This is a genomic window from Pedobacter miscanthi (assembly GCF_003315595.1).
Lineage (GTDB): Bacteria > Bacteroidota > Bacteroidia > Sphingobacteriales > Sphingobacteriaceae > Pedobacter > Pedobacter miscanthi.
Genome location: NZ_QNQU01000001.1, coordinates 1 through 57,671, shown reverse-complemented (window position 1 = coordinate 57,671; position 57,671 = coordinate 1). Strand labels below are relative to the sequence as shown.

The 57,671-nt window shown below is 42.1% G+C and carries 42 protein-coding genes; 24 read left to right on the top strand and 18 right to left on the bottom strand.

Going from position 1 to position 57,671, the window contains the following annotated elements:
- The first annotated feature begins 100 nt into the window (after positions 1-100).
- The 3 genes from DRW42_RS00245 (at position 101) to DRW42_RS00235 (ending at position 3,381) form a co-directional block, all read left to right on the top strand.
- A complete protein-coding gene (locus DRW42_RS00245) occupies positions 101-1,519 on the top strand; it encodes an aldehyde dehydrogenase family protein (RefSeq protein ID WP_113946826.1) in 1,419 nt (472 codons plus the stop codon).
- 232 nt (positions 1,520-1,751) lie between these two features.
- Positions 1,752-2,564 (top strand): helix-turn-helix domain-containing protein, encoded by an 813-nt coding sequence (locus tag DRW42_RS00240; RefSeq protein WP_113946825.1) that lies wholly within the window; start codon positions 1,752-1,754, stop codon positions 2,562-2,564.
- Between the two features lie 19 nt (positions 2,565-2,583).
- Complete coding sequence (locus DRW42_RS00235; RefSeq protein ID WP_113946824.1) at positions 2,584-3,381, top strand: SDR family NAD(P)-dependent oxidoreductase; 798 nt, start codon at positions 2,584-2,586, stop codon at positions 3,379-3,381.
- A gap of 169 nt (positions 3,382-3,550) precedes the next feature.
- On the opposite strand, the gene DRW42_RS00230 is transcribed toward DRW42_RS00235, so the two are convergent.
- On the bottom strand, positions 3,551-4,312 hold the full coding sequence (locus DRW42_RS00230) for a LytR/AlgR family response regulator transcription factor (protein ID WP_113946823.1): 762 nt from the start codon (positions 4,310-4,312) through the stop codon (positions 3,551-3,553).
- Complete coding sequence (locus DRW42_RS00225; protein ID WP_113946822.1) at positions 4,293-5,312, bottom strand: sensor histidine kinase; 1,020 nt, start codon at positions 5,310-5,312, stop codon at positions 4,293-4,295. Before DRW42_RS00225 ends, DRW42_RS00230 begins: the two co-directional genes overlap by 20 nt.
- A 491-nt stretch (positions 5,313-5,803) precedes the next feature.
- Between DRW42_RS00225 and DRW42_RS00220 the strand changes: the two genes are divergently transcribed.
- Positions 5,804-6,262, top strand: a complete 459-nt coding sequence (locus DRW42_RS00220) for an organic hydroperoxide resistance protein (protein ID WP_113947164.1) — start codon at positions 5,804-5,806, stop codon at positions 6,260-6,262.
- A 351-nt stretch (positions 6,263-6,613) separates the two neighbouring features.
- Positions 6,614-7,393 carry a tryptophan-rich sensory protein gene (locus tag DRW42_RS00215; RefSeq protein WP_113946821.1) on the top strand — a complete coding sequence of 260 codons (780 nt, stop codon included), beginning with the start codon at positions 6,614-6,616 and terminating at the stop codon, positions 7,391-7,393.
- Between the two features lie 434 nt (positions 7,394-7,827).
- Here the strand turns inward: DRW42_RS00215 and DRW42_RS28540 are convergent, their stop codons facing one another.
- A complete protein-coding gene (locus DRW42_RS28540) occupies positions 7,828-8,193 on the bottom strand; it encodes a hypothetical protein (RefSeq protein ID WP_147243635.1) in 366 nt (121 codons plus the stop codon).
- Between the two features lie 320 nt (positions 8,194-8,513).
- Here DRW42_RS28540 and DRW42_RS00205 point away from each other — a divergent pair, with 320 nt between their 5' ends.
- Positions 8,514-8,705: a cold-shock protein gene (locus DRW42_RS00205; RefSeq protein ID WP_113946820.1), complete on the top strand. Its 192-nt coding sequence runs from the start codon at positions 8,514-8,516 to the stop codon at positions 8,703-8,705.
- Between the two features lie 328 nt (positions 8,706-9,033).
- Here the strand turns inward: DRW42_RS00205 and DRW42_RS00200 are convergent, their stop codons facing one another.
- Together DRW42_RS00200 and DRW42_RS00195 are read right to left on the bottom strand one after the other, a co-directional pair.
- Positions 9,034-10,170, bottom strand: a complete 1,137-nt coding sequence (locus tag DRW42_RS00200; RefSeq protein ID WP_113946819.1) for a sensor histidine kinase — start codon at positions 10,168-10,170, stop codon at positions 9,034-9,036.
- A gap of 176 nt (positions 10,171-10,346) precedes the next feature.
- Positions 10,347-11,087: a LytR/AlgR family response regulator transcription factor gene (locus DRW42_RS00195; protein ID WP_113946818.1), complete on the bottom strand. Its 741-nt coding sequence runs from the start codon at positions 11,085-11,087 to the stop codon at positions 10,347-10,349.
- Positions 11,088-11,901: 814 nt separating this feature from the next.
- On the opposite strand from DRW42_RS00195, the gene DRW42_RS00185 reads away from it, so the two are divergent.
- Genes DRW42_RS00185 through DRW42_RS00175 form a run of 3 tightly spaced genes read left to right on the top strand, consistent with a single transcriptional unit; the run spans position 11,902 to position 14,769 of the window.
- Positions 11,902-12,756 carry a COG1470 family protein gene (locus DRW42_RS00185; RefSeq protein WP_113946816.1) on the top strand — a complete coding sequence of 285 codons (855 nt, stop codon included), beginning with the start codon at positions 11,902-11,904 and terminating at the stop codon, positions 12,754-12,756.
- A 41-nt stretch (positions 12,757-12,797) separates the two neighbouring features.
- On the top strand, positions 12,798-13,802 hold the full coding sequence (locus tag DRW42_RS00180; protein WP_113946815.1) for an ABC transporter ATP-binding protein: 1,005 nt from the start codon (positions 12,798-12,800) through the stop codon (positions 13,800-13,802).
- On the top strand, positions 13,756-14,769 hold the full coding sequence (locus tag DRW42_RS00175; RefSeq protein ID WP_208643460.1) for an ABC transporter permease: 1,014 nt from the start codon (positions 13,756-13,758) through the stop codon (positions 14,767-14,769). Before DRW42_RS00180 ends, DRW42_RS00175 begins: the two co-directional genes overlap by 47 nt.
- 269 nt (positions 14,770-15,038) lie before the next feature.
- Here the strand turns inward: DRW42_RS00175 and DRW42_RS00170 are convergent, their stop codons facing one another.
- Entirely contained in the window at positions 15,039-15,935 is an 897-nt protein-coding gene (locus DRW42_RS00170; protein ID WP_113946814.1) for a LysR substrate-binding domain-containing protein, read from the bottom strand.
- A 174-nt stretch (positions 15,936-16,109) separates the two neighbouring features.
- Here DRW42_RS00170 and DRW42_RS00165 point away from each other — a divergent pair, with 174 nt between their 5' ends.
- Entirely contained in the window at positions 16,110-17,090 is a 981-nt protein-coding gene (locus DRW42_RS00165; protein ID WP_113946813.1) for a YeiH family protein, read from the top strand.
- A gap of 1,257 nt (positions 17,091-18,347) precedes the next feature.
- On the opposite strand, the gene DRW42_RS00155 is transcribed toward DRW42_RS00165, so the two are convergent.
- The 5 genes from DRW42_RS00155 to DRW42_RS00130 form a co-directional block, all read right to left on the bottom strand.
- Positions 18,348-20,618, bottom strand: coding sequence for a mechanosensitive ion channel family protein (locus DRW42_RS00155; protein WP_244215154.1), 2,271 nt, complete (start codon positions 20,616-20,618; stop codon positions 18,348-18,350).
- 102 nt (positions 20,619-20,720) lie between these two features.
- Positions 20,721-22,139, bottom strand: coding sequence for a YihY/virulence factor BrkB family protein (locus tag DRW42_RS00150; protein ID WP_113946810.1), 1,419 nt, complete (start codon positions 22,137-22,139; stop codon positions 20,721-20,723).
- Positions 22,123-22,497, bottom strand: coding sequence for a hypothetical protein (locus DRW42_RS00145; RefSeq protein ID WP_113946809.1), 375 nt, complete (start codon positions 22,495-22,497; stop codon positions 22,123-22,125). The genes DRW42_RS00150 and DRW42_RS00145 overlap by 17 nt, the downstream gene beginning before the upstream one ends.
- Before the next feature lie 693 nt (positions 22,498-23,190).
- On the bottom strand, positions 23,191-25,194 hold the full coding sequence (locus DRW42_RS00140; protein ID WP_113946808.1) for an ATP-binding protein: 2,004 nt from the start codon (positions 25,192-25,194) through the stop codon (positions 23,191-23,193).
- Positions 25,195-26,462: 1,268 nt separating this feature from the next.
- The gene (locus DRW42_RS00130; protein ID WP_113946806.1) at positions 26,463-26,753 is read right to left on the bottom strand and encodes a hypothetical protein; all 291 of its coding nucleotides are present in this window, start codon (positions 26,751-26,753) and stop codon (positions 26,463-26,465) included.
- A 2,056-nt stretch (positions 26,754-28,809) separates the two neighbouring features.
- On the opposite strand from DRW42_RS00130, the gene DRW42_RS29170 reads away from it, so the two are divergent.
- Positions 28,810-28,974, top strand: coding sequence for a hypothetical protein (locus DRW42_RS29170; protein WP_244215153.1), 165 nt, complete (start codon positions 28,810-28,812; stop codon positions 28,972-28,974).
- Positions 28,975-29,290: 316 nt separating this feature from the next.
- On the opposite strand, the gene DRW42_RS00115 is transcribed toward DRW42_RS29170, so the two are convergent.
- Together DRW42_RS00115 and DRW42_RS00110 are read right to left on the bottom strand one after the other, a co-directional pair.
- Complete coding sequence (locus DRW42_RS00115) at positions 29,291-32,776, bottom strand: hypothetical protein (RefSeq protein ID WP_113946804.1); 3,486 nt, start codon at positions 32,774-32,776, stop codon at positions 29,291-29,293.
- A gap of 6 nt (positions 32,777-32,782) precedes the next feature.
- Positions 32,783-34,558 carry a hypothetical protein gene (locus tag DRW42_RS00110; protein ID WP_113946803.1) on the bottom strand — a complete coding sequence of 592 codons (1,776 nt, stop codon included), beginning with the start codon at positions 34,556-34,558 and terminating at the stop codon, positions 32,783-32,785.
- 594 nt (positions 34,559-35,152) lie between these two features.
- On the opposite strand from DRW42_RS00110, the gene DRW42_RS00105 reads away from it, so the two are divergent.
- The 6 genes from DRW42_RS00105 to DRW42_RS28535 all read left to right on the top strand — a co-directional run bounded on the left by DRW42_RS00105 (position 35,153) and on the right by DRW42_RS28535 (position 42,992).
- Positions 35,153-36,289: a helix-turn-helix domain-containing protein gene (locus tag DRW42_RS00105; RefSeq protein ID WP_113946802.1), complete on the top strand. Its 1,137-nt coding sequence runs from the start codon at positions 35,153-35,155 to the stop codon at positions 36,287-36,289.
- 150 nt (positions 36,290-36,439) lie between these two features.
- Positions 36,440-37,495 (top strand): serine hydrolase domain-containing protein, encoded by a 1,056-nt coding sequence (locus DRW42_RS00100; RefSeq protein WP_113946801.1) that lies wholly within the window; start codon positions 36,440-36,442, stop codon positions 37,493-37,495.
- A 1,023-nt stretch (positions 37,496-38,518) separates the two neighbouring features.
- Entirely contained in the window at positions 38,519-38,983 is a 465-nt protein-coding gene (locus DRW42_RS00090; protein WP_113946799.1) for a (2Fe-2S)-binding protein, read from the top strand.
- Positions 38,976-39,986 (top strand): FAD binding domain-containing protein, encoded by a 1,011-nt coding sequence (locus DRW42_RS00085; RefSeq protein ID WP_113946798.1) that lies wholly within the window; start codon positions 38,976-38,978, stop codon positions 39,984-39,986. Before DRW42_RS00090 ends, DRW42_RS00085 begins: the two co-directional genes overlap by 8 nt.
- A gap of 5 nt (positions 39,987-39,991) precedes the next feature.
- Positions 39,992-42,220, top strand: a complete 2,229-nt coding sequence (locus DRW42_RS00080; protein ID WP_113946797.1) for a xanthine dehydrogenase family protein molybdopterin-binding subunit — start codon at positions 39,992-39,994, stop codon at positions 42,218-42,220.
- Between the two features lie 388 nt (positions 42,221-42,608).
- Entirely contained in the window at positions 42,609-42,992 is a 384-nt protein-coding gene (locus DRW42_RS28535) for a hypothetical protein (RefSeq protein WP_147243634.1), read from the top strand.
- 410 nt (positions 42,993-43,402) lie between these two features.
- Here the strand turns inward: DRW42_RS28535 and DRW42_RS00065 are convergent, their stop codons facing one another.
- Both DRW42_RS00065 and DRW42_RS00060 read right to left on the bottom strand, forming a co-directional pair.
- Positions 43,403-44,491 (bottom strand): lipid A-modifier LpxR family protein, encoded by a 1,089-nt coding sequence (locus DRW42_RS00065; RefSeq protein WP_113946794.1) that lies wholly within the window; start codon positions 44,489-44,491, stop codon positions 43,403-43,405.
- A gap of 407 nt (positions 44,492-44,898) precedes the next feature.
- Complete coding sequence (locus DRW42_RS00060) at positions 44,899-45,852, bottom strand: EamA family transporter (protein ID WP_113946793.1); 954 nt, start codon at positions 45,850-45,852, stop codon at positions 44,899-44,901.
- Between the two features lie 270 nt (positions 45,853-46,122).
- Here DRW42_RS00060 and DRW42_RS00055 point away from each other — a divergent pair, with 270 nt between their 5' ends.
- Positions 46,123-46,380 (top strand): hypothetical protein, encoded by a 258-nt coding sequence (locus tag DRW42_RS00055; protein WP_113946792.1) that lies wholly within the window; start codon positions 46,123-46,125, stop codon positions 46,378-46,380.
- A gap of 113 nt (positions 46,381-46,493) precedes the next feature.
- On the opposite strand, the gene DRW42_RS00050 is transcribed toward DRW42_RS00055, so the two are convergent.
- Together DRW42_RS00050 and DRW42_RS00045 are read right to left on the bottom strand one after the other, a co-directional pair.
- Entirely contained in the window at positions 46,494-47,654 is a 1,161-nt protein-coding gene (locus DRW42_RS00050) for a DUF2252 domain-containing protein (protein WP_279634051.1), read from the bottom strand.
- A 116-nt stretch (positions 47,655-47,770) separates the two neighbouring features.
- A complete protein-coding gene (locus DRW42_RS00045; RefSeq protein ID WP_113946790.1) occupies positions 47,771-49,255 on the bottom strand; it encodes an alpha-amylase in 1,485 nt (494 codons plus the stop codon).
- 376 nt (positions 49,256-49,631) lie between these two features.
- Here DRW42_RS00045 and DRW42_RS00040 point away from each other — a divergent pair, with 376 nt between their 5' ends.
- On the top strand, positions 49,632-49,865 hold the full coding sequence (locus DRW42_RS00040; protein ID WP_113946789.1) for a hypothetical protein: 234 nt from the start codon (positions 49,632-49,634) through the stop codon (positions 49,863-49,865).
- 124 nt (positions 49,866-49,989) lie between these two features.
- Here DRW42_RS00040 and DRW42_RS00035 read toward each other — a convergent pair whose 3' ends face one another.
- The gene (locus DRW42_RS00035; RefSeq protein ID WP_113947162.1) at positions 49,990-50,790 is read right to left on the bottom strand and encodes an SDR family NAD(P)-dependent oxidoreductase; all 801 of its coding nucleotides are present in this window, start codon (positions 50,788-50,790) and stop codon (positions 49,990-49,992) included.
- A 253-nt stretch (positions 50,791-51,043) separates the two neighbouring features.
- Here DRW42_RS00035 and DRW42_RS00030 point away from each other — a divergent pair, with 253 nt between their 5' ends.
- From DRW42_RS00030 to DRW42_RS00005, 5 genes are all read left to right on the top strand, one after another.
- Positions 51,044-52,429 (top strand): serine hydrolase domain-containing protein, encoded by a 1,386-nt coding sequence (locus tag DRW42_RS00030; RefSeq protein WP_113946788.1) that lies wholly within the window; start codon positions 51,044-51,046, stop codon positions 52,427-52,429.
- A gap of 465 nt (positions 52,430-52,894) precedes the next feature.
- Positions 52,895-53,422, top strand: a complete 528-nt coding sequence (locus DRW42_RS00025) for a hypothetical protein (RefSeq protein WP_113946787.1) — start codon at positions 52,895-52,897, stop codon at positions 53,420-53,422.
- A gap of 167 nt (positions 53,423-53,589) precedes the next feature.
- Entirely contained in the window at positions 53,590-54,075 is a 486-nt protein-coding gene (locus DRW42_RS00020; protein WP_113946786.1) for a hypothetical protein, read from the top strand.
- A gap of 213 nt (positions 54,076-54,288) precedes the next feature.
- Positions 54,289-54,741 carry a hypothetical protein gene (locus DRW42_RS00015; protein WP_147243633.1) on the top strand — a complete coding sequence of 151 codons (453 nt, stop codon included), beginning with the start codon at positions 54,289-54,291 and terminating at the stop codon, positions 54,739-54,741.
- A gap of 535 nt (positions 54,742-55,276) precedes the next feature.
- Positions 55,277-56,743, top strand: coding sequence for a TlpA family protein disulfide reductase (locus tag DRW42_RS00005; protein WP_113946783.1), 1,467 nt, complete (start codon positions 55,277-55,279; stop codon positions 56,741-56,743).
- Positions 56,744-57,671 lie beyond the last annotated feature (928 nt).

Genomic DNA, 57,671 nt, shown 5'->3' with positions numbered 1-57,671 from the left:
AAAAGTTAATATACGCGAGCCTTTAAACAATATAATTTGAGCTTTTTGGCAAAGCGGGACTACTCAAAACAAGGGAAATTTGTAAAATAATAATCAGAAAATGAAACACATCAAAAGTACTTATATCAACGGAAGGTTCGTGGAACCGGCCGGAACTGAAATGGCTGAGATCATCAGTCCGTTAAATGGAAAAGTAATCGCACAGATCAGGTATGCTGACCACCGCGACACAATGCTAGCGATTAATGCAGCTTCAGATGCATTGGCAAGTTATAGCCGTAGCACTATTGAAGAACGCTCGGCCCTTATGCAAAGGATTCATGATGAGATTTTGAAGAGGATCGACGATTTGATAGAGGCCACAACCCATGAATATGGTGCCCCCAGAGAACGTGCCAAATGGGCAAATCTTATCGCAGCCACCACCTTCACCGATCAGATTAAAGTAATCCATAATTATCCCTTCAGCAAACAGGTTAACGAATCAATTGTGATCATGGAACCTGTAGGCGTTGCCGCCCTGTTCACCCCATGGAATGCTACGGCAGGAGCAATTGCCGTAAAGGTTTCGGCAGCATTGGCTGCTGGCTGTACTATGGTACTTAAACCCAGTGAGTTTGGCTCGTGGCAGGCTGAGATTATGATGGAATGCTTCCACGCAGCAGGAATACCTGCAGGGGTAGTTAATATGGTTAACGGCCGTGGAGAGGTAATTGCCGCAGCTATTATGGAAAGTACTGCAGTTACCAAGGTTTCGTTTACAGGATCTACCGTGGTGGGGAAAATTCTGGCTACTCAGGCGTTAAATACCATGAAAAGGGTAACCCTTGAACTGGGTGGGAAATCAGCTAACCTGATACTCGAAGATGCTAATCTGGAAACTGCAATTCCAATGGCCCTTCAGGCGGCCTTTATGAATAACGGGCAGGCCTGCATCGCAGGAACCAGGCTTTTGGTGCCTGCTTCACGATTGGAAGAAGTGAGGAAAGCCCTTCTTTCGGCAGCCCCAACATTTACCGTAGGCAGCCCTTTAGTTGGTGATTATAAATTAGGGCCACTGGCAAGCAAAAAACAGTACGACCGTATTCAGGAGTTCATTAGTTCTGGTATTGGGCAGGGAGCAGAATTACTTGTAGGAGGATTAGGCCATCCTGAAGGATTAGACGAAGGTTTTTATGTGAAACCAACCGTCTTCATGGGGGTAGATAATAATATGAAAGTGGCAAGGGAAGAAATTTTTGGACCAGTACTCGCTGTTATCGCCTATGAGAATGAGGAGCAGGCAATATCGATAGCAAATGATAGCGAGTATGGCTTAATGGCCTATGTGAGTTCACAGAACACAGACCGTGCAGCTGTTGTTGCTACTCAGCTTAAGGCGGGCAGGGTGCTGATTAATACCTTGAGACATGACCCTCTGGCTCCCTTTGGTGGCTATAAAAATTCAGGTATTGGCCGTGAAAATGGTGTCTCAGGACTTGAGGAATATTTAGAAGAAAAGACGCTTATCCGGGGCTGATTAATGTCTTCCGAATAAATTTTAAATGAAGAGTGGGTTAGGTTTGTGTAGGTAAGTGGTGGGGTAAGCCCACCATTTTTTTTAAGAAACTTTGGTGTCCGTCTAACTGAAAGATGTAAAGTCTACCTGAACTTTTAAACAAATAAGATTGGACGTTTAAACAAAGCCCGCAATTCTATTTTTATCGAAATTTGTATCAAATATCAATGATGGATTTAAATTGAAATCAAAAATGATGCTGCAAAACGGATATCATAAGTCCCTTCACTCGCCAAAGCTTCTGCGGAATTTCTATCTGGGGAAAAATGTAGCAGGAGAAGCCTTCGTTTCAGATCATATTTTCAGTTATATCATGAGCGGAACGCACGAAGTATGGGTAGGAGACCGGAAATACTTTTTCGGAAAAGGGGATTACCGCTTTTTTAAACGGAATCAGCTAACCAGGTTTGTGAAAAGTACGCAGTCTGATGGATTTAGGTCTATAGCTATCCACATCGACCAGTATACGCTCAAAGAAATGGCAAGCGAACACGGTTTAAAGGTTTACGGACATTACCAAGGTGAGGGAGTTAAGTTAGTGGATGCGAATGGTATGCTTAAAAGTTTTGTCAATTCTCTTAATATTTACGCAGATAATGACAGATTGGATCATGATATTTTAACGCTCAAAACAAAAGAACTTGTACTGATTTTAGCTGAGCTCAATCCGGTTCTAAAGCACATGCTATTTGAGTTTAGCGACCCTGGGAAATTAGATCTTGAGGCTTTTATGAACGGACATTACCGATACAATGTTCCTCTGGAAAGGTTCGCTTTTCTGACCGGGCGTAGCCTGTCGGGTTTTAAAAGAGATTTTGCAAGGCTCTTCAACATGACACCAGGCAGATGGCTGGTAAAAAAACGTCTGACCGAAGCCAAATATCTGATAGAGCAAAGGTTTGCCCGGCCAACTGAGATCTACATGGAGCTGGGTTTTTTGGATCTTTCGCATTTCTCCTACGCCTATAAAAAGGCTTTTGGGAAAGCTCCCTCAAAAAGAATATAGAATGATTAAATAAATAGAAATGGATTTAAAATTAAAAGGAAAAAGAGCCCTGGTTACCGGCTCCAGTTCGGGGCTTGGAGAGGCCATTGTAAAGATGTTGGCAGCAGAAGGTGCCAGTGTAGTGGTTCACGGTCGTAATGAAGGGCGCGCAAGAAATGTGAGCGACGAAATTATTTCAAGCGGGGGTACAGCAGATATTGCAATAGGTGATCTGAGCACGGATGAGGGTGCTGACGCGGTTGCCGAAAATGCACTTAAAAATGGACAAATCGATATCCTGATCAATAATGCTGGGGCCACCTCACACCAATCATGGGGAGATGCCAGTACCCTGGATTGGGCAGAGATGTATAACAATAATGTTGTGTCGTATGTGCGGATGATTCAACGCCTGGTGCCCCAGATGAAAACCCTGGGTTGGGGAAGGGTTGTGCACATTGGCGGCGGTCTGGGTATCCAACCCATAAAAGAGCAGCCGCATTATAATGCTACCTTAGCTGCGAGGCACAATTTATCGGTTTCACTAGCCAGGCAGCTTAAAGAAACAGGTATTACCTCAAATGTAGTTTCTCCGGGTGCCATTATTAACCCAATGGTCGAGGACTGGCTGGTCAGTGCGGCGCCAAAATTCGGATGGGGAACTGATCTGCAGGAAATTAAATACAAAGCAGTACAGGAACTGATTCCAAACGATACAGGCAGGTTTGGCGAGCCTGAGGAAATAGCAGGTGCTGTGGCTTATTTGTGCAGCACATATGCCAATTATATCAGCGGTGCGATTATACGGGTAGACGGGGGCACTATTAAATGCATTTAGATGATAATTGCCGTTGTACCAGCGATGTTTATAAAGCTCATTAGCATATTAAAAACCCATAAGTTAGTAATGGCTTATGGGTTTATTATTATTATTATATACCTTTGCAAGAGGATTTTTCGATTACCGATTAGCCCAAAGCATTCTCTCTCAAGCCAGAGTGTAGGTTTTAGCGTTCTTCCATCCAGGCAAGGAAGTTAGATGTTTTTTCCTTATTGATCAGTAGCTTGTCAGGTGTTTCGATAACCAGTTTCACAAAAAGCTTTCTCAAAAAATAATGCTCAATTTCTTTGATGGCTTTAAAATTTACCAGGTACTGACGATTGACCCTGAAGAACTGTTTAGAGGATACCTGTGCGGTGATCTGGTCCAGTGGCTGGCTCAGAGAAAACTCCTGCTTATCAAAACACATAATGGTAGTCGTTTCATTCCTGATATAAAAAAAGGCAATATTTTCGGTGGCAACGGTGGTGTATTTCTGGTTTTTAAAAACCAGAAAACTTTCCTTTCCCAGTGGGGTTTTTAATTTATCGATTAAACTTCCCAGATCAGGAACTACCTTTTGCTGGAAGAAATTCTGAAGGCCATCAACTTTTAAGAAAGCCTCCTCAATATCTGTTTTTGAAAATGGTTTCAAAACATAATCAACCCCGTTCTGTTTAAAAGCTTCCAGTGAGTACTCGTCAAAAGCAGTGCAGAAAATAATCGGGCTATTGACTTTAACCTGCTTGAAAATTTCAAAACAAAGTCCATCGGCCAATTGGATATCCATGAAGATGAGGTCTGGCTGCGGTTGCTCCGATAGTGCTTTTACCGATCCTTCGATACTCTGGTACCGGCCTACTATCTTTGAATTGGGCCTCAAAGCTAAAATTATATTTTCGAGCGATTTTGCTGTCTTTAGCTCGTCTTCAATGATTATGATGTTCATATATTAAGGGGAGTTTTACGGTAAAGGTCTTGCCATCATTGATGATCTCAATCGGCTTTTGAAGTAAATGTTGATATCGTAACGCAATATTTTTGAGCCCCACGCCCAATGAGCTGTTGTCTGCCATTTTTAAACGGATCGGGTTTTCCAGCACGATCTGACTTTCCTGTATGTATAAGCTGATGTGAAGCGGCCTGTCCAGGGAAACGACATTGTGTTTGATGCAATTCTCGATGAGTAATTGTAGGGTAAAGGGAGGGATGAGTGTTTGTAAAGCCGCATCATTCAAATCGGATTTAAAGGTAAAGCCCCCATCAAACCGCGCCTTTTGGAGAAAAAGATATGCATTGAGTATTTCCATTTCCTCGCAAACATGGATGAGGTCGAGCTTACGGCTTTCCAGGGTATAGCGGTAAAAATTGGATAACTTTAAGATAAAGTCAACCGCATCTTTATCACCAATCTCTACCATAGCTTTTAATGTATTGAGACTGTTAAAAAGAAAATGCGGATTTACCTGCTGTTTAAGCAGTTCATATTGCGCACCCAGGCTGTCATTCCTGATTTTCTCCAGTTCCATGTTGACTTGCTGGTTTTCGTAATTTTGTTGCAGCAGGTGCAGGAACATGTAAAATATCAGGTTGATCAATATTCCCCGAACCTCCACCATGAGCATCACCGGACCAAAGTTGATGTGGGACAGGATGAGCTGCTGGATCCAGGCCAGGCAGAGCATTACGGCAATTCCGGATAACAGGCTTTTGACCAGTTTAGGGTAGGAAATGCCCTGTTTTACCACTTTGTTGCTCTTTTGCGAAAGCATATGGATATTCAGGTACCACATCAAAAGTGCAAATATGGATGTAATGGCGGCATTCACTGCTGCTTCGGCCGCGTGAAAATGATGTTCCGCAATTTGAGGGACTGAAGATAAAAGCCCCAGGAAAATGGAACTAATCCAGATGATAGCCGGTGAGATTCTTAATGAGTTTGTCGTCATTTCTTTTTATTGGCCTTAAAGATAATCAACGCCTGAAAATTTCAATAATTTAGTGTTTCTCATACATTGGGTTTTTATGCGCTATTGCGGTTCAGTATCTGCCTATTCCATCCAAATATATCAATGTCCACTTTCCTGTTATATAAATATTCGGCCAAGCCGGACAGAATGAAGCATGGGACAGGCAAAACCTGGACTGAGCCGGACAGTTCAGAAACCAAGGGTTTTACTGTAGCTGCCTGCGAAGGCGAGTGAGAAAATGATATTTATTTCCTACCGGTCAACAACAATGCCTAACGAGCGTGCAGATTGTATTCTTCATCCCTGATTTTGGCCGGTTCGCGGGTTTCTACCGATCATTTTGCAACCAGCCTGTTAATTTTGACTTAAGCATTCTCGCCTTGCCATCAAAGCCCAACTGATTTGGATTAAGGTTAAGAAACGTGATAAAAGAAATCAAAGCATATTATTCACAATTAAATCACAGACAAATGGAAAATCAAAATGTAATCGAATCATTAAACACTAAAGATGTAGTTATCAATAAGGTATTATATACCGGAAAAGTACACGTAGATGGCGGCCGTGAGGGTTTTGCCAAAAGTCAGGATGGGCTACTGGATACTGCTCTCGCCTCGCCGGGCAGTAAAGACAAAGGAACTAATCCCGAACAGTTATTCGCTGCTGGATGGGCGGCTTTTTTTATCGGGGCAATGAAACATAATGCGCCGGGGCTTCATATTGCCCTTCCTTCAGACACCTCTATTGATGCAGAAGTGGACCTTGCAGTCGCAAATACTGGGTTCAGCCTTCAGGCCAGGCTGCATGTGTATCTGCCCGGACTTACTTTAGAAGAGGCTAAAATGGTTATTTATGCTGCCCATGAAACCTGTCCGTATTCTAAAGCGACAAGGGGAAATATAAATGTCCAGATCAATGTGGTAATATAGCGTTGGATCCTCTTAAATCAATTGAAAGCCAGCAAACCATAATTTTTCAGAAAGATGAAGACAGCATCCCGTTACTATGATCGGGGTGCTGTTTTATTTGTGAGATCTCTCCGCGACCGGCTTTTTTAATCAGGCTGCGCCAACAGGGATCTGCAGAATGGAGACTCTTGAGCAAATTTACTGATCAGGAATTACATGCATTTTTTTTGGTAGATTGTAATCAAGTGAATCTTTATAGCTGGCCTGTAAACCGAATCGTCTGTTTTTTTTGCATTTTCAGTGAAAAAGTCAAACAGTTTGGACATTTCAGACTTATTATACAAAGTACCACCAAATACCAACATACTGCATATGAAACCAAAATATTTGCTGATTTTAAACTTTGCTGCGCTGATACTGACCATTGTTATAAATTATCTCTCTAGCTCGGGACTACTCAACGGAATCACTATAAAAGAGATTTCAGCCAGATATGATAATAACTTCACCCCGGCTGGTTACGCCTTTTCAATCTGGGGCCTGATCTATATTGGTCTGTTAGGTTTTGTTTGCTATGCGCTGATTAGCAAGGGGGAAGCTCACCGGACAATAATTGTAAACAGAATAGGTTGGTTATTTATACTTTCCTGCCTGGCAAATTCGTTATGGGTGATTGCCTGGCTGAATGATTATCTTGGCATATCAGTAATCATGATGGTGCTGCTTTTCATCAGCCTGATGGTAATCATCATCCGAACCAGAATGGAACTCGATGCCCATCCCCTTAAAGAATATGTTTTTATCTATTGGCCTTTTGCGGTCTATGCGGGCTGGATAACAGTGGCACTTATCGCAAACATTTCAGCTTACCTCACCAAAACAGGGTGGAATGGATGGGGCATTCCAGAGACTTACTGGGCAATCATCATGATCATTCTGGCAGGGTTAATTAATATTATTATGGTTATCACCAGGAATCTCCGGGAGTTTGCCTTGGTGGGTATCTGGTCATTGCTTGCCATTTCCGTTGCCAATCATGGCGGCAATTATGGACCTATCCGCTATACCTGCTATATTACCATAGCGGTTATCCTCGCATTCATCATCGGAAATGGTGCCAGGAAAACAAGGCGCTCCATTCACAGCATGTAATTAATACCTTTCAACGCCGCATTAATTCATTAGTGTGATCTGATCCTGTTTGATAAATGTCTGCCGGCAGGGTCAGGTTAAACAGGTTTTCAGCTGTTTTATCTTTTGTTGCTGCTACATTTTCGCAGCAGTATTTAACCTTGCTACCAAAGCTTTTCCATTTTTTTCGCCAGCTAAAATTTTTCCTCATACTGTGCAAGGCTTTTTCGCAGGTGATGGAATTCAATCTGGCCTATCGATGAAAGTACTTTGAGTAATTTGCACTTTAATGCTTCGATTTTATTCGAAATTAGCGTCTCTAGGAAGGTTTTGTGGACAAAGTAGGGTGTTAGCAGATAAGCCCTATGGGCGGCTTATGTGGCGTTTTTTTTGGTTTTGTAACCTGGGTTATCCGGTGCAGTTGGGGATTTAAAATCTCTGCTTATGCTCAACAGTTAGGCCATGAGCGGCTTGTTCCGCCCTGCTTTAATGTGCATCCAGAAACCAAAAAGGGCAGAGGAAAATAAAAATACATGCAAGTGATCATCCAGGTCGCAGTTGATCGCTGAATAGCTGCCGTATGTACCAGCGTAGGTAGTACCTAAAATAGGGTCCCTGATCGTGCATGGGGTACCGGTAGTTCCCGCTGGCAGGCAAAAGTTAGCTACGTTACAACACGGAATATCATAATTAAAATCCTGGCTAAACAGGATCTGGAACCGGTACAATTCACCATTGCTATTACGTCGGCACCCGGTTTGTGCGTAGCATCCAAACAAAACCAGGTTGAAGAGTATGAAAAAGAATATACTTTTAGGCATAATAACGGAACAATGATTTATGCAATTTGTCACTGTTCATTTTGTTCAAGTATTTAGCTGTCAGTAGTTTGCTTAGTTTGTTAAGGTTTTGGATATTGGGGATACCCTGCCGGGAAACCTGCGGTGTGTTTTATTGTTTGCAACTAAGAACTAAATAAGTTCAGGGGGGGGCAGGCACGGCAATTCTGGCTTTTTAGTTTTGCACAAACATTGGAACTAGTATCCGGGGTTTAGCATTCTGCCCCGTGCGTACCGGGGCATGGATTATGCAACTTATTTAATAACTTGCATAATAAACATCTTTAATAAAAACAGTTATTATGGCATCAGGTAAAGTAAAATTTTTTAATGAATCAAAAGGATTTGGATTTGTAGTGGAAGAGGGTACCGGTAAAGAGTTTTTTGTACATATCTCAGGCCTTAAGGATGATGTGAGGGAAAATGACGAAGTGACCTTCGATGTTCAGGATGGAAAAAAAGGGCCAAACGCTGTTAACGTTAAGTTGGTATAAATCTTTCCAGGATTTTTGAATAAAGTGCAGGTTGTTAAACATCCTGCACTTTCTAATTTAGACAGTATATCATTCTTTTCAGAAGAAAGTCCAGAAGAACTGTTTTGGTGAAAAGCACACTTGTTCCAGGGATAACAGTAAGGCGGCAACTTTCATCCGTCTGTTATCAATACCTTGACAGAAAGCTATTATGCTGTTTACAGTAACTCCCGGGCCAGCGTTCTGTTTTATTGTTTTTTTTAAACCACTTGTGTGAGTTATCTAAAAAGGGGTCACCCTTATTTAACTAACTATTAACAGTCCCCAACCTGATCCAGGCCTGGGTTCATCACAGCAAGCTGATCCTGATCAATACCCTGAAATAATCGCCATCGCTGCCATAATTAATTTCTGCCTGTTCGCCATAAGTATGCGATAGTCTCTTTTCAATATTGGCAAGCCCGGTGTGAAAGCCCGTATCATTTAGTCCGGTGTTGAGCAGGTTCACCGTTTCTATTTTTAGTACATTGCCCTCCAGGCTGAGAATTATTTTACCTGGATTTTCTTCAAGGCTTAGGTTACCATGTTTGACCATGTTTTCGGTCAGGCTGAGCACGATCAGGGGGATGATTGCCGTTTCCTCGACCTGCCTGTCATAAGTGAAATCTACAAACAGCCTGGACTGCTTGATCCGGCTGAGTTGTAGCAAATGCTCGACCTGTCTGATCTCGTCTTCCAGGGGCATCAATTCAGGTCCATGTTCACATTCCAGGGCATAACGCATCAATTTGGTGAGGTATCTTACTGCTTCTGCCGAACGCGGCTCAGTCTTGTGTGTGCTATTGTAGATATAGGTAAGGGTATTGAAAAGAAAATGGGGATTGATCTGCGATTTCAAATTTGCGTTGCGGGCTTCGGCAAGTTCAATGAGGGTCTGCTTCTGGTGTATTATTTTCAGGGCTGCCTCTCTTTCAAGTTCGGCCGTCCGATCTTTCTGCAGGTTATATCGGGTTAAGAAATAATAGGCAGTAGAGAAAAGCATGAAATAAACACCTCTCCAAATTGTTGCAAAGGTGAACCGCCAGTTGCTTACCAGCCCTGTTAGTGATATTGATTTAGCTGGTGTCGGCGCCAGGTGACTGCCCAGCTTGGAAAGCAGTATATAACAGATAAGTTCCACTAAAACCAGCGGAACAATCAGCAGCGCGCATCTCCTTGGGCCTGACAGGAACTTGCGCAGCATCAACCAATGGAGATAGAACAGTCCGATGTTGATGGCATAGTGGAACAGATAGGCTGACAGCGGCAGCCTCGAAGTCAGCGTTAAGGCGACAACAAGGTTCTCATAAATAATGAAGATCAGCCAACCAAGAAAGTGCCAGCGGTTGGTTTTAAGCCAGTTTCTCATTTTATTATTTGGGTTAAAAATACATTTCGCCATGGCTCTTGCCAGCTTGGCGTAAGTTGATCTTTTTGGGTTTTTCATAGGGCTAGTTTCCCCCTATGAAAAGAATTAGCGACCTAAAATCCAGCAGGAAAACAGTATTTGTTTTCCGCAAGAGAACCCTTGGTGGTACTGTTCCAGAGACCGGTGATCCGACCACAACAACGATCACCATTATCACCACTATTACCACCCAGTCGGATAGGGCTCCCGGTAGCCTAAATGCGCTTTGAGATCAGGATGCCCTTTGACACATGATTCATAAAGGCCTGTTTGTATTGTGGGGTCATTAGTACCTGATATTTGCCCAGGTCGATCCGGTGGCCATTAATCTCCCGAACAAAGCGGCTGTTAATGATGTAGGACTTATGGACACGGTAGAAATACTGGTTTCCGCTTAGCAGTTCTTCCATTTCCTTTATGGTCATATACACAGAATAGTCTTTATTCGGGGTATAGATATGTACATGGTTGTTCGACCCCTGAAGATAGATGATTTCCTCCTTTAATACCTTGGTTAACTTGCCACGTTCCCCGTTGGTGCGCAGGAAGAATGCTTCCTCATCATCCCTTATCAGACTCTGGCTGTCATAGTATTCACTGATCACTTCGTTCACCACTTCTGCGAAGTCGCCGATATTGAAGGGTTTGAGCAGGTAGTGTTTTGCCCTGACCTTGAAAGCCGCGATGGCGTGTTCGGCATGTGAGGTAGTGAAGATGATCTTATGGGGACTGTGCCTAAGGTTATCAGCCAGCCTGAGGCCTGTCATCGCAGGCATGTCAATGTCCATAAAAATCAGCTGCCTGTCTAATTCACCGCTGATCTCGCTTAGTGCCTCCACCGGGTTTGTAAAGGTTTTGTTGATCTTCAGCCGGGGCATTTCGGAGGCGAATTCTGTCAGGATATTGATTGCGGTAGGTTCATCATCTATGAAGATGCAAGAAATAGGGTTTTTCATGAGGAATGGGTTAAGTAGATAGTACAATTTAGAGATTATTCTTAAATGGAGTGGGTTTGTAATAAAATTGATAGGATATAGGTCGTTTTAAAATGACGTTAGGATCTTGTTTTACTTTCACTTTCCTAGAGAAAATCTTAAAACATCTGGTGCCCGGTTTTAAGTGGATGAAAAATTACGGGCTGAAGTCGTGGGAAGTTTTGTAAGGGTGAAGCTTAGCCGGAGCTTCTACGGGCCTGGCGGAGGAATTCGTTTTTTAAAGAAGTTAAAGGCGAATGGAATTATGGAACTTACATTTGATTTCGATGCAGAGAGGTCGTTTTTGTCTTTTAATCTGCTTTTTCCGGGGGCAGCATTTCAAAATAATTCTTTAAAATTTAGTGAAATTAGCTGTGGGCGTGCCTTCGGGTTGGAGCTGAGGTTATGAATCTGCTAACGGCCTAAAGCTGACTTGATTGTGTGTTTGGTGGTTTGTAAGATTTCTGATTGTAAATGATCGGGCGCAAATGTGATTGGGATCCGTAAAGGTACATTTTGTATAATGCCTGCTGCCATGTAGAGGGAATTCGAGCTGGTCGTTTGTTTTGTTCACAGGGAAGGTAAATTTGAATGCATGATCCTGCATGTGGTATAACGGCCACTCGCTCCCAAACAGATGCATTTCCGCTAATGAAATATGTACTTTAAGCTGAGTTGTTAAAAAATGTTAAATGGTTTTGAAAAAAATACAACTTTTTTTTGTTTTGGAGCCTAATCAGATAACAAGATCAGAGAACATTTTTTAGAGCAATCATTAACATTTTTGGTTTAGATCATGTCAACACAATTATTACCCGAAACTTTGCGAAAAGGACTATTTCGCGCACTTTTATTACTAACTTTTTTTATTGGGGCTGTACCACTTCATGCGCAGAAACAAGAAGCCATGAAAGGGGCGCCCGGACTAACTGCAAAGCTGATCAACATCGAATCGGCGACTAACGAACCTTTCCGCTTTTCAGCCTCGCTGTATAACGCAGCGGCTTACCATCAAATTTATGAACTCAAGGCAGAGCTGCCCGCAGGCTGGCAGATCAGCTACCGGGTTGATGGAAGCCAGGTTACCTCGGTCAATTTAGCTGCCGGCCAAACCAGGGAGATTGCAATCGAAATCACTGTACCCAGTAATGCTCCGGCAAGGAAATACATTATTCCTTTCAAAGCCGTATCATCTGCTCAAACGCTCGAGCTACAGCTGGAGGCTGTGGTCAAAGGATCCTATGGCGCCAGCCTTGGCACGCCGAGCGGAAGGCTGAGTGAGGAAGTTACCTCCGGATCTCATCAAGATATTGAGCTTGAGGTAACCAATACCGGTACTTTACCATTGTCCTCACTGAGCCTATCATCCCAGCTGCCCAGCGGATGGGAAGCGAGTTTTTCACCCAGCCAGATTGAAAGGCTGGATGCGGGGAAGAAGGTGGGCATCAAAGCAACGCTAAAAGTACCGGATAAAACAATTGCTGGTGATTATAGCGCCACTTTTAGCCTTGGAGGAAACAATGCCAATGCTCAGGCTGCCTTTAGGATTTTTGTCAAAACCTCTGTGCTTTCAGGCTGGATTGGTATCCTTACCATTGCCCTGTCGGTTTTAGCAGTTTATTTACTCATCCGTAAATACGGTCGGAGGTAGGCCATCTTTTTTTAGGAAACTTTAAATCTTAAACCAGAAAGATGAAACCTATTATTGATCTAAAGAACCTGTGCAAAAGCTATGGTTCGCATATCGCTGTTGATAAGCTCAACCTTCAGATCGAGCGTGGCGAAATATTCGGATTGCTAGGCCCAAACGGTGCGGGTAAGACTACGAGTATACTCATGATGCTAGGCCTCACTGAACCCGATAGCGGTTCGGCCATCGTTTGCGGCCATGATGCCAGCAGGGATCCTATTGAAGTAAAACGAAAGGTAGGCTATATGCCGGATAATCTCGGATTTTATCCCCAGCTGACTGGTCTGGAAAACCTGCTTTATATCGCAAGACTGAATGCAATGCCTGAAAAAGGTATAGCTGAATATGCCAGGGGTATGATGGAACTTGTGGGATTAGGGGCAGCTTCAGATAAGCCTGCCTCCACTTATTCAAGGGGCATGAAACAAAGGCTGGGACTGGCAGAAGTACTCATCAAAGCGCCTGAACTGATCATCCTGGATGAGCCCACCCTGGGAATCGACCCGGCCGGGGTAAAGGAGTTCCTGGAACTTATAAAATCTCTCCAGCGGGAACAGGGTTTAACGGTACTGCTTTCCTCTCATCACCTTCATCACGTTCAGCAGGTGTGCGACCGGGTAGGGATATTCGTCGAGGGAAAGTTACTGGCTACCGGAGACCTGCCCACGCTTTCCTCCGAGCTCTTCGCAAGCACAGGAATAGAAATCCTTATCCAGTTAACCCGCTTACCAAAGGATGCTGATGCATTGAAAAGTAATTTCAGCGGCTGGCCGGAAATTAATAGTATGAACGTAAACGGAGACAGGCTGCAATTTAATACCACCGGGGAGATCACCCCAAAACTCATCCGCAGGATTATTGAACTGGGAGAGGACATCCGGGCTGTAAGCCAAAAACAATACGGTTTGGATGAAATTTATGAGAAATATTTCGAAAACAACACAAATATTACCTTAGATAATGAAAGCATTAAGCGCAAGCCGTTATTTGGCAACAGAAGAAAATAAAGCTAAGGCAGGAAGCCAGCTCAGTCCTTTTAAGGTGATGGTAAGCAAAGAGGTGTCGGACCATGTGCGCAGCTGGCGTTTTATCTTGCTGCTTGCGCTTGTGGTGCTTACCTTTTTCGCCTCGCTGTATATCTCCATGTCCAATATCCGGGCTTCTTTCAGCAATTCGGGCGATCCCGATCATGCCTTTTTATACCTCAAGCTGCTCAGCGCAACGGATGGTTCGATGCCTCCTTTTCATGTGCTGATGAGTTTTTTGGCACCGCTGCTTGGCATTACCATGGGGTTTGATGCTATCAATTCAGAGCAGAACAGCGGCTCGCTTACAAGATTGCTGGCTCAGCCGATATACCGTGACAATATCCTGCTCGCTAAGTTTTACAGCGCCATGCTGATCATCTCTACGCTGTTTATTTCCCTGACACTGCTGATGATTGGTGGGGGACTGCTTTTTACCGGGGTACGTATTGAGCCTTCGGAGCTCCTGAGAATTCTAGGCTTTACCTTGCTCACGATGGTCTATGTCGGTTTTTATTTAAGCCTTTCTATCCTGTTTTCAATTGCTTTTCGCCAGGCGGCTACTTCTGCTTTAACCTCGCTTGGCATCTGGTTGTTTTTTACGGTATTTTATCCGATCCTGGTTAATCTGGTCATTCGAGCCTTTTTGCCGGACCCGGCTTATCTGAGCCAAAGCCAGCTAATGGGTTATAATGAACTGATCATGGATATTATGCGCATCGCTCCCGGGCAGCTATATAGTGATGCAGCAACCACTATGCTCATGCCTTCCATCAGAAGCCTTGGTCCGATGAGTATGGAGCAGCTTTCGGGCGCCATTCCCTCACCACTACCGTTCAGGGAAAGCCTGGTGATTGTTTGGCCGCAACTTAGCGGACTTTTGGCTGGTAGTATTGCCTTTTTCGCCCTGGCTTACTATATCTTTATGCGCAGGGAAATCAGAAGCTAGCTTTGGCTTGATTATCGGATTAAACTGGGCTTATCTTTATCGATGAAGGTATGCTTGTGAAGCGGTTTTCATGCGGCCGGAAAACTATATAATCAAAAATAAAGATCTTTACTAAAGAGTATCTGGTTGTCTACTTAAACTACTTCCAAAGGATCAATTGATGAGAAAATCAGCTTGGTAAGACTCATTATTCCCAAACGAACAACAACCAGATTTATCATGAAAAACCACCAAAAATTGGGAAAGAACCAATTTAGTGAAATACGCACTTAGGGTCTTTTATGTTTCAAAGCATAACGAACAAACAATTCTGCTAAAGGCAAAGGCTGCCCCTGTAGTTCTATAAAATAAAATAACCTTTCTATTGTCAAATCCCAGATGTCCACAATGCTGCACTCACCGGATTTAAGTTCTTTCATGATAGCGTGAATGGAGAGAAATGCCAGGCAATTGCTGTTGAGCAAATAGGACTTTATGCTTTCTGTGCTGCCAAGCTGCATTTCTATATTCAGGTCAGCTAAGCGTATGCCTTTCTGTTTTAAAGCATATGCAATGAACTCCAACGTTCCCGATCCCGACTCCCTTAGCAGCAACGGATAGTTTTTTAATTCCTCTGGCTTCAGGATCTCTTTTTTGAGTGTCAAGTTGGTCGCGCTGCTTACCAGTACGAGCTCATCTTTGGCAAATTCCTGATAACTGATCTCAGGCTGCTTTGTTATACCCTCGGTGAGGCCCAGGTCTATTTCCCTTTTTATCAACGCTTCCTCTATCTGCTCGGTATTGGCCGTAAGCAATACGATTTTTATCTCTTTGAACTGTTCATGGAATTTAGCAAGGATTGGTGGAAGAACGTACTGTGCAACGGTAGTGCTGGCGCCGATCCTCAAGGTGCCATTGTGATGCTTCGCCTGCACATTCATATCAAATTCCAGCTCACTGTATATTGAGCTGATCTGTTTTACGTACCTCAGCAGGGTTTCTCCAGCAGGGGTCAGGCTAACCTTTCGATTGCCGCTCCGCTCAATAAGCGAAGTCCTGAAATGTGCTTCCAGCTCTCTGATGTGCTTGGTAACAGCTGGCTGCGTGATGTACATCTCCTCTGCTGCCCTGGTAAAATTAAGGCGCCTGGCCACTGCATAAAACACCTGTAAACGGAAATCAAACATAGTTCATAAAACTACCTATTCAATCTAATATATTTTAATCCAACCGAAAAAAATAATTTTTTCGACTGGTAATTCTTAGGCTGTTTCATAACCTGGGGTTATTGACTATCAGATTCTATGATGAAAATAGTTCTCCAAGGCGAGGCATATTTGCGCAGTTAAAAACAACTCTATATGAACATAAACAAATATCTGGATGCGGATAATCCTCCAGGTGCGCTCCTGAATATTAATAGCAAAAGTAGAAAGATAATTTTCATCACATGCGCCATAGCTTGCCTCACACCATTTTTTAACCCTGCTGTTGCGCTTTTTCTCGGCCTGGCAATCGCACAGACGATCGGGCACCCATACCTGCACATCAATCAAAAGATGACACATTTGCTTTTGCAGGTTTCAGTAGTGGGGCTGGGCTTCGGCATGAACGTGCAGAGTGCACTGCAGGCAGGTAGGGAGGGCATTCTCTTTACAGTGGCATCGATCAGTTCTACTTTGGTCCTAGGATATCTGATGGGTCGCTGGTTAAAGCTTGAAAAGAAAACATCTTATCTGATCTCGACTGGCACAGCTATCTGTGGAGGAAGTGCCATTGCTGCGATTTCTCCCGTTATCAATGCCGGAGAAAAACAGATTACAGTCGCATTAGGCTGCGTATTTATCTTAAACTCCCTTGCACTGTTCCTCTTTCCGGCCATTGGGCATTACTTTAATTTATCGCAAACGCAGTTCGGCCTGTGGTGTGCCATAGCCGTTCACGATACCAGCTCGGTTGTAGGTGCTGCAAGTAAATATGGTGCACGTGCCCTCGAAGTGGCTACGACGGTCAAGCTTGCCAGGGCACTTTGGATCATACCAGTCGCTTTTCTTTCAACTTTCATATTCAAAAGCAAAACCAAAAAAATCAGCATACCCTATTTTATAAGCCTATTCATCCTTGCTATGATAGCCAATACATATGTGCCTGCAGTTAAAGCGACAAGCCCTGTTCTGATCTCCCTTGCAAAGGCCGGATTGAACCTGACACTATTTTTAATAGGGGCTGGACTATCCAGGCAAGTGCTATCAAATGTTGGGCTGAAGCCGTTCCTGCAAGGTATCGTTCTTTGGCTATTTATTTCCACAGTTTCCCTATATGCCATCTTGCATCTAAGTTAAGTCTGGGACATTGCTGATCGGATCAGGCAACAATATCCATTTTCTTGTCCTGCTATAGCTTGTCATTACAAACAAAAAAAGTAGAAAAAAAAAAAGCAAAGACTCACACAAATTGCAAAAAGAAGACCTTGGGTCGCTAAAATGAAGATGTTAAAGTAAACACCCTGTGTGAGGTAATTCAGGGATGCTTGGCAAGAGGACAGCGAGTCGGAAATACGGTTTGACCCGAAGCACTATAGGACTTTGGTTTGAGAAGCATGATTTAGCTGTCTTGGCAAATTGTGGGTATCTTGGCACAGGTGTCCGCGCGTGCCATTGCTGTTCTGATTGCTTCCGTATTTTCATGCTGTTGGTTTCCAGTCCGGAAATAACTGGTTGCCTGTTTAAGCCTTTGCCCATTTCCAGGAGGAGCGAATGTTCTCCGGAATCCAGGGGGAACTTAATGGAGGCGGGTTTTCTTTTGGTCATAAGTCCAGTTCTGCGAGGTGCACGGGTTGCGAAATGTTTCCTTTAAAGCTTGCCGTTCCGTTTTCAATGGCCGAGGAATCGATTTTCCATGCCTGCTGTGTTTTTGTCCGGTCGGTAGAGTTTGATTTTTTGCCTTCCAGTTCTGGTTTTTGATGTTAAGGGTATAGGTGTACTGCGCATGGCTGGCTCGGATGAGAAGTAGCAATAAGATGCTTAAAAGGGATGTTTTCATAAATCCTTGGGCGCAGCGCTGGGCATGTTTGACTAACACAAATTCAGTTAACCTACCCTTTGAAAAACGAAACGCGCAATCATTTTCGCCTTAATACCTTATAACCCTCCATTAACATAAGAATTTAGAATATAAGGGTTATTGGCGGATCTTTTCCGTTATCTTTTCTAATGATCGTCTTTTCAAGGAAAAATAATCAATATGTTAAAGCATTGCATATGGTTCGACATTTGGATAGGAGTACTTCATTTGATGAGTACTTCGAAGGGGAAAATCTAGAAAAAGATGGTCTCAAGGATAATCAGCCCCAGGAAATCCCATCTCTTACTAGGAAATATTGTTGATTTCCAGGATTAGATATATTTGCTTAAAATTCATTTTTGAATGTATTGTTATCTGATTGGATAGCATAGTATAAAGTAATACTGTTTGGGAAAACCTATCTGTCTGCCAAATCCATTATCGAAATAGCCCGGGCTTATAAATATTCTCAAAATAAAATGGGTTATGCCGCTTGGTTCCCAACTGCCTTGCATTATTCAGCTTCAAAAGGTACGCTACAACATTTTAATTCCATTTTTAGGTGCATTGATGAGCATAGCCCGAAGGAACTTATTTTTGAAGTCAGCTTCCACGTAAATATTGCTGATCCAGCAGAGCACCTTTAACTCCACGCTATCTGCAGCGATGGCATTGATGAGAATTTCTGCATCAAGATTTCTTACAGCGGCATCTTGCGAGGATACAATTTCTTTGATAGTTTTATTGACCAGCTCAAGGTCACTGTCTGCCGGCACTTTCAGCAGCAGTTCTGTTTTAATGTACTCATTGTTTAGTGTCCAGTTAACCAGCCTGCCTGAAAGAAGATCTCCGTTAGGGATGATCACCTCGGATCCTTGTGGGGTGAGCAGTTTGCTTGAGCGGATACCGATGTCCCGTACCTTACCCTTTTTATCGGCAAGTTCAACATAATCCCCGATACGAAAAGGTTTTTCAAATATTAAAATAATGCCTGATACGAAATTATTCACAATGTTCTGCATGCCCAGACCAATCCCTACCCCGAAAGCTCCCAAAACCACTGTCAGCTTATCCATGGGAAGTCCTGATGCTACTACCGCTAGCAGCACGCCGGCAATGATGATCACCAGTCTGGCCAATGCCACTTTCGAACCTTTTTGCCCACTTGACTCATTGAATGTTATCTTTTCTTCGCCAAAAAGCAGCGGGACATGCTTCTGCAGTTTATTCGAAATGTATATAATCACAGTAAAGAAAAGGATATTGCCAAAACTGAAATGAATACTTCCAAAGACGCGGGGTTTGCTTACGATGGATGTGAGCCATTGCCAGATGCCGCTGATGAGGCTTAGGTTCATAAATAATACCATGATCCAGAGCAGTAATGAAACAACAGAAAGGGCCTTTTTAAGCTTTGCCTTCGCCTTGGACTGGTTGATCCTCGAAAAAAAGCCATTGTTGCAGGAGCTGATGCGCATCTGGAGTTCAAAAGCATCAAGCATGATCTGCGTGAAAACGGAGAGAGAGATCAGTTGTATCAGTCCGATTACGCCTGTTACGCTGAGGATCTTGGCCAGGTCCACTCTTCCGAACAGATTCAACACTACCGCAGATGCATTGAATATGACCAAAAGCGCAAAGACTGCATGCACATACTTTTTCGGGAAAACCTTAAAGCTTGTCTTTCGGTACATCTTCACGCCTAACCAAATGAAAAAAATATTGATCAGCATCAGCGCCGACCTCAACGGTAATCCATCGTCCACAGCCGCGTTGCCAAGTATTAATAGCGTGTACAATAAGGTTATGGCAAACCAGAAGCGTAACTGTTTCTTTTCCAGGGTTCCCCGGAGATGGATGGTCATAAGCAATAGTAACACCAATGCAATAAGCTCAATATAGAGGCTTGGGGCCCCGGGTTCGAAAACAGGAGTGATGTTCAGCAGGATGATCAGGGTCGCAAGGATGGGGTAGGGGCGCAGGTAATCAAATTTTAATGTCCCAATCTTCCTCTTGATAACTGTGCGTTTTGAACTGCTGAAATTGTGGTGTACCCATACAAAAAACAAAACTGATATCAGAAAGGCAAGAAGACGGTTATCCCAGGTAGTGGAGATAAAATATTTAAGGATTTGTTGCTGACCGATGTAGCTTGTCAGGATCAGGTTTCCGGTGGCTCCTTTATTCTGGTTTTTAATAGGGGCATCCCAAAAATACGGTTGTTGTTTGCTTAAGGCCAATTTTCCCGATTGTTCCAACCTTTCAGCTGTCTGGGCCCTGAGATTTGATACTTCTATGCCAAGGGAAGATGTACTGGCCAGCAAACGGTTTACTGAATTAAGATTTTCTCCTGTAGCCTTTCCCACCTGATCAAGCCGGAGCTTGATATCCTTTATCTGTTGCCCATAAAGCGCTTTATCAGCTGCATCATTGCCTGTAGCTGTCAACAGGGAATCGCCGCTAAGCTGGGTAACTTGCTGGGCCATGCGCTGGAGGTCGTTGCTGCTTTTGACAAGTGCTTCTGTTATGGCTTTTAAGCGGGAGTCTGCATCCTTTAAAATAAGCTCATAACTGAGCAGGCCCTTACTTTCCGGCTGATCGCCTTTAACGGAAAAGGCAGTTTTGAGCGGATCAATATTACTTCTGATATCAGAAAGCTTCCTTTGAATCACCTCCAGGTCATAGCCTTTTTTGTTGGCAGCATTAATCTCTGTGATCGCAGATTGGGCACTTTGAATCCTGAAGAGTAAGGTGTCGGGAATGGTTTTTACCGAATCATTTTTAACACCGATGGGATTCTGGGCCAATGAATTTCGGGGATGTGCAAATAAGATAAAGAGGGTTAAAATGCAGTGGATTAATGGTTTTAAAGGGGTAAATTTCATTGATCTTATTGTTGAGTGATCGGCCTAGCCTTTAACTTCTTTTGACGACTGGCTAACAGGTAAATCTTCTTTTTCTATCTCGATTTCTTTGACGCTTACTGCATAATGGTTCGGCTTTATATCTGCACCTTTGGCCACAGCGAATGCTTTGGTGAATTCTGCCCCGAAATAGAGGATAATGGAGGAATAATATGTCCATAACAACAGCACGACCAGTGATCCTGCCGCGCCGTAGGTTCCGCCTACGTTGCTTTTGGAAATGTAAAAAGAGATCCCAAATTTGCCAACCATGAAAAGAAATGCGGTAACCATCGCACCAGAGAGCACCTCTCCCCATTTTATTTTCGCATCTGGCAATACCTTAAAGATCACACCAAAAATGGTGGTGATGATGATAAAAGTCAAAACAATATTAAGGAGATAAAACACTACGACCGAAATCTCAGAAAACCTCGCCTGAAGCCTGACGCTGAAGCCATCCAGTAACGCTGAAATCCCTAATGATACCACAAGTAAAAATCCAAGGCTTACGATCACAGAAAATGATAAAAACCGATTCTGGAGCATCTTTAACCAGCCTCTTTTGGGTTTTGGTTTTATTCCCCAGATGAAATTGATCGAATCCTGGATGTCAGCGAATATGCCCGTTGCCCCCAGCACCAGCGTAACGGTCCCGATGATAATGGCAACATTGCCTTTTGCTGTAAGTGCGGCATTTCTGATAAGTTCCTGTAACTGCAGGGCGGTATCTGAGCCGAGCAGGCCTTTCAACTGGGCAAAAATCTGACCTTCCGCTGCCTCCCGGTTAAAAAAAATAGCACTGAGGGAAATGACAACCAGCAGTAGTGGAGCCATGGAAAAAACGGTATAATAAGAAAGCGATCCGCTCAATTTGGTTACCTTATGGTCTGAAAAACCCTCAAATGCCGCTTTCAACAGATGGTAAATGCCCTTAAAACTCATTAGCTGCGTTACCTGTTCATCGTGATGAGTATTCCCTGCGGGTAGCGGTGCTTCTTGAGCCCCATTCGGTTTATGCCTGCGGTTTTCCGCTGGTTCATCTTCAACTGAATAAGCAGATTTTGGAGCGGTTTTTACGCCTGTAGGTCCTATTGAATTTTCATCATCCTTTTCACTCATTAGCTTAGCTACCACTGCCTTACTCAGAAGGCCAAGGGACTTACGGCTGAAAAAGCCCAGGCGGGAAAAAATCGTCTTTTCCAGTAGTTTGGCTGTGGCATCAGGAACCATTTTTGATAATGGTTTGCTGATTAACTCTATCGTTTGCTCTACTTCGGGACGGATAATGGATTGAAGGTCAAATTGGCTAAGTTTATGGCCATGATCCACAATGCGCAGGTGACTCGAGGATATCTGCCTGTCGATGGTAAGCAGCTCGGCATTCAATTCTTCGAGGTTGCTTATTTCAAGGTTTTTCTTCATTTCCTTCATGGTATTTCTTAAAATATTTTCCGATGGTGAAATCCATTAGTGCTTTTTCCAACATATTGTTTTTTAAAGCGCCAACAATGAGTGCAATCGAAATATAAAATAATGTCAGTGCACCAAAACCCAGGAAATAGCTTTTAAATAAATGTGAAAAGTACCACCCGAGGGTAAAAGTTGAAAACAGAAAAGCAAGTAGTATGCAGACAATTGTAATGGTATTGGTAATTAAATCAGCACTAATGCGTGATATTTTTAAAATGGATTTCAGTTTGAGCATCCTTAACCGGAGCTGTGCATTGATTTTCAATTCTTCGATAAGGGCATCTGCCTGTTGGGTCTTGTCTTTTAACATAGGGAATGAGCTTGATATGGAACAAAGCGATGTTTCAAGGTCCGGCACGGACCTTATATATTTTCAACTTGAATTTTGCGGGATTGTTTTGCTTATTGTAAAAAAGGTAGCTTGATCATTAAAGTACAAAGCATGTTCAATAACTGTAATTGTTTTAGGGGAAATATGGGAGATAAAATGTTTCTATAGACCTACTGACACTATACGGTATTATTAAAGTATTCTGTCAATTTTGTTATTTCAGCAAAAGTGGTCACTTAATCCACATTTAAGCTGACAGAAGATTACGCTTCAAACTGACATTTAATTTTTGTTCAAAGTGGCCGTTTTAAGCTTTCTAACCTATTTTTTTTTTGGGTATAGCGTTCCGAATAATTTTTCAAACTTTAGCGAAATCTGCGGCTCTGAGATCGTATTTGGTCTTGAGCTGGGGTAAGGGCCCCTCTGCCATTCTAAATTGTCTAATCGCTTGTCTGGAGGTCTTGAAGTTTTTTAGATCAAAAGATCGGACTTAAATGCGCTCTGGACTGGTAAACGCATTTTATGGGCATGCCTCGTGCCAGAAAGAAAGGATTGGAGCCGTGGTCTGCATTGTTTCAGAGGGAAAGGAGTGCATCATCCGGGAAGCGGTTTTGCGGCCACTATGCACCGAAACAGATACGCTACTATTGGTGAAATATGCAATAAGAGGTCTTAGGTTGTTGGCATGGGTATAGTAAAACTAAATTTTGAACCTTTACCGGGGTCGCTTTCTGCCCAGATTCGACCTCCATGGCGGATAATGATTTCTTTACAGATGTAAAGTCCTATTCCAAAACCCGAAACAGTTGCCAGTTTACTACCTTCAACCCTGTAATAACGGTCAAAAACTTTTGGCAAGTCATAGCTGTCAATACCAATGCCGCTATCGCTGACACTGACACGTGCTTCTGTTTCATCATTTATGCAGGCAACTTTGATTGTACTGCCGCGTGGGGAATACTTAACCGCATTGCTGATAAAATTTTGGATAACGTGGCTTATTTTCTCTTCATCTGCATGGACAATGGTCTGCTCCACCGGGGCAAAAAGTATAGTGTGGCTGAAGACAGTCGCCTGGGTGTCTTTCTCAATATTTTCAATCAGTTTTTCAAGATTGAAAAGTTCGAGGTTGAGCTGGATTTTACCTGATTCGAGTATTGATAGGTTCAGGAACCCATTGATCATGCTCGACATCTTACTCACCTGGTGCTCTGCCTTATCCATCGCAAGAGCCGCTGTTTGATCCCCCCCGCCAGTGAGCCTGCGCTGGGCAAGCTGAACAAATGCTTTCATAGAAGTCAGTGGGGTTTTAAGTTCATGGCTAACCATTGCGATGAAATCGTTTTTGCGGAGTTCATCATTTTTTTGTTCGGTTACATCCATCAGTATTCCGGTCATGAACTGCTTTGCCCCAGGTTCCCTCTTGCGGTCAAAATCACCTATCGCCCTCAGCCAGCGCAAAGTATTATCACGAAAACCACTCGCGGGGTAGGTTACATCCAGGGTCTTTCCATCATGTATTGCAAGCCTGATCTGGTCGCTTACATTAGACCTGTAATCTTCGAGCACGCAAGCCAAAAGCTGCGGCAAAGTCAACGGCTCATCAGGGAGAAAACCGAACAAAGCTTTTGCCCTTGAATCAGCAGTGATATCCGTGGCGCCGATTTCGACAGACCATGTACCCAAATGGGCTGCCTCTATAGCATGCCGCATCGCTTTTTCTGTATCAACTATACGGTTTCTGGCTGTTGACAATTCTTCATTTACGGCTAAAAGTTTTTCGTTTGCAGCTTGCAGCCTTTCATTAGCTGCTGCAAGCTTTTCGTTGGTGGCTTTTAATTTTTCGCTGGTTTGCTGCAAAAGGGTAACTGTCTGCCTGATCTCGGTTACGTCCCGGGTCGTACCTGCAACTGCTTCTACCCGGCCATCTGGGCTAAATACTGGCGTAAAAATATAATCATAATATCTTTTTCCCAGAGTAGCGTGCGGAAAAGTAACCTCGCCCCTGATAGGCTGCGCACTGGCCACCACGGTATCAATTTCACCCCAGTGCATCTCGGCATGCCATTGTTCATAGCCATTTTCAAGCAATCCTTTCCCAATAGCATCCTGCGCGGTTTTACCCCACATCCTCAGCAGTGCTTCGTTGGCATAAATGAAGTTATAGTTCAGATCAAACACATACATCAGATCCGGCGTTCCCGAAGTTATTGTTTCGTAAATCCGTTTCTGTTCGAGGGCTTTCGCCTTTGATTCCTGCAGTGCAATCTCCGCTTCTTTCCTTGATGTGATATCACTTGCTGTTCCAATCCATTCGGTAATTTCTCCATTGGCATCAATCAGCGGAATTGCCCTTGAAAAGGTCCAGCCTGTTGTCCCGTCTGCGCGGTTTACGCGGTGCTCAAGAGCAAATGTTTTTTTATTCCGGATGGATGCTGCAATCGCTTCATTGACAATTTCCAAATCTCCGGCGAAAACATTAATAGCTTTCCATCCGGTAATGGGTCGGTCTGAATTTTTTAAAAAACCGCGTCCATCCAGCTCATACATAATTTCCCAGTCCGGGCTTAGCGAATAAACGACGTCCGATGTTGCATGGGCCAAAGCTAGAAAGCGCTGCTCCATGGCTTGCACGAGGTTGCTTTTTTTATTCGAATAACTTCTCGGGTCAGTCATTTTGTATTTTTTTATTTAACGTTGGCAGTTGCATTTTGTTTCGGAAAAAAGTAAGTCTTGCTGAGTTCGGAGTCTGTTTGACTGTATTACCGGATCAAATTGCTTATTGTTATTGAAGTATGCAAATTTTGTTGACAGTAAGATGTAAAAAGCTGATCAGCCTGGTTGTTTACCTAGGAAGTTTACACCCTTGGTATCCCATGGAATTTTTTGGCAAGGTTATGAATTGACTAAAACTTCCCTGATGGTGCGCAGCCGTTTATGCGGGATGTTGGCCAAGGTCTGCTCATCGCAGAGGTAGAATCGCCCATTAGCAAGCTAACTTTATTGATTTTGAAGAATCTATACCTGACATTCAAATATTTTGGTAGAAAACGAGAATGTTTGATCCTATATATTTTTCCTGATTTTACTAAAGTTAGATAGAGTTCGTGATCGGTTTTTATCATCACTCAAGGTAACATGCTATAAGGCACGTAACTACATTGCACAGTTATCACTTTTCTGAAATTATCCTATATTCGTACGGATGCCGGTAAGTGTGATGTTTTTCTTGGTTAAATCTGGTCAAAATAAAAAAAAATTATGTCGCAATATTATCTTTTTCTCGGCGTGGGACTGTTACTATTGCTGGTAGCATCCTTAATTTTTAAAAATTCCCTTTCATTTTTAAAAAATGCCAAAAAGACGACTGGTACTGTAATTTCATTACGTACAATTGTCTCAGAGGGCGAGGGTATATTTACCAACCTTTCGCTATCAAACAATGGACAACAGGATATTTACATTTGAGTTGCCAGATGGAAGTAATCCCCCAAGTTGGAAATTGGGGATCTTTTAGTTTCTGCATAAATAATCGCTTATGTTAGTATATCAACAATTCAGGATGGACTATAGTCGCTTTACTAATCTGAAGTCATAAAGCATTTCTAAGCGTTACAATAGCCTTCGGAATGGTCTTGATCTTTAAAAAGCTCTAAATTGAGGGTAAATCGGGCAGTAAGACGGATTTTACCGTAAGGTCTTGAGGAAAATGGATCCTAAGGGTATTTTTGTTCTGAGGGAACCGAACCAGGTGCGCATCATCCGGTAATAAAATTGGTGAGCAGTTTAGTTGGAAACAGAAAAGTAACTTTCACCGAAATACACACTTAAGGCAGAATGAAGATGTTTCATGACTTCAAATGAATTTCTATATCCGGCATGAGACACGTTATAGATTTAGTACACGTGCATTGGCGGGAATAAATCCCGCCAAGGTTTCTGGTTTAATAACCATGATGGTAAATCCATAGCTTCATCTGTACATTGGCCCAATAAAGGGAATCTTCCTGGCCCCAACCATGTGAAATACCATATTGATATCCTGCCGACCATGCGGCTAGTGCATTGGTGGGTTCTGGTTGATTCATGGCCCTGTCTGTTGTACCCTGGCTTGTTGAAGTACTCTGAGCTATAGTGTTACTCTGATCTTTCGGGGTGTTTTGAGCTTTAGAAGATGATGGCAAAAATGCTAGCGCTGAAAAAGCGAAAACTGCTGATAAGATGATTTTTTTCATGATTTGTAAATTGATTTTATGTTAAACGTTGAGTATTTGCATTGGTAAAATTAATCTGTTCAATATCAGCTCTGCTAATTGCTGTAAGCGGGCTGAAATCCTAAACGGGTGAAAACAAAATTTTTAATTCACAACAATGTGAATTAAGTAATTGTTTTATGTTTTTATTTATTTACTAAAGAAAACAGGTTAAAATTTTCGCATTAATATACTTATCGAAAACTTATCGATCAAAGAAGAGCCCTGCTGAAGCCCAATAGCACCACTTAGAGTTAGCTTTATAAACTTGGAGAATGATTATTCAGCTTCTCCAGCATATTCATTTGGTAAGAAGACAACTGGTACTGTAATTTCATCACGTACAACTGTCTCAGAGGGCGCGGTATATTTACCAACCTTTCACTATCGAACAATGGACAACAGGATATTTACATTTGAGTTGCCAGATGGAAGTAATCCCCCCAAGTTGGAAAATCGGGGAGACAGGTATTATCATGTACGACCCTAAAGATCCCTCCAAAGCTAAACTGTTTTCTTATTTCAGACTCTTTGCCTGGCCTTTGGTCTTAGTATCTCTTGCAATACCCTTAATCCTAATGGGCGGGGGATACCTCATTGCCAATCTCCTCTGATGAGTTGGGGTTGATAACTAGCGATGGGAGTATGTAAACTTATTTTAGTATTATAATTCAAAAACGACAAGTAAATTCAGGAAGGTACACTCTCACCCCATTTCGCTTGAAAGCGACCAACTGTTCCGGTGCAAACTGGCCGTTCTGACCTTTCGGTCAGAGTTTTTCACGACTTGCTTTTGGGGATCTTTTAGTTTCTGCATAAAATAATCGCTTATGTTAGTATATCAACAATTCAGGATGGACTATAGTCGCTTTGCTAATCTGAAGGCATAAAGCATTTTCTAAGCGTTACAATAGCTTTCGGAATGGTCTTGATCTTTAAAAAGCTCTTAATTGAGGGTAAATCGGGCAGTAAGACGGGTTTTACCGTAAGGTCTTGAGGAAATGGATCCTAAGGGTATTTTGTTCGGAGGGAACGGAACCAGATGCGCATCATCCGGTAATAAAACTGGTGAGCAGTTTGGTTGGAAACAGAAAAGTAACTTTCACTGATATACACACTTAAGGCAGAATGAAGATGTTTCAAGACTTCAAAAGAATTTTATATCCGGCATGAGACAGGTAATAGATTTAGTACACGTGCATTGGCAGGGAATAAATCCCGCCAAGGTTTCTGGTTTAATAACCATGATGGTAAATCCATAGCTTCATCTGTACATTGGCCCAATAAAGGGAATCTTCCTGGCCCCAACCATGTGAAATACCATATTGATATCCTGCCGACCATGCGGCCAGTGCATATAGTGGGTTCTGGTTGATTCATGGCCCTGTCTGTTGTACCCTGGCTTGTTGAAGTACACTGAGCTATAGTGTTACTCTGACCTTTCGGGGTGTTTTGAGCTTTCAGTGCAAACACTGGGACAATGTATTATATAGATGTGATCAATTGCCCTTTAGACCATTGGTCCGCTTTAATGATGTTCTCTACAATTGCTCTAGGAATCAGAGCTTTACGAAAACCGGGCGTACACGAGTAAATCCATTGAGGTTAAACTGGTGTCTAGTTTTTCCAGCCTCTTCGAAAATTCCTGGGATGATTGCCTGTTGTGATAGGTTGGTACCAGCTTGTTATAAAGGCAGGCCGCCCCGATATATTGCGGCCAGGCAAACCGCTAAAACGGAAAAATTCGATTTATTTCAGAAGCGAAATTTAATGAGTGGTCTATTAATAAAAGCTGAAATTCGCCGTTGAAAAGTATTCGGTGCTGTTCTAGGGTTTCATAGTTTTTTTTGGAAAAGGGGTTGATATAGGTACCTGATGCTGTCATGGATCATATGTGCGGTCATTTTTAAGGCCTGTTTCCGGGAAATATTTACACCCCTTGTGTGAGATCTCGGCTGAGTTAAAAACATTTTGACTGTTTTTCAGTGCTTTAGGTTTTTGCGTTTGTAAATGCCGTTTATGAAAATATATTTGCGCAATGACTGTAACCGTTTTAGCTATTCTCGAAACTGATTTTGTGCCGCAAATGTCCTTGGCGAAAGTAATGAACGATAGACTGCAACGTGCAGCGAAGGAACTCGAAGAGGTGCATCTGAAAGCATTGTCCGATCAAGGTTTCTCGCCGGATGATCTGGTGATTTAAATGAGTTATAATGCCAAGTATAAAATCCGCTATTGTATTGTAAATGATGTTCCAGGAGATATCCAGTATTTTGTAGCAGAACTTTGTGGCCGTCTGGGTTATATATTATGGCGGCGGGTTGTGGTGGAAGTAGCGGAATAATGTGAAAATGAGGTCCATGACCACCTGGTGCGTGCGGAAATAATCTCGATTTTAGGAATTTAGCATAGCATACCAGATGTATTGTTTTATGCTGCCAATATAGCCTGAAACCAGCTGCTCAAGGATTGAACAGCTGGTTAAATAGTCTGCCGACTGATAGCTGGCTTTCAATGGATCATTCCTTATTTTCGCTTGCAGCCGTCAAGGTCATCAGTATACCGTAGGTGCTTGTGCAGAGCTGCATACCGATTAGCCCGCCGCCGGAAATGTAAGGATTTTTAGCGGTCAGTAAGGGAGTGATGAATCCCCCTAGGTTGAAGGCAAAATTCCCGGTGTTGGACAGGATATCCGAAGTGGGTATGGCGAGGGCGTTATCCTTTTGCGGGTTACCTTTTGAAGCATCTATCAACGTGAAGATTGGCGGAACGCACCATGTGGCATTAATTGCAGATTCTACATAAGGAGAAATTTTGGCCCATGGCTTAACTTTTGAAGCGAGTACATCTGTGAGTGCTTTCAGCAGGCTTACTGCTGTAATTGCATAATTCAGGTCTACGTACCAGGGTGAAAACGGTTGACCTGTAAATAAGGGCAAGAGGTTAGGGGCCATATAACACATGTAATTGGCGACGCCCAAAAATCCTACTGACTTCGGGATCTGTTCTGTGCCCTGCAGGGATGCAAAGTTACAGATGTTAAAAAACAGCATGGGCATCGAGGCAAAACTGGCCGTAAGATTAAGGACCTGTTGCATCACCTGTTCGGCATCTTGTTCCGCCGCAACTTCCCCGTTTCCGCTGTAGAGAAGACGGAGTGTGTGGAAATCCGGTGCATTGATGACCGCAGTGGTGAAGCTGGTATCATCAAAAGGAGGTTTGTTGTTCAATGCCTTGTAAACAACCGTGGTGGGAATGGCCACAACCAGACAGACAAGATCCAGGAAACTCAGTTCACTGCCGTTGGTTATTTTCTTGTAGACTTTTGAAATTACTGGGATGCGGATGGTTGCATCCAGAACGCCCACTGCTGTCTGAACCATTATCTTCAGGATGTCCAGGACGCTCTCTATCACGTTTTCGACAGTACTCAATACAATTTTGGAGAGCACGCCAAGTATGCGTTTGATGATATCAGTTATAGGAAGACTGGTCAGCTGATCAATGATCTGCGTTTTGATTTCATCAATGGCCTCGGCAAATATATCCTCTTCGCGGCCGATGGTATCAACGAGCACCAGTAAAAGTTTTTCCAGCTCTCCGGGGTCATCAACATTGGGGTCGAAAGAAGTATCTGAACGCTTGGCGTTATTCTTGGTCTGATTGATGCCCCAATTGGCCTGTGGACTATTTCCTTCTTCGGGTGGTGCGGCATCCGAAGAAAAGCTGCTGATGCTGCGCTTAATGTCGGGCAGGCCCGAGATGTCATTGATCCGCTGTTCCAGCAGGTCGAACTGTTTGGTCAGCGTTGATTTCAACTGATCGATATTGGTGATCGAATCATCCGCGAATTTTAGGAAAAGACTTTTTAGCACCGAATGGGTTCTTAGGATATCTTTCCACTGGAACAAAAAGCCTATCCATTTGATCAGATCTTCCAGGAAAACTTTGATCTTATTGAAAACCATCTCGATAGAGCGGACGACAACGTTGATACTGTTCAGTATAAAGCTGTAAATCTTTCCACCTATCTCGATAAAAAAATGGGTCACCCCGTCAACTACATCGGAGAAAAATCCTTTTACATCCTGATAGGCATGCTTTAACCAGTTAAAAACATCCCCTGCGATGCATTTGATGGAGAGGGAAAGAAAATCGTCTGTGCCATATCTATTTCTGTAGTGAGTCAGTGCAAGGCTTCCGTTCCGGTATTCAAACTTTTCATCGTAGGATATGCCCCACAGGTGTTCTCCCGTGGAGACTGTATCGGCACCCTTGCTGACATATCGTTTGCTTTCCACGCCGGGCAGGTTTGATCCGTCAGGCGGCATCGTCCCGCCGGCCCTGACCAGTTCCTGGAGCGCAATGCTCGTCGCGTCAAGCTGGTCTGACGGCGTATCCTTTGGCACCAGGGGCTGCTGGTTTCCATTGGCATCGGTTACCTCTACCGAGGCGAGGTCAGCCCCGGATTTTATAGTGCCCATAATGTCGAGCATCTTGTTCATGGGGTTTACATCGGCGACCGTACCATCAGGAAGTTCCAACTGATAGCAGATAGCCCCGATGGCCTGCGTTTCCTGCATAATGGAGATATTTCCGGCGTAATCCGTGGTAACTTCTATCGGAGCATCTGTTTTGATATGGCTGTAGACATCGTTGATATAGACGCTCACGGGACTGGTTCCGCGTATAAGGACAATTGCTTCTGAAGCGGGCAGATTATCATCATCCGTGACCGTGATCTGTGTGGTGAAGGTATCCACTTCGAGTACATCATCAACGTCGGTTGTCGGCAGGAGGATCTGACGCTGGATCCATGTACTGGTCACCGGATCCTGTGTGAGCTGCAGCAATTCCGCTGTATGCGTATACGCAAAAAGCACATTGTTATCGGTAACGCTATTGATAAAAAAGGCCATCTGCTCTACCCCGTAAAGAATGGCTAAGGGGTAGGTCCAGGCGGAAGGGGCAGTCTGTTGGCCTGCAGGGCACTCCAGATAGAAGATTTCTCCGACACCGTTTAGCCCCCAGATGATCACTACCTTTTCATCAGCATGCGCATACAGGCTTTTCACATCTGAAAGGATCGGATTACTCACCAGCACCTGGCTTTTGGAATCATTTGACTGGGCATCCCAGGGGAAACAATGAAGGCTGTCCCCGGCCGCGACATACAGGTCCGTATATACGGGGGTATTTCCAGGCGCTACTGACCCATAATTTAAGGCGGAAGCGATGGCTGTCGTACCCGTGGGAGCCTCCAGCCTGGTTGCCGATGGTTCTGTACCTTTTGAAAAAGGGTTCCACAGTGGGGTATAGAGCAATTCTTCTTTCCCGACGTTCTTTCCATAGGTATAGGTACCGTCCACCAGTTGGCCTTTTTTTCTTCCCAGGCAGCTCACCAGACCGTCCGCCGCAAGGTTGCCCGAAAGGTTGTTGGCAATCCAGTAATTTCCATCTTTGGCGGAAGGGTCGACAGCGTAGCGGTAAATATAATCTAAGCTGCTTCCGGGATCTTTGAGTATATCCACAAGGATAAATTCATTTCCACCGGATTGGTTGATGTAGATATCATTGATCACCAATACGGGAACCACATGTCCGGGATCCTTGAAAGGCATGATCAGCCAGCTGATGTTTCCGGTCCATGCAGGATCCTGGTAGGAATTTCCGATTGAAACATAAAGATAATCGGCCCCGTCGACGGTGATGGCAAGGGCAATGTCAATTGCCCCGTTGAGCGGGCTCTGGCTGACGGCAAAAACTTTTGCTTTTACCGGATTGCCGCCGTGATAGGCAGAAAGCCCGCTGCTCAGGTCGATCTTTGACCAGCCGGTGATCTCGCTACTAAGTTCCCTGGTTAGATAAAGGACATCATCGGTGCCTACGGAGAAAAAAAATGAATGCCCATCATAACTTTCCAATACCTGAAAAGCTGAATCGGTGGACATGATCGCTGCCTGCTTCTGGTTCTGCATCAGCTCTGAAAAATGTTGTATTTTCATGGCGGATTAAATTTTAAAAAGTGCGGAATCTTCAGGATCTATATAGGTAATCTGGGCGGTGAGGTCCTGAAAATTAGAGAAGACAACATCTTTGAATACAAAAGTTTTGCCGCCTGGAAATACCCATACCCCTGAATTGTTGAGCATTGTCTCGATTGCCCTGTCGTGGCCGATCATAAACTCCTTTAGTACTGACCAGTATGTTTGGATCTGGTCGATTACGCCGTTGATCTCTCCAAGGGTCACAAATTTTGACCATCCATTTGGATTGATCTTGTCGGAAAGGTCTGTGAATGCCGGTGAACCCGGGGCCATTTTCGCATTAAGGCTTCCATAAGCATCAACCCCGATTTCATAACAGGTTTCTGTTTTGTATTTCACTACATTACCCTCTGTAACCCCGCCCTCAATATTGATATGGATGTAGACAGTGGCGGTAGTTACACTGCGGATAATGTTGGATTCTAAATAAATATCGGATGCGATATTGACCTTTGTGCTGATATTTCCCCAGTTGGGGACAAAGGTATCTGAATCACTTGCCTCTTTATAATAATCCAATGATAGCACCCTTGAGGTGTTATCGTCGATCAAACTGAACCTGACCGTGTCAGGATCCTGTTTAAAATAACAGGCCCAGTTTATTTTCGTAAACTTCACATCCATGGAAACTACCGGTATTAGGCAAATGCCCTGAAGTGAGGGCGAAAGGAGCTGTTCTAAAAATCCTGAGAAAATATTTTTCTTGATGGCCATTACGCCATTGTATTTTAAATCCTCCACCCAGTTCCATATAAACGCAGTCGAAGGGGGCATCCGGTTTCCCTTGCTCATTACCAGGTAATTCAGCGTATACTTGTTATATTCCTTTGAAACTTTATTTTGTTCGTCATAATAAGGTGAGATCATAATGTTAAGGTCAGTGGGAATAATGCTGGGCGAGGCTCCGTTAGGGCTGACCGGTTGAATGGCGTAACCCAGCAGAAAATTTCCGTTGGGGTTAGCTGGAGAAACACTTCCGGATTTTAAGGTTTCGTAATAGTTTTGTATAAAGATTACACTTAGGTAATGGTAGGCCCAGCTGGTTTTATCCACCCCTTTGATCACAGGATCGGAGGTCAATTGGGCAGTATTGAGATCAAGATAAAGCTGTTGTACGCTAAAGGCTGAATCGGGGTTGAGGTTTTTTACCTTCTTCTGCACCGCTTCGGGGAGGGTACCGAAAACGCTGCCGGTGTTGTCGGCATTAAGATCCAGCTTGACACGGAACTGGAACACCCATGGATCAGAGGAATTTGTTGTGTATTTCTGGGAAACATTTTCCCATAAGAAGAAATTGCCCCTGAGTACCTCGATATTGAGCATGGTCATGTTTTTGAAAAAAAGATTGTAGGTCACTTGTGACCCGGCCTCATCAAAAAGGATGATTCCGGGAATGTCTTCCAAAGGGAATCCTTCAGGAAGGCCCATGTCTGCTTTAAATCCGAATGCAAACATTGCATCGAACAGATTCTGTGCGGCCTGTTTTTCTTTTTCGTTCTGGAAATCAGAATCAGGGATTGAAAAGGGATCCATGCCGGCAATTTTAACGACCTCATCATAAGCGATAGGGACAAACTCCTGCTTCCTGGGATCCGGCTGGATATAGCAGGCGATAAATTCCTGTCCATCATAATTTAGCAAATACTGCTTGATAGTTGCATTGATAGCTTCTTCGGTAGTGGCCACGACCATGTCATAACCATACTGTGGTAATTCGAGATGTGATTGATAAACACTCATGTCATTAGATAGTTAATAGAAGTTTAATAGTAATACGATAACTACTTATAATGAAGACGTATGAATGTATAAAAAAATAACAATAGAAGTACCGATGGCATAAATTATCCAGTAAAATGAATGAAAAGGATGTTTGATCAATTTCCGGTAGCGAATACAAATGAATTTTGTGTTGTAGTATTAGTTATATTTTAAGGTTAGCAGATTGCTACTATAGTTGATCTATAGGATCTCATTTGCCTGATCACACCTGGCTAACTGTACACTTCGGTGAGAGAGTAAATGGCGAAGATTAAAATCGGCGTACTATGAAATTAAAGTTTCTTTCTGTTTTGATTGGCAGTTGTTAAGTATAATGGATGCGCACAATTTTTGGTTTATCACAAGTTAGCCTGCTTTTTTGGGAGATTGCCGATGGGACCGCGTTATTGTGGGGCAGCCTTGCGCGTTGTTGTGAATCGATTTTGTTAGAAAAAGTAATCATAAAAATTAGCTAAATTCGCCCAATAAGATAAACGGATAGTTGAGCAATCAGTGAAGTTTCGAGATGGTATCTAAAAAACAAACATTCTAAAAACCTATGAATATTGATTAATGGGTGAAGTTAATTTATTGACTACAGTTGCTGTAGTGACAATTTCCATTTCATTATTTTTTTCCTTGTTTTTGCTAACCGTTAAAACAGCACATAAATTAAGTAATCACCTTTTTACTTTTTTTCTCATTTTACATGCAATAGACAACAGTGTAAATCTAGGTTACCTGTTTGAAATTCCGTTGACTGGAAGGATTTTTATCAGCTCATTTTTTTTCCTGCAGCTTCCGGTTTTTTACTTATACGTCCTATCAGTGTGCTATTCAGATTTTAAGTTGAAACCGGCCCACTTAGTTCATACCATTCCCTTTCTGCTGGCAAACTTAATCTTCTTGCCTCGCTTTTATAGTGTCGATCTGGCATCTAAAATTAGCTTCCTTGCAAATGGTAGCAGTATGGTGGAGGTACAGTTCAACCATATCTTAATGCATGTTCAATGTGTTTTTTATCTCGTTGCAGCTTTTATGATCTTAAAAAAAGCCAAAAAGATTTACCTTGAAAATTACACTGGAGCAAGTCTCGAATCTCTTAAATGGTTATTCCAGTTTACTGTAGCACTATCGATCTTCTTTGTCATTGCGCTTTTAAAGAACATCTTTAAGTTTACTACCTATCCTAATATTTCCAATTGGTTAAAAGCTGGACTGATACTCTCTGAGCTGATTATTATTTTTTGGTATTTGTACAAAGCATTGATTAATCCAAACCTGTTTAGAAATATCGATTCAAAGCTAAAGCTGGTTTCGGAAATCATTTTAGAAGAAAAGAATAGCAACCCAAGGGTAATAAATGAAAAAGAGCATATCTCGGCGTTATTGACGCTAAAGCAATATATGCTCGAAGAAAAGCCATTTCTTAATCCTTCCTTGACCATACAAGAAGTTTCCAAAAATATCGGGATTCCTGTGCGAGAATTATCAGTTCTGATTAACCATAACCTAGAACAGCATTTTTACGACTTTGTTAATGCTTACCGAATAGAATATGCGATGGATATTTTAAAAGATGTTACAAAAAACAAGGTAACTGTTTTAGAAATTCTATATACTGCAGGTTTTAATTCTAAATCTTCTTTTAATACAGCCTTTAAAAAACAAACCGGTTATACGCCGACTGAATTTCGCAAGAATCTATAAGACAGTGATTTGTAATTACTCGTATCTCTTGCTTTAATTATTCATACCCATTTTTTAGAACAAATGCGTCCGAGTGCTTTTATTCGGTCGCACAGAACTAATTTCTTCCCCAAATTTGTATCGAAATAATTTTTAATCCAAGACGGTACAATGAAAACATCAATAACATTTTTAGCATTGCTCTTAATAAGCAGCTTCTCTTTCGGACAAGACATCAACAAAAAGATTGATTCGATAATCACGGATAATTTTAAAAAAAATCCTGAAGTAGGAATCAGCGTCGGCTTTATCGGAAATAATAAAGAGTTCTTTACATCACACGGAAAATTGAATGCAGAAAGTCAAACACAGATAGATAAAAATTCCATATTTGAAATTGCTTCGATCACTAAGATTCTAACTTCAAACTTAATTGCGCAGGCGGTTATTGAGCACAAAATAAAATTGGATGATTATATCGACAACTTTCTGCCCAAAGCGTACGTGCTTCATGAAAATCTAAAGAATAAAATAAAGATTTCTGATCTGGCGTCTCATCAATCTGGTCTGCCCGATATAGATTTTGGGAAGTTAGTTGCGCTGGATCCACAACAGCCAATAAATACCGTCACCGAAAAAACATTGAGTGTTATAATAAACAGTAGTAGTGAACTTAAAGATTATGGCAAATATCGTTACTCGACTATAGGATATACTTTGCTTGGACTGATATTGGAAAAAGTGTATGGCAAGAGTTATGACAAGATTATTCGTGAAAAGATTCTTGAGCCTTTAAAAATGACAAATACACTTACTAAAGATTTTTATGTAAAGAACAGAACAACCGGCCGCAACACTGAAGGAGGAATTCAGGAATTTATCAAATGGAATATTACTGCACCTGCCGGACTGGTAAAATCTAATGCTTCTGATATGGTTAAGTTTTTGAAAGCTCTATTGGACGAGAAAACTGAGGTGGGGAAGGCTGGAACAATTACCGAGAAAATTTTCTATAAGGACGGGAATAGAGAATTGGGATTGGGCACGAACATCTTAACGGATGATAAAAATACAATTTACTTGAAATCAGGAGATTCTATGGGGCAGTCTTCAATTATCTGTTACAACAGGGCTAAGAATTGGGGTATCGTAATATTGCTTGACCAACGGAATTCGAAAATGAGACAAAATCTTTTAAATACAATTTACGATACGGTTTTAAAATAAATAAAACACCAGGTCATTTTCACATAGCTTGTTGTATTATGTGGGGAATGATATCTTCATTTGATAGTGGTTTTGGTATAGGTGATATTTGAGTATCGCTTGGAGGGGAATATTGCTTCAGGAAAAAACATTGGCCTTTAGACTGGGCTACACCTATAGGTTGATGAGCGTTCACCTGGAAGCTTTTTCTCAGTGGGCATGGGGCTGAAGCGGAAAAGAATAGGGTTGAATTTGGCTTATCTTTCCTCCACCCACAGCGTACATTTCTGAGTAATATGATTAGGTTTTCACTTGATTATTCAATGTAATCTGGGTATTTTGGTGGAGATAGTATCTAAAGAAGTATTGTTTTGGGCCTTCACCTGCGTGCAGGGCCGTTTGCTGTATCTTACTTCTGGAGAGATACAGCGCTTGGTCCCGACAGGGGGAGCGCGTAGAAGACCTGGAATACGAATCCGCCATTATCATAAGCTTTTATTGAAATTTGCTTCCGAAAGTCTCAGCTCGGTAGACACTTTGGCTTTGGTTGTTTAAAGATTTAAATGCTGAAGAAATATCGCTTTAGAAGTAAAAAGAATATAATTGCTCTAAGCCAAGAGGCTGGTCCGGTAGCTTTTACAATCCACTATTCCATTGTAAATTGATATAGAACCAAGTCACCCAGACAGAAATGACATATGTTCAACTTGGATACTAGAAAGAATGGCGCCAGGAGAGCAAGTAGACATTGAGATAAAAGATCTTGATTATACTACCGAACCGATAAGCAAAAGAAAAGCTTTCTCTGAACCCTACATTCCTGTTGAATTTAGCAATGCCGAAATTGATGAACATAATAAGCATAGGTTAGAATATTTCTACTCGCTACAAAAAATTTTAACTGAAAAAGGCCTGATATGATAAATAAAAGATTGGTGTTAGCACCGGATTGACCACCAAAATTGAGAAAGAATCAGTATTAGTGAAATACACAGGCAGTTCCCTGAGTAAAACCAAAATAGGTTTTTAGATGTTTGCTCTTGTATGGAAAACTTCCGTCAAATAAACTTGCTCGTTAATAAGCAACCCTATACTTTGGCAATTAAGCCATATGTTAGTCTGCTAGACGCTTTGCGTGACTACCTTGACCTTACCGGCACTAAAAAAGGGTGTGATCACGGACAATGTGGTGCGTGTACCGTACTGGTTAATGGTAATCGGGTCTTGAGTTGCATTACTTTAGCTGTTATGAAAGATGGTGCTGAAATAACTACTATAGAAGGTATTGACCATCCCCTGCAAAATACCTTTATAGAACACGATGCCTTCCAATGTGGTTATTGTACACCGGGGCAAATATGCAGTGCTATTGGTATGCTTCGAGAAGGTAAAGCCCACAGCCGCGCTGAAGTGGCTGAATTAATGAGCGGCAACCTTTGTCGTTGTGGCGCGAGTATGCAGATCATCGACGCCATCATGGAGGTCAAAAGCGGAGGAAGCAATGAATGATTTTAATTATCATAAAGCCGCAACCATAGACGAAGCGGTAAACGTAGTTAATGAAAATCCTCGAGCTGCATATCTGGCCGGAGGCACGAACATTATTGACCTTTGGAAATATAATATTATCAGTCCAGAACTTTTGATGGATGTTAATCAACTTGGTGAAGGTATAATAGAAACATCAGATGGTATCCGTCTTAGCGCGTTTATTACCAACTCGGCTACCGCCTGGCATCCTTTGATCGAGGAACGGTATCCGCTATTATCGAAAGCCATATTAGCCGGAGCTTCAGCGCAGATTAGAAACATGGCCACCAACGGCGGTAATTTATTGCAACGTACGCGCTGCTATTATTTTTATGATCCGAACGTCCCCTGCAATAAACGGGAGCCGGGCTCGGGATGTTCTGCAAAAGAAGGTTATAACCGTATACATGCCATTTTAGGAGCAAGCGAACAATGTATCGCAGTCTTTCCTTCGGACATGTGTGTCGCACTGGCGGCACTAGGTGCAGTTTTAAATGTTTCCGGATCGGCTGGAAACCGAAGTATATCTTTTAATGACTTTCATCGTTTACCTGGTGATACCCCTCAACTGGACAATAACTTGCTGCATGATGAAATTATTACTTCAATTGATTTGCCGTCTAAAGGATTTGCAACAAACTACTCGTATCTAAAATTGCGCGACCGTCATTCGTATGCTTTTGCATTGGTTTCAGTTGCTACCGGATTGGACTTGGAGGACAATATTATTAAGGAAGCTCGAATTGCGCTGGGCGGGGTTGCACATAAGCCTTGGCGGGTAATAGCTGCCGAGGAATATTTGGTCGGTAAAGCGCCTACGGCAGAAAATTTTGCTATCGCCGCTGAAATTATATTGCAAGGCGCGATATCTTTTAAATATAATGCTTTTAAAATAGAATTATCTAAACGAGCCATAGTGCGTAATTGCCTGATGGCGCTCGATCCTTCATCTCAATTACCTGGCTCGCAGCCTTCAGCCTAAATCTCATGACACAAATAGGAAAAGCAATCAGCCGTCTAGAAGGCTGGCAAAAAGTTACAGGATCAGCTAAATATGCGGGGGATTATAATGTGCCCGATCTCCTTTATGGTTATGTGGTTAACAGCACGATTACCAAGGGTCATATCATTTCGATAGATACCAGCGACGCCTTAGCTTTACCAGGCGTGATAAAAGTATTTACACATCAGAATCGACCTGGTTTGGCATGGTTTGACATCATGTATACCGATATGGATGCGCCGCCAGGCACTGTTTTTAAGCCTTTGCATGATAATGAGATAAAATATAACGGTCAACCTGTCGCTTTAATAGTAGCTGAAAGATTTGAAATTGCCCGAGAGGCTTCTGCTTTAATTAAAATAAAGTATGAAGAAATGCATTTTGAGACGCGTTTAGATAGAAATATCGAAAAGGGGAGAAATGCTAAAAAAGGTTTGGCAACCGCACTCAAACCTCCTCCACCCAAACCTAAGGGTGATTTTTCTTTAGCATATGATGAATCTCCGTTTAAAGTAGCTACTGAATATCGGCACAGTACAGAGCATCATAACCCGATGGAACTATTTGCCACTACAACAGTTTATGAGGGAGACGGTAAGTTAACGATTTACGATAAAACGCAGGGAACAATTAATAGTCAGATATATGTTGCCAATATATTTGGTCTTCACTTTAAGGATGTTAGAGTATTAGCGCCATTTGTGGGCGGCGGTTTTGGTTCAGGACTGCGTCCGCAATACCAATTGTTCTTTTCTGTAATGGCAGCGTTGGAATTAAAACGGAATGTGCGGGTTACCCTGGACCGTAAACAGATGTACTCCTTCGGTCACCGCCCGCAGGTAATACAAAAACTGCGTTTTGCTGCCGAGACGAACGGAAAGTTAACCGCGTTAAGTCACTTGGCCTTATCGGAAACTTCTCAATTTGAAGACTATGCAGAATTAGTCGCAGAATGGAGCCACAAACTTTACCCAGCAAATAATACCCTTTTCAGCTATAAACTAGTGCCTTTAGATCTATACACCCCGATTGATATGCGTGCTCCTGGTGGTTCCACTGCATTACACGCGATAGAATGCACCATGGATGAATTGGCCTATCAACTCAAAATGGACCCGCTGGAATTGCGGTTAAAAAATTACGCCGAAATAGACCCGTCAACCGATAAGCCTTTTACCAGCAAAGCTTTGAAGGATTGTTATTTGAAAGCTGCCGAAAAATTTGGTTGGAATGAGCGTAATCCTGAACCAGGTAGCATGACCCATGGCAATAAGTTGATTGGGTACGGTATGGCGACAGGCATTTGGGATGCTTACCAGTTTCCAGCAAGGGTTGAAATAGGCGTAAATGCTGAAGGTAAATTGCTGGTCAATAACGCTACCACAGATATTGGCACCGGCACGCTAACAGTTATGACCCAAATTGCGGCAGATCAGTTTGGTCTTTCTCTGGATGAGGTAACATTCGGTTATGGCGACAGCAAAAAACCTTTTTCAATGTTTCAGGGTGGTTCAGCCATGACCGCTTCAACGGGTTCGGCTATAGTGATTGCTGCTAATGTTTTAAAAAAGAAATTACTTGATAAAGCTAAAGAAATTACTAATTCGCCTTTAAAAGATGCTGAACTTAAAGATGTAATGTTTACCCATGGCCGTATGTATTTAAAAAATCAAGTTGAAGTGTATGTAATGTTGACGGATATTGTTCAGGCTAACAAAGGTAAAACGATCAAGACAACCAATCTGGGAGCGCCACACATGTTTGATTTGCGCAAATACAGCAAGATGACGCATAGCGCGGCTTTTGTGGAGGTAGAGATAGACAAAGATTTAAAAACAATAACAGTAACCCGAGCGGTGACTGCGGTAGCGGCCGGAAAAATTATCAATCCTAAAACTGCAACCAGTCAGATAACTGGCTCCATGGTTTGGGGTATAAGTAAAGCATTATATGAAGAAACAATCCTTGATGAAAACTTGGGTAAATACATGAATATGAATTTAGGTGAATACCATATTCCGGTTCATGCAGATATTAAACAATTGGAGGTAATCTTTGTAGAAGAAAAAGATGAACTTATCAATGAGTTAGGCGTTAAAGGTGTGGGAGAGATTGGTCTGGTTGCCATACCAGCGGCTATTGCCAACGCGATTTTTCATGCCACCGGCAAACGCATCAATAATCTGCCCATACATTTTGATGAGTTATTATGAACATTAATTCTTATTACAAACGAACGGGTCCTGCTTTTACCTACCATATTAAATCAAAACTCCATTTTTAGGATGCTGAGATGCTCCTTCGGCTCATCCTTGCTGTATAATAATGATTCGCCATGCAGTATTTTCAGTTTTGGCGCCAGCTTATCTTCCACGTTGAGTGCGTCAGTGGTACAGGGGTTAAAGTCCTCAACCTTTTTATGTCTTCTATACTTGATGAAGTATAACAAATAGGGTCATTCTTTTTTGAACGGAAACTTAAATCCCCAGTTTTAATTTTAGTATTACGGTTTCTATGTGTTGGGCTATCCACATTAGATCGCTTTTATCAAAACTGTCCATCGCGTAGAGCTGCTTATAACGTGTACGGATTTGGGTAAACATGCGTCTGAGACTTTTTATTGTCTCCTCGTCAAAACCTGTTGGAGAACAATTTGAAATTGCCAAACAAACATCGATTAATACAATTCGCAATCCCACAACGTCGTTCTGGCTCTCCAACGCGATCAGGGCCCGCTCCCTCAACCTTTCCAAAGTTTCAACTGTCTCCGGTGCGCTATTCATTTTAAGGAGAAAAAAGGAAATTATGGTTATTGTAATAGATTTTGCAGGGAGGCCTATCAGGGTCAGAGACTTGGAGGCTGCTATTAAGGAAGCGAATATTTTTAGAAGGAGGTATGATGAAGATCCAAGATTTGCAGCGCTGGACAAAAGGTTGCGTGCTTACTGGGAGGATTTTTATCAGAAACTGATCGCTTTAACGTGATTGGATAATTGGGGCGCCCGTCCACTGGACGGGCGGAAGCCTCGCGTCCTGCGGACACTGGGCTGGAATAATATGAATTAGTAAAAACTACCAACTGTCAGATTAAGTAGTGGCTATTACAAATAATAATAGAGAGTACATGTAACTGGTTTTTGCATGTTTTATTAGCCTTTTTTTAATCTAGGACCAAACGCTCAACAAAAGATGGCGGTTTTAGGTATACAGCGCAATATTAGGTCTTGTAAAATACACTTAGTGGTGTATTCATAACTCCTTTTGTGTCTGTTGTTTCTAATGCCTGAGCGTAACTATATCCTGCGCTGTACTTTCCGCTAATGGATATAATTTACGCATTTACTAAGGGTATAATTATTTAAAAACCAGATTGGCGGACTTTTCTTTTGACAAGGTTATCCACCAAAGTTGTAGGTTAAGTTTATTGTGCCCCATTGGTGTGACCTGCTGAAAGCAGTGTTCAACTCACTGGTTCTGCCTGCGTTTAACATCCAATTGACTGCAAAAGTATTGTTGCGTTTTCCTGGAAATGCAAGTCCGATACCAAAATTCCACTCTACCGAGGCTTGCTGAACTTCATCAAAAGAAAGCGTATAAACAGAAGACCTAAATCCGCCGTTTAGCAACTCATTGTATATTTTATACATGGGCCTTGCATTGGCGAAAACGTAAGCCTCAATATGCGATCGGGGGGTAGCTTTCGTTATCCCATGTTGATTGTTCAGCTGAGAAGTCCCTTTGTACCAGTTAGCGGGATCAAGAAGGCCAAAACGGATACCCAAATTGCCAGCAACACCGGTATAATATCCTATCATAGCCTCAACACCATATTTAAGCTCAAAGAGATTTTTTATTTCAGCTAGTTTAACTGAGCTCAGTAATTTTTCATATTTTAAGGAATACAGGAAAGTCGGTTCGCCACCTTTCGATATCTGGTTGTCCCAGCCCATCGGAATTGGTGTATTTGCTGTATCTTTTATCATGTGGTGGATTTTGGTCTGCACCCATTGCCCGATTTTTGTTCCCATTAAACCATAAGAAAATTCTGTGGTAATAAGGCTCTTTTTGTCAGTGTTCAAAAATAACTCCTTAGTAGAGAGTGTTAATAAAAATGCATATGGCCTGTCACCAATTACCGCATCCCTCCGCCTTAGATCTAACGGTGTAAATGCCGTCCCGTTCAAGGTTAGGGATGGGGAAAGCCGAACAATGTCGGTGTCCTGCTTTTTGTCTTTTCGGATAAAAAGGGAAGATATGATCTCATTTGGGAAAAGCACCCAGCTTTTGTGTAACCATTGCGAACTAAATCCTAGGCCAAATCCCATAGTATAGTTTTGATCGTTAGCTTTTCCAAAAATCTGGACCGGTTTGAAATCTTCATCCGTGTAGAGCATTACGCTCTTTGTCGGGTCGATTAAATTTTGTGATTGTGCGCTGGTTGAAAGCAATAGCAATAAAATAGGTAGGAGTAATGTTTTTTTCATGGAGCGATAGTGATTAATTTAAGTATTGATCATGGTAGCCAAACAAATTATATTATCTGGCGGATGAGATAGTCGAATCCAAAGATCTATATTTATATCTAAAATACCCATTATTAGGTATTTAGGTGGAATGATTATCCTGTCTTCGATTTTTCTGCAAAATTCTATATTCAGAAGCCGTACATCATATTCGGCCTGATTTACTTCTGAAATAATGATTAAAGATAGCGGTCCTAAAATTTAATAAACGCTGGAAAGATTTATTGAGACCGGCTTATAGTGGATGGTATGTGGTTTAATTTAGTTTTGGCTGGTTAATGTGTATCTCTCCGCGTAACCTACGGCTTCACCAGGTTAATGCCAAGGTTGAATTGCTGGTCTGGTTTATGGGCCTATAATGAGCAACATTAGCTTGGTTCGTTTAAGCAACCAGTCTGTTTGACAAAGTCTGCATTATCCCTGCCGGGCAGATGCCTTTGCTTTTTTTTAAAAAGGTAATGCGCATTAAAAACAATAACCGATATAAAAATGGTACTGTATGCTGCCGTTTGTAATGGGGTAATGGGCTCATGGAATACCAAAACTGCTATTGCAAAACCAATTATTGGGTTAATGTTGAGCAACATACCCACTGTTGACGAGTTTAACCCTTTTAATGCATATAAATTCAAAAACAGTGGGATCACTGTAAAACCAACTGCTATAACTTCTATCAATAACCAAAATAACGCCGCTGTAGGTACGGCTCCGCTATAGGCGGGGTAAAAGGGCAGCAACATCAGCGCGGAAAGCGAAGTGTGGAAGGTGAGCAGGATGAACTTATCAAACCCCGCATTTTTACGCTGGCTTACCAGGTAAGCCGCATAAGTAAACCCAATAACAATGCCGTAAACCATGTCCATAATATTGGCATACGATAACATCAGGCACCCTAGTATACTTAGCCCAACGGCTGTCCATTGTACTTTGTTGAGCTTTTCGTGCAAAAGCCAGCAAGCAAGTATTGTGGTAATTATCGGGCATACCAAATAGGCAAGCGAGGTAGCCTTGATGCTTACATGGTTGAGCACGTAAATAAACGAGAACCAGTTGATATTTAAAAAAATACTTCCGCCTACATTCAGCAATAGCATATTGCGTCTGTGCCGAGGAGGTAAGGCCTTAATATCAGAAAAGGTTTTAAGCAATTCGGCACGTTTAAACAAGGTGGTAATCAATAACATTAATATCGCGCAGCTAAAAATGCGGTAAAATAAAATATCCACCGAAGAATATCCGCTTAAAGGTTTTAAAACTAAACTAAAAAAGCCCCAGGTCGCATAAGCGAATATAGCGGCCAGGTAATATTTTGCAGCTTTCACAAGATGGTTGCTATAAGGTTGACCTGACAAATATCATAAAATCTCAGGGCTTATCAAGCCACAGAACGCAAAACACTATTTATCGCCTGGAAAACAAAATTGATGTGTATTTATTGGTTTTTTAGCTGCCCATTATATTAATGCCCTATGTTCAATTGGCTTTTCGGTTAGAAAAAAAACAAACATGTTTTATCCAAAGTAGATTATTGGAAAGCATTTGAATTATTTGCGCTTTTCGATGATCTGGACACCTTGCAGCTCCTCTGGTCAATGACAGTTCCTTTTATAGTGATTTGTATTGGGGGGAGGCTGGCTGATGATGGTGTGGTTTCATTGGTATCTGTGAGTGGTCCCTGGGTTTGTACCTCTGCTGGTTTTATCTTTTGTGCCTGGGCCGGGCTTATGGCCAGTGTGGCCAGGGCAAGTGGCATGAGCCGTTGCCAGCGTATTTTTGCCGGGGCAGTATCAGCTCGCGGTTCATTTGGCTGGGTAGCAGGCGTGCGCATACGGTACCGTTTTTGTGTTTGAAAAAGTCTGCAAGTTCGGTATCGGTTTTGCTGGTGAGGCCTATGATGTTTTTTTGCATTTGCTGCAATGGTGTTTGCCATTTCTCTTTATTTGTTGCTTTACCTTTTCCTTTTTTAGTTTTCAGTTGAGCTGTAATCTCCGTTACGGAAATCCTGTTCAAAAGCGCCATAATCTGAACATACCAATGCCGCCTGCTCTGCACAGATCGTGAGAAGGCTTTGCTGCCAGTTCTTTTTTGCGGCAAAGACTTTCAGCTCATCTTTCGATGCCGTGCCATCCATTCCCGAACTTCTAAGCTGTGATGAGGCTGTAAGCATGCCCATGTCATCAATTACCTGGTACATATTCCGGTAGTCCTCCCGGATAAGCTTGAATTTAATGGTATCTTTTACCGGCTGAAGCTCCTGCATGACGTAATCTTCTCCTTTAAACTTACTTGTTGACAGGAGGGATGAAGAAACATGCTGCATTCTTTTTTGTACGGCCACAATCCGCTCTGCCTCAGAAGGCCAGTGTGGCTGTTGTTCCCGGACATAAGGTGCCAGTGATGATGGAAATGCCTGTTTCATGTCAACCAGCAGGTAGTTTTCTTTTCTGATGGTACTTTTCAGCAAGAACAGATATCTTTTTTGCCCCAGACTCCCTGTTCCTGCTATTCTGTAAACAACGTCCTTGACCTTATAATTATATGGACTTTCACTGTTTTCCCTTAACCAGCCCATCATGTGTTCCTTCAATTCCCGCTTTAGCGCCTTATCAAGTTTGAAATGGCGTTCATCCTCCAGGTCCAGTTGTATCTTGCCACGTTTTTCAAGCGTGCGCTTTCTGAGAAGGTCTTCATACGTGCTTTTTTCTGCCCGGGTAAGAAAATCACAAACAATCCCCTTTGAGGTTCTTGGATCCAGGTCCATTGCCTTTCCTCCAAATAGTGTAGTGGCGTAACTTTTGATAAACAGCGCGGCCATGTTCATGGCCTGGTCTGATTCAATTTCAAGCGTCTGAAAAGCAATCAGTATGCTGGTTACCATCCGGATGACCTCCCAAAGTACGGGTGCCTTTATAGCCTCGTCGAAATCATTCAGGTCAAAATAGACCAGATTATTGTTGCCGCGGTAACTTCCAAAGTTTTCCAGGTGCAGATCACCACAGATCCATCCTACAGGCGATTTTGGGATGCTTTTTAATTGCGATAACCTTTCATAAAAAAGCCCGCAGGTACCCCTGTAAAATCTGAAAGCATTTTCTTTCATTGCTTCATATTTGAGCTCAAGCATTTCATGGACTCTGTTGCGGTTAAAGGATTTTATATTTTCGGAACGCGTTGACATAGAAATTAACTAAAATTATTTTTGTGGCTTTTTTTACGTGTTGCAGGACTTCCCGTAAGTATTTAATCGGCTGTGTAAGCTGATACCTTTGCTCCTTCGCAATGGAATCTTCCCCAACCTTCTTCATTGATGATCACTTCCTGACCGATATTGCCCAGCCTGTCCCGGAAGATCTTTCCGCAAAAATGTTTTCCCATCTCCATATCCTTAAATCCGGCCTCTCCATTGGACAACAGCACAGCGATTCCTGATCCTGGACGGTCGGCATCCCCGTCTACAATCCACCCGATGCAGTTCGGATGATCAAGATAATCCCTCTGGTTCCCATAGAGATTGTTTTTCCGCAGGCCCAGCATGGTTTGGATTTCCCCAACAGGTTTCAGTGTAACCTCATGCTGTTCCCCGTCTCTACCTTCATCGCAATAACTGGCACCATACAGGTCCGGATAAAAAATACAGGGGTATCCCGTTGCCCGGAGCAAAATCATGGCATAGGCTAAGGGACGGAACCAGTGTTCTACTGTCTGTTCCAGAGACTGCAGAGGCTGGGTATCATGGTTTTCGACCAATGTTACCGCCAGTTCAGGCCGGGAGCTTACCAGGGTCCCATCAAAGATTTTTGACATATCGAAATCAGATCCCTGCTTGGAAGCATTGGAGAAATTCCCCTGCAGGCAGGCATCAAAAAGGGACATTCTCCCTTCTGTAACTTCAATGTACCTTAGCATATCACCGAGTTTCCCAGGCGACCAGTATTCGCCGACAGTGAAGAGTTCCTTACCGGTAACCAGCCGCATGTGGTCCAACCATTCATTGAAAAAGCTTGCCGGCATATGTTTGATCGCATCAAGCCTAAATCCGTCAAAGCCCACCGTTTCATGTAACCATTCTCCCCAGCGCTTTATTTCCTCGACCACGCTTTGGTTTCTAAAGTCGATGTCGCAAAGCATCAGGTAATCATAATTGCCGTTTTCGGTATCCAGGACATCCTGCCAACCTTCTCCATATTGATTCTGGATACTGTATATGGCAGACTCCTTCGAGCGTTCATCGTAGTCTACTCCGGTGAAACACTGGAAATCCCACTGAAAAGCGGAATATTTCCCTGCCCTGCCCGGAAAAGTAAATTTCGTGTAAGCCTCAATTTCGATGGTGTCAGAGATGAACTCGTTGCGGTTTTCAGGGTTAACCTTTCTGGCAGGAATCTTTTCCGTTTCATCTCCTCCGCCTAGGTGGTTTAGCACGATGTCCATATAGACCTGAAGCCCTGCTTCCTGGGCACTTTTTACGGCCTGTAGCAGTTCTTGTTTTGTTCCGTATTTGGTGGCTACACTTCCTTTTTGGTCAAATTCACCCAGATCGTAATGATCATATACATCGTAACCGGCGGAAGATTTTCCTTCCATGCCCTTATGTGCCGGCGGAAGCCAGAGTGTATCAATGCCAAAGGTTTTCAGTTCCGCCGCTTCGTTTATTATTTTTTTCCAAAGGCTCCCGTCAGCTGGGTAGTACCATTGAAAATATTGCAGCATTGTAAAGTTTTCCATGAAATTTTTAGCGTGTAATGTAAAATCTAGCGATAGAACCATGGATAGGTAGGAATAGTTTAGCTTTTTTAGTTGGAATGAATTATTGTGATGTATAAGACATCAATGGCATAATAAAATAGCTCGAAAAACTTCAGATCCTTTGTCAATCTGGCTTACCATTTGCGAAGCGATCTTGTAACATCCATTGAGCGGTAAAGTTTATAATAAGCCACAACCACCTGCTTTAACTTATTCAAATAACTACTTTGATTACCGGGTTTATGGACAACCATTGGCTGAAAGTTTGCGTTTATACATCAGACGGTGGTTAAAAACCGGAACAGAAGAAGCTGAAAATCTATAACAGAGTAGGCAACATTTAAAACTTGAACTTATGAAAATGCAAGAATTGAATTTAAACGAAATGAAAGAAATTAACGGTGGTGGAATTTTTGGCAACAATGATTCCGCAAATTCTGGTGGTTTGGGCGGTGCGCTCAATATCGGCAATCTGTTATCATTCTCCAGTTCATCACAAGACGGAGATGAATCCAGCAGCACCTCGTTCTCATTAGGCAATAACATTGGTGGCAGCCTGGCTGGCATCTTTGATAGCCTGAAATCATAAGACTGATTCAGTCTTGATCTATAAAGGGGAACAGCCAATTGGAATGTTCCCCTTTATTTTGTTCTGATTAAGGACTGCGCGAAATAAGTCAATGCTGCGCGATATGAAGATCTTTTTATCAAAATTACTTTTTGTTATTGTCGGCCGGCTCCTGGACTTTTTCCATTTGTGAAGCCTGGATATTATCCGGAGTAATATTTCCCAAAGCTACCTGAATCTTATTTTTAAAGCCTGAAACCACCATATCCCTGCCTTCCATCAACGCATCATAACCGTCCTTTGCTACCTTTGCTGGGTCAGCCAGTTCTCCTTCCTTCACAATTTTTGAGTCCAGCATACCAGCCTTATTAAAAAAATCGGTATCTGTTGCCCCGGGAAGTAATGAGGTGACGGTGACTCCGGTATCTTTTAGTTCGTTCCTGATTGCTTCATTAAAAGAATGGACAAATGCCTTAGTCCCATGGTATATTGCCTGATATGGCCCTGGTGCTTTACTGGCAACTGATGCTACGTTGAGTATTTTACCAGATCCACGGCTTACCATATCCTTAATAAACAGCTTGGTGATGGTAACAAGAGAGATGATGTTCAGCTGGATAATGTCGAGTTCCCTTTCGAGTTCATTATCAATAAATTTTCCATATACTCCCTGACCGGCATCATTTACCAGCACATCTATCTGCAGCCCAAGTCCTTTTACCTGTCTATAGAGTTCTTCTGCATTGCCTGGAAGAAACAGATCTGTACTGATGGTTATCACATCGATGCCCTCTGTTTTCAATTCTATGGCAGTATTTTCAAGTTTCTGCTCCTCCCTGGCAACAATAACCAGGTTAAAACTGTCCTTTGCAAAAAGCCTCGCAAGCTCAAGGCCTATCCCACTTGTAGCACCGGTAATCAGTGCGAACTTTTTTTCACTATTCATCTCTTTCATATTAGGTATAAATTAAAAACAGACATAACGATAAAAGGATTTGCTTTTTTATCTTTTCCTTCCAGTGCCGCAGGATGCCGTTTAGGGTAGTAGTAAGTACGCTTGGACTAGTTTCTCGGCCCATGTTGATCTCAAGGAAAGTGGGGAATGGGGATCCTGAAAAGGAAACCGCACCGCGCGGTGTTAAATAAAATATCGTGCAACTTTTGTCGCCCTATGTTGTCTAATAGAAAAACGCCCATTTATGAAGAGTATTATCATATACCTTGGTTATTTCTTGTTGCCCTATCTTGCCCTTGCACAGCAATCCCCGATCTCTCAAATTGATACCCTTATGGAAGCCGCACATCATCGCGGTATCTTCAATGGCAACATATTGATTTATCATCATGGAATTAAAATTTACGAACGATCTTTCGGGTTTGCAGATATTGAGAAGAAACTGCCGCTTACGAGTGCAATGAAATTTGATATTGGATCTATTAGTAAAGAGTTTAACGCAGTTGGTATTATGGTGCTAAAAGAAAAAGGAAAGCTTTCGCTAGAGGATTCGTTGGCCAAATATTACCCTTCATTTCCACAATGGGCCAATCAAGTGAAAATCCGCCATCTCCTCAACTATACAAGCGGGATTCCTATACTTGGCCCACAGTCAGATGGTAATGATACGCTGATTTTAAAGAGTCTGGATACGCTGAAAAGGCTAGTGGCCGAGCCTGGTTCGACATATATCTATAACCATATCAATGTTTCCCTTCAGCGCAGCATTATTGAAAAGGTTAGCGGCCTAAGCTATTCGACATTTGTTAGTCAGTACCTGCTTACCCCGCTTGGGATGAATAATTCATCAGTGGATCTGCCAGTTGAAAGCCGAAGCATGGCCAGGGCATATGATGGCATAGGCAAAAATGTGCGATATGAGCAGGCTACGAAAGGCTGGGTAAGGCTTCCGGCGCATGACCTTTATAAATGGATTATGGGGTTAACCGAGAATAGATTAATTACCTCCAACTCCTTAAGGGAACTTGGCAAAAACTTCCCGGGCGGAGAAAGCAGCCTCGGCACCACCGAATTCGATGCCGATAAATTACTCTTCCATCAGCATCAAGGTTCAAATAGCAATTATGAAGCTGCTTTTTATCAGCATACGGGCGAGGAGGTGGTCATTGTGATGATGACCAATCACCAGCAGATGAAAGTCTGGCCGTTGAAGACGGCCATCGTAAATATTTTACTGAATAGACCATATACAGTTCCCAAGAAGTCACTCTATCTTTCCATCAGGGACAGGATGTTAGATAATTTCGATGATGGGATGAAGCTTTATCAAAAACTAAAGACGAATGACAGAGAGGTTTATGACTTTAGTTTCGAAGTTGGCGACTTGATAAGCACAGGAAAGTACCTTCAGAGAAGAAATAAATTTATGGAGGCGCTCAAAATATACGGTGAAGCGGTAAAGTTGGATTATCCTCCAAGGGATATATCCTATGGTTATGAACTTATTGCTGAGTGTTACGTAAAACTACATGACAAAGCAAATGCGTTGGCCAATTACAGGCAGGCCGTAAAGTTAAACCCGGATAATAAAAATGCAGCAGGAATGATTACTTCGCTTATCAAAGAATAATTGTTTGTGGAGGATATTCTAAGCAGTCTGGTTTTCAGGCATATTGATTGCTGGGATGCGATGCGGAATTTTGTGCATAGGGTGAGGTTTTCAAGTATTATGGGGTTTGCCGCGGTGGAGGTGCTGGAGGGGTAGGTCGTTTATGCCGGGTATGATTAGGTGGTTATGCTTTTATTTTTTTGCTGTTCCCGAAAAGGGCTTGCGATACGCTGTATCTTTTGCCCTGGAACGGTGCCGCTGCTGTCGCTGACAGGGAATTGGAAGTTTTAGGATGCTTAGTTAGAATTGATAGATGTGCCGGAAGTTATCAAGGATCAATAAGCACCTTATGAAGCTAATCCTAATGCTGAAGGAACTAAAAGCGGGATAGCTAAGCTTGAGATAATAAATCTGTTTTTGAGACCGAAAATTTATCCAAAATCACCGACATTTACGATAACATATTCTTTAGCGTAAAATCAGCCTATGAAATTTTTATTCTTGTTTATATCTTTAATATTCCTGCATTTCAACAGTTTCAGCCAAAAGAAAAAAGCTAGGGCTGAACCACCGCCGCCACCTAAGGAAAGTTTGATAGCATTTTCGGAAAAACCATTTACACTTCAGCCATACGCCTTCCCCATTTTATTCGAGTGGGAAATTAATGCAGATACCACGCTTAAAGCGGGTACCGTTTTTAAAAAAGTGATAAAGCTTACTTATGAAAAAACGGAGGTTAACGGTTACTATAGTCAACAGGCAGTTACCTTTAAAAAATTTGGAACGGGCCTTGGAATTCCGGAACGGGAAATTCCAAAACTGATCACTAAGGTTGATTACTATGATGTGGAAATTTTAAATGATGTGATCATATTTAAAGAAAGGGACCGCAAGGTAATAGCCCTGAAAATTATTTATAATAAAAACAATTTGGTTAGTCGCTTGAAAGACGTGAATGATGGAACTGTTTACAGGCGGGTTAAGTCAGAGGAACATCCTATCGAAGCTCCATAGCCTGGTAGTTAAGCATAGGGCTTTAGTTTTTTATGCCGTTTTTGTTCTTAAGGCTAAAAGGTATTGAGGGAATCAGATCTTGACTAGTCAATTACACTTGAGGAGGGGGGATAAATTGTGTCCCTTTTTTTTGGATCATTTTAGGTGAGATTATCGAATTTGTTAATGTGAATAGAGCAATTGCTGATGAGCTGGTTGCCTATATGGATAATATTCAAACGCCCACACAAAATGATATTGATTTCCTCAATTGGTCAATTGCTTATTTGAAGGAAAATCCAGAAGTTGTTTTCAGTGAACTAAAAGATGCCAATAATGCGAATATTGTACTGCCAAACCTCGATCTATCCGCGTTGAATAATTACCCTAAATTTAGGGCATTGGTTAACGATCTTCCTAATTTTCTCACCAGCTACCCTAATATCCTGAAAGCGTTAAGTCTAACTAACGGGCTTACGGAGAAAAAGATCAAAGACTTGATGCAGCCTGGTAAGGGCCCGAAAGTAATCGTCGTTAACAACTTGAAAGACGCAGCAGGAAATGATGTTGTGGGGCAATTTGATAATGTCAACAAGATTCTGAAAATTGGTAATGGATATGTTGATGACCTGGACAGGGCTACGACACGGTTAAATATCAGGCATTGGGTTTGATCTTAAGCCTAACCACATTACATGAGTTTGTGCACTTTGGCAGGGACGCAAATAATTTATCAAAAAGAATGGCCGGACCGGTTACCGGTAAGGGATCTTATGAAGCTGGCTGGTATTTGAAGATATTATTGCCGCACCGGGATCGGGTAGGTTAGAGCCTGCCACGCGCCAGAATGGTTGAGATATTATAAAGTAAAATCGAGACAATAAAAAATGAAGAAAAAATTTTTCCTTTTACCCGTCCTTGCATGCCTAATGGCGTGTCAGAGCCGCACTAAATCAAGCTCTTCAGCAATCGATACGGTTCAGATCGTGAACAAGATACTTAGCGATAGGAACGTCACCAAAGACCTGATCCCGATGAAAGATACAATTTACATTTTTAAAACCAGATCTGTCAACTGCAACTGGCCAATAAAGACAGGTAGTTTTAATGTTATGTATATCGAGCCCGGTAAAAAAAACGAAGATTTAATCGATCTTAGTCCTTCTTCATTCTATGATAAGAGAACTAAAATCGATTTTGGGAAATTCGCTATTAGAAATGATTCGGCGAAGGTTAGTATTGGTTTATACAAATATCAAAATGTTTTAATCTACGATTTCGAATTAGTGCGTAAGGATAATAACTGGGCAATTTTAAACACAATCAATAAAACGCATTAAACATGTCCGTGATAGATTTATCTGGTTCTTACTGTGGATGGCGGCCTGTGAAAATTCCCTTGACCTCTGCAAGAACGGTCATATTTGTAATTTTGTTTGTGCTTATTTCTGTCCAGTCCTTTGGACAGGGGAATGAAACTGAAAAGGAATGGATTCAGTCCTTCAAAGAATTGGTTTATTATAATGGCTTACTAAAAGGCCTGAATAATCCGGCACTTTCCAAGGAGCTGGTACAAACCGATAATTCATTTACAATCCGGTTTCACGCTGTCGGAGGCCAATGGTAACAGAAGAAGGGTTTTTAATCTTCCTTCTCTATTCAACTTTCCTGAATTTCAACAGATTCAGCCGGGCGAAAAAAGTGCCAGGAGAGAACCACCACCGCCATTGAAAGATAGTTTAATAGCTTTTACTGTAAATCTTGAAACAAGATTATGTAGAAATGCTGAGCTAGTCGAAATAAAAAGTAGTGTCGTATATTTTTTATTTTTAAACAAATTCAAACTATATTTATCGTTACATCAATGCCTGTATCATGTCCAATAAAACGCTAATTTTTAAATCTGTTTTGATATCGCTCTATTTCGTTTTTGCTTCAGTCAAAGGCGACTGCATTCCGACACATGTAGCAGGAGTAATCTACAATTGCAAAGAGGGGGTACTTTCTGTAGAATACCAGAGAGAATTCCTTATCAGAGAAAAAATAAATCTTAAAATTTCAAAATCAGGTAATATTAGCGGGAATCTGGATGTTTCATATCCAACCCTTTTGAAATTTAGTAGCTCCACACTTCATTTTCAAGCTTATATTTCACCAGGGTACGGTTTTGAATTTAGTGCCAACGGTAGTTCTCAGGTTGATTTTAACAACAGCTTGAAATTTATGGGGAATATAGGAGAAATTAACAATGCATTTCTTGGTTTGTCTAATGATACTTCTTTTAAGAACATGCAGTGGTCGACAAGTAATCAAGAACCTTTATCAGATCTAGTAAAGAAAATCAAAGTATATTATAGTTATAAAAGGCAGTATTTAAGAAAAAGACTCTCGAAGATAACTGGTAAAAGCTCCCAAATGGAATCGATTTTATCTGTTGATAGTATTACTGACGAATATACTGGGGCCTCGGCAATTTTGACTCTGGTGAAAAAGAATGGATTGACAGGAGATGAAAGACAACAATTTATAAACACAATGATTCCGTCATCTATATTTGAAATGCCAGTCAGGAAGCAGCTCCAAATCCCCGCGGTCACAAACTTTTACAATTATACTTATCTCGGCTTTCTGGTCGACGTTGATGCGGAAAATGATAAAAATTTATATAAGGATAAGGGATATTATCTCAGTGCTTTAAATAAAGTGGATACAAGTTTTAAACAACCGCTTAAGGACTATAGCAAAGCATCTCTGTTGTCTGACCTTATTGAAAGCCCGAAAGATTTTAGGCCCGGAAGGGACAGCTTATACCGTATGATTTCACAGTTTGTGAAAACGGCCTCACTACCTGAAGAAACTAATTTTTTATTAAAGGAGCGTGGTGGTGCTCTGAAAAATTTTTCTAAATCTATTATACTTAGCGGGGTGTCTGTTCCTGAAGTTGATCTTATGGATGCAGCTGGTAAGAAAATAAATTTGGCTAGATTTCAGGATAGTCTGATCATACTTGATTGCTGGGCAAGTTGGTGTGCCCCATGTATTGCACAGCTTCCATATCTCGAGGGATTAAAAGAGAAGTTCAAGGGTAATAAAGTAGTTTTTATAGGGCTTTCTTTGGACGAATCCGAGATGAACTGGATTAAGGCATTAAAGAAATTATCTCCTGGTGGGATGCAATTATATACGCCAGGTGGATTTAAAGGTGACTTTGCGAAAAAATTCGGAATTTATTCTCTTCCCCGATATATTTTGTTAAAAAAATCATTGATAATTAGTAGTGACGCCCCATTGCCTGACGACCCTGCTCTAACAGAAGAAATCAATGAACACTTGATTATGTAAAAGTCAATTTGGGGATTATTCCAAAAGTGGCCACTTTTTTTCGGTTTAAAATGGTCACTGATTTCGCTCAAAATTGGCTATTCGACTCATTTTAAGCAATTTTAAGCTGTTTTTAATGCTGGCGGGATTCAATGATCGTTTGCTATTATAAAGTGTTTTTAAAGGAGCTCAGCGGATCTTAAAATTGATTTTTTTTTCCAGTCTTCCCAATCAGATTCTTAGAATTTGTTTTTTGTCGCTGAATATGGCGCTAGAGTGGCTGCTATACTCCAAAACGTGGCCCTGGTGTTCCGCTCGGCTGTATTTTTAGAGATTGGAGGACAAAAACACTTTGAGTCTGGATTTCCCTGGTTTAGCAGGAATGAGAATATTTGGGCCTTTTCTTAGCTTGCCCTTCTCAAGATTGGGTAAACCCCCGGGTGCACAGTTTGGAACGGAATCCGCTGTCTACTATTGCCAAAATCCCCATGCTGACGCCCTGTTTCACTCCAAATTGTGCATTTTGAGCATCGGACCAGGATTTCTTCACACAGCAGTTCCAGTAAAATTTCTAAGTATTGGTCAAAATAAAGCCCCATAGGTAAAATCGATACTTGGTGTGATCTTGCATCCATCAGAATGGATTTTAAGCTCTTCAGGCATCTTTTCGAGAGATTTTTCCAGTTTCATCCGAAGGATTACGGAATGGTGATCTAAAGGAAAGCAGGGGATGAGGATCCCGAATGGGAAACCATGGAGCGTCTTGGGGAAGAAGTAAATTTGTAGCCAATTCGCTCTGCATTCAGAGGGAAAGGAATGACTTAGCAAAAATTCCGGCAGCTGAATTCGCGTAAAGTTTGGAACGAAAAGGACTGATCATTATTAATAAAATATGCAGCCCATCTACGGGTTTAGGTTGACATTTTTAAGGGCATCCGTAAAAAAAAAA

Excerpts from the sequence above, each read along its gene's own strand:
- DRW42_RS00055 (WP_113946792.1), top strand. The coding sequence starts at position 46,123 with ATGACAGTTCCTTTTATAGTGATTTGTATTGGGGGGAGGCTGGCTGAT.
- DRW42_RS00130 (WP_113946806.1), bottom strand. The coding sequence starts at position 26,753 with ATGAAAAAAATCATCTTATCAGCAGTTTTCGCTTTTTCAGCGCTAGCA.
- DRW42_RS00245 (WP_113946826.1), top strand. The coding sequence starts at position 101 with ATGAAACACATCAAAAGTACTTATATCAACGGAAGGTTCGTGGAACCG.
- DRW42_RS00170 (WP_113946814.1), bottom strand. The coding sequence starts at position 15,935 with ATGTTTGATTTCCGTTTACAGGTGTTTTATGCAGTGGCCAGGCGCCTT.
- DRW42_RS00225 (WP_113946822.1), bottom strand. The coding sequence starts at position 5,312 with ATGACGACAAACTCATTAAGAATCTCACCGGCTATCATCTGGATTAGT.
- DRW42_RS00030 (WP_113946788.1), top strand. The coding sequence starts at position 51,044 with ATGAAGAGTATTATCATATACCTTGGTTATTTCTTGTTGCCCTATCTT.
- DRW42_RS00230 (WP_113946823.1), bottom strand. The coding sequence starts at position 4,312 with ATGAACATCATAATCATTGAAGACGAGCTAAAGACAGCAAAATCGCTC.
- DRW42_RS28540 (WP_147243635.1), bottom strand. The coding sequence starts at position 8,193 with ATGCCTAAAAGTATATTCTTTTTCATACTCTTCAACCTGGTTTTGTTT.
- DRW42_RS00215 (WP_113946821.1), top strand. The coding sequence starts at position 6,614 with ATGAAACCAAAATATTTGCTGATTTTAAACTTTGCTGCGCTGATACTG.
- DRW42_RS00040 (WP_113946789.1), top strand. The coding sequence starts at position 49,632 with ATGAAAATGCAAGAATTGAATTTAAACGAAATGAAAGAAATTAACGGT.
- DRW42_RS00235 (WP_113946824.1), top strand. The coding sequence starts at position 2,584 with ATGGATTTAAAATTAAAAGGAAAAAGAGCCCTGGTTACCGGCTCCAGT.
- DRW42_RS00065 (WP_113946794.1), bottom strand. The coding sequence starts at position 44,491 with ATGAAAAAAACATTACTCCTACCTATTTTATTGCTATTGCTTTCAACC.
- DRW42_RS00240 (WP_113946825.1), top strand. The coding sequence starts at position 1,752 with ATGATGCTGCAAAACGGATATCATAAGTCCCTTCACTCGCCAAAGCTT.
- DRW42_RS00205 (WP_113946820.1), top strand. The coding sequence starts at position 8,514 with ATGGCATCAGGTAAAGTAAAATTTTTTAATGAATCAAAAGGATTTGGA.
- DRW42_RS00140 (WP_113946808.1), bottom strand. The coding sequence starts at position 25,194 with ATGACTGACCCGAGAAGTTATTCGAATAAAAAAAGCAACCTCGTGCAA.
- DRW42_RS29170 (WP_244215153.1), top strand. The coding sequence starts at position 28,810 with ATGACTGTAACCGTTTTAGCTATTCTCGAAACTGATTTTGTGCCGCAA.
- DRW42_RS00165 (WP_113946813.1), top strand. The coding sequence starts at position 16,110 with ATGAACATAAACAAATATCTGGATGCGGATAATCCTCCAGGTGCGCTC.
- DRW42_RS00035 (WP_113947162.1), bottom strand. The coding sequence starts at position 50,790 with ATGAATAGTGAAAAAAAGTTCGCACTGATTACCGGTGCTACAAGTGGG.
- DRW42_RS00115 (WP_113946804.1), bottom strand. The coding sequence starts at position 32,776 with ATGAAAATACAACATTTTTCAGAGCTGATGCAGAACCAGAAGCAGGCA.
- DRW42_RS00085 (WP_113946798.1), top strand. The coding sequence starts at position 38,976 with ATGAATGATTTTAATTATCATAAAGCCGCAACCATAGACGAAGCGGTA.
- DRW42_RS00220 (WP_113947164.1), top strand. The coding sequence starts at position 5,804 with ATGGAAAATCAAAATGTAATCGAATCATTAAACACTAAAGATGTAGTT.
- DRW42_RS00185 (WP_113946816.1), top strand. The coding sequence starts at position 11,902 with ATGTCAACACAATTATTACCCGAAACTTTGCGAAAAGGACTATTTCGC.
- DRW42_RS00050 (WP_279634051.1), bottom strand. The coding sequence starts at position 47,654 with ATGCTTGAGCTCAAATATGAAGCAATGAAAGAAAATGCTTTCAGATTT.
- DRW42_RS00015 (WP_147243633.1), top strand. The coding sequence starts at position 54,289 with ATGAAGAAAAAATTTTTCCTTTTACCCGTCCTTGCATGCCTAATGGCG.
- DRW42_RS00150 (WP_113946810.1), bottom strand. The coding sequence starts at position 22,139 with ATGAAGAAAAACCTTGAAATAAGCAACCTCGAAGAATTGAATGCCGAG.
- DRW42_RS00195 (WP_113946818.1), bottom strand. The coding sequence starts at position 11,087 with ATGAAAAACCCTATTTCTTGCATCTTCATAGATGATGAACCTACCGCA.
- DRW42_RS00025 (WP_113946787.1), top strand. The coding sequence starts at position 52,895 with ATGAAATTTTTATTCTTGTTTATATCTTTAATATTCCTGCATTTCAAC.
- DRW42_RS00005 (WP_113946783.1), top strand. The coding sequence starts at position 55,277 with ATGTCCAATAAAACGCTAATTTTTAAATCTGTTTTGATATCGCTCTAT.
- DRW42_RS00175 (WP_208643460.1), top strand. The coding sequence starts at position 13,756 with ATGAAAGCATTAAGCGCAAGCCGTTATTTGGCAACAGAAGAAAATAAA.
- DRW42_RS00200 (WP_113946819.1), bottom strand. The coding sequence starts at position 10,170 with ATGAAAAACCCAAAAAGATCAACTTACGCCAAGCTGGCAAGAGCCATG.
- DRW42_RS00100 (WP_113946801.1), top strand. The coding sequence starts at position 36,440 with ATGAAAACATCAATAACATTTTTAGCATTGCTCTTAATAAGCAGCTTC.
- DRW42_RS28535 (WP_147243634.1), top strand. The coding sequence starts at position 42,609 with ATGCGTCTGAGACTTTTTATTGTCTCCTCGTCAAAACCTGTTGGAGAA.
- DRW42_RS00180 (WP_113946815.1), top strand. The coding sequence starts at position 12,798 with ATGAAACCTATTATTGATCTAAAGAACCTGTGCAAAAGCTATGGTTCG.
- DRW42_RS00105 (WP_113946802.1), top strand. The coding sequence starts at position 35,153 with ATGGGTGAAGTTAATTTATTGACTACAGTTGCTGTAGTGACAATTTCC.
- DRW42_RS00110 (WP_113946803.1), bottom strand. The coding sequence starts at position 34,558 with ATGAGTGTTTATCAATCACATCTCGAATTACCACAGTATGGTTATGAC.
- DRW42_RS00045 (WP_113946790.1), bottom strand. The coding sequence starts at position 49,255 with ATGGAAAACTTTACAATGCTGCAATATTTTCAATGGTACTACCCAGCT.
- DRW42_RS00080 (WP_113946797.1), top strand. The coding sequence starts at position 39,992 with ATGACACAAATAGGAAAAGCAATCAGCCGTCTAGAAGGCTGGCAAAAA.
- DRW42_RS00145 (WP_113946809.1), bottom strand. The coding sequence starts at position 22,497 with ATGTTAAAAGACAAGACCCAACAGGCAGATGCCCTTATCGAAGAATTG.
- DRW42_RS00090 (WP_113946799.1), top strand. The coding sequence starts at position 38,519 with ATGGAAAACTTCCGTCAAATAAACTTGCTCGTTAATAAGCAACCCTAT.